Origin of the sequence: Halonotius terrestris (assembly GCF_006861665.1) — an archaeon.
In the GTDB taxonomy this organism is placed as follows: Archaea; Halobacteriota; Halobacteria; order Halobacteriales; family Haloferacaceae; genus Halonotius; species Halonotius terrestris.
The window spans coordinates 1-47,609 of the sequence record NZ_RKLU01000010.1 but is presented as its reverse complement, the minus strand read 5'-3'; the positions used below and the strand labels follow the sequence as shown (position 1 = coordinate 47,609).

The window sequence follows — 47,609 nt, the reverse complement described above, 5'->3', positions numbered from 1 at the left end:
CCCTCGCTATTGGCCATCGCAGCGGGATATCACCTCGCTCACTACACCGGACTGGCCGTATCCCTCAGTCCGGCCCTAGGGATGGCGATTGTCTCCCCACTGTCGCCCCCAGCGAACCCTCTGACATTGTCTCCACCTGGATGGTTCGAGGGCTTGAGTATCGCCTACGTGCTCGTCGGGCATCTCCTCGCTATCTGGGCAGCGCACGCGACCGCCTACGAACTCTTCTCGAGTCGTCTCGTCGCAATCCGGAGCCAGTACCCGTTCATTGTTGTGATGATCGGTTACACCGTCATTAGCCTCTGGATTCTCTCACTTCCCGGAGCGACGCCCCCTTATCTACCCTGATTCTGGTGGATTCGAGAGGTCAACGGATCGCTAGGGTCGGAGCTTGACTAGGGGGGGATCACTCGACAGTGAACTCAATCGGCTCCATATCGAGGAACGCGGTTTCGTAGCCATCGTGCCGCGCCAGTTGAGGTGGTGTCTCGACGGTGATTCTGACCGTATCGTCCGTCTCAAGTTCATCGAGACCCATCCCATAGAAACTCCCGAGGTCGGGATCGAGGGACGCTTGGAGTGTCCCTTGTGCGATTGCGTCCCCTCCTCGATTGAGTGTTGCTGAAAGAGCCATCCTTGGGAGCATCACGCGATTGTAAGGTGTTCGAGGAGAGACGATCAGGAAGGGACCGTCACTATCGCTAAACCGATGGTCACCGTCAACGAGAGCAACGAGTATCGTCGCGTCACCGGATTTCCCTTCGTGGAGAAGTCGACCAGGAAGCTCGGATTTTGTCGGTACGACCGGTTCAGGGATCATTTCCATTTCCATCAGATCGACTGTCCCACGAATGCCCGCTTTTTCTCCCAACCGGCGAATCTCCAAATTGTACGTCTCGGCCGTATCGAACGTGAACTGCATCGTGGCAGCCTGCCCCTCTGTAAATCGCCCATCGAATGGACTCGTACGAGCGGTCTGCAACGGGCCGACCTGGAGCGTCACATCGTACTTCCCTTCCCCCGGCAGCGCAATATTGTCGCCGTAATGGAACCCCATATTCGGCGAAATCATCGGCCAGAGGTTGGTTGAGGACACTCGACCGTCGCTGTTACTGATTTCGACAGAGACGTCGACCGGAAGGATCGTCTCCGTCTCGGTGTCCCAGACACTCGCCATCAGATGCACCGAATCATCCGACTGAACGATGACTTTTGTCTTTCGTGAACCAGTGAGGTTCCAGAAACGGTGCGGGAAGGAATGCATCAGTGCAAATCCGAGATCGCCGGCCGTCGTCGTTCCGTACATTCCCATCCCTTCGATGATGGCAGGATAGTAGACGGCGTCAGGTCGATCCTCCACGAGTGGTGGATCACGCCATGCAGACTGCGTCTCGAATCCGAGCCGCCCCAGGCAACCAGACAGTACCAGGCCACCCGAGAGAGCAGTCCCCTGTTTGAGAAACGTTCTCCGATTCATATTCTCCTCTGAGATACTATGTTTGGTAGATTCATTGAGTCGACCTCGCTGTCGTCAACTGGGGGTTTCTGTAACTGCCCGTCTCGGCCATTCTGTGACTGTCTACGCCAAGCGAACAACGAATCCGGTGAGTACCAGGAGTGAGACAACGCCAAGTAACGTCGCCAGTAGGAGGTGCTTCTCTTCCATAGGTTTGGCTTCGATTGGATTTCTAAAGACACCTTTGAAACTACAACGTCACCTTCACATCTGGCATATCAACGAAGGCTGTCTCGTATCCTTCATGGCGAGCCGTTTGTGGGGGCGAATCGACTGTGATCGTCAGCTCATCTCCCGTCTGTACGTCCGCAACCGTTGTCCCGTAGTGATAGCGGAGTTCTGGATCGATGGTTGCCTGTAGAATTCCGTCGAACACTGACGTCCCATCACGGTGCAGTGTTCCCGAAAGCGACATCATCGGCAGCATCGTTCGATTGTAGGGTGTGCGCGGAGAAACAGCGAGATACCTCTGCTCCTCGTCCCCACCGAAACGTGACGCGTCTTCGAGGATCGTAACCACGAACTTCGCATCCCCACTCATCCCCGAACCACGAACGTCCCCAGGGAGCGCGTTCGGTGTCGGCACTTGCGAGTTCGGTAACATCTCCATGTCCATCAGGTCGACAGCACCCTTCGTGCCCTCCCTGTCGTCGGGGATGTCCGTGTACGAGATCTCGTTGAGCGTCGATTCGCTGAACTCGAACTCGAACGTGAACGATGCGTTCCCCTGATTCTCGGCCAGCGACCCAGTCCGTCGCGTCGACGGCCCGCCGATGCTCACCTCGACAGTGTACGTGCCGTCACTCTGGAGCTGTGCGTTATCGCCGAAGTGAAACCCCATTGGCTGAGAGAGCATCGGCCACGGCGCGAACTGATCAATCGAATCCCTGCTCTGTGTAATCGTGAGCTGTGGATTGATATCGGGTGGGATGATTCCCGTCTGTGTCTCCCAAACGACTGGCATCAGGTGGATCGAATCCTCGGGTTGAATCTCGACCTTCGTGATCCCATTCGGCTTCATCAGCCAGAACCGGTGCGCATACGAGTACGTGAGCGCACACCTGTACCCGCCCTGTTCCTTCATCCCGGGCATTTTCATGCCCTCATAGTGGGTCGGATAGTAGACTGCGTCCGGCCGGTTCTCGGGGAGCGGTGGTGCCCGTGCTGATCGCGTCTCGAACAGGCCGGCACACCCCGCGAGCCCCACGAGTGACGTGCCCCCGACCGCCCGAAGCACGTCACGACGATTCATGCGTCACCTCCTGTGCGTCCCTAGCCGGCTGGGCAGGTGGCAGCGCGCGCAACGACCGCGGCGGGACGAGGAAGTTACCGCGACGCTCAGAACGGATGTACTGTAGGATGCCGTTGTTGTTTCGCTGACCGACGGCCGACTGCTCGGTGACGTCAGTGCCATTCATCGCTTCTCTCGTGTCGACGAAGTCGGTGATCCGTCGCTGGAGCGCAAGGAAGTGGAGGCTGGCGGTCCCACCGTCGGTAGAATCGAAGTCACGTCGAAGAATGAGCGGTGAGTCCTCGTCGTCACGAGCGCGGGCAGATTTCTGGGAGTGACCGACGACGCCCATCTCGCGGGCCGTCTCATCCGTTGGCTTACAGTCGTCGATTTTGCTGCTGTTTCCGAGATTGTCTCCAGCGCCCTCGATGACGTCGTTCTCGGCGTGGTACGGACAGAACATCTTCGCCTCACGCTGCCAGCGGTCGTCCTGGTTGTACCACTGGTTGAGGTTGAGTTGGAGCTTGGAGATGTGCTGAGTCGTGCCATCGGCGAACGGCCCCGACTGGATCGTCACGCGATCTTCACTGGCCTGGTTCTTTTTGAAGCCCGATTTGAATCCCATGAAGAGGGGGGCGTCATCCGGGACTTTGTCGGCTGGAACACTCTCAGCGTCACCTGCATTCTTCGCCGGCAACCCGTCCCCAATAAAGCCCGTCCGCCGGTCGGTGAGTGAGAAAACATCCGTCAGTGCAACGTCAGGCTGATCGACACCGTTGAGCGTCGATTTGTTCCCTTTGAGGGCTTCTTCGGCACCGAGAACCACCTGTGCCGTGTTACTTGCAAGATGGACGACTGCATCGGGCGTATCGAACTCGGGATCCTCGAACGGAGCAAGTGCTTCCGGATCGGGGAGGTCAACGCCTTCGGAAAGCGATTCGTCGAATCGGTCGAAGTATGCCGGAGAATAACTCACCGTGAGCAATAACCCGATTCCACTTCGCTCGTAGGCGTGTTCGATGCCACGGAGAGCTGTTTCAACTTGGTCGCGGTCGTCTTCGTTCGGTTGCCCGTCTCGTCGGTAATTCAAATAGAGAAGCAAACGATGGCTCGGAGCGATGACGTTCCCATGGTCGTCCCGTGGGAGGACCTCATTCCAAGCGTGTTGACGTTGTGGATACGACGAGAGATCATCCGGGCCTGTCGGGACATCGACCTCTTCACGGCCTAGACAGGCACTAAATGCCGCTGCGCCTCCGATAGCGACGGCTGACTTGAGGAATTCTCTGCGAGGGACACCTCTCTCATCAGTCATTGACGGCAGTTAGGAAGTCAACGGAAAAGCCGGTTCTGGTAGAGTTCTTGAATCCCCGCTCAAGGTCGGTAGCAGACTATCTGGTGATGAGCTTCTTCACCAAGTTCCACCCGATAAATCGGGGGGTCCGCTTGCGGTATTCATCGTATTCCTGGCCATACTGCTCTCGCAGCCACGGTTCCTCGGCAAACGGGAACAGTGCGTACACCAGGATGGTCAAGATGCCGTGTACAGCCAGTTTCCGGGAGTTCACTGCAATGATCGCGCCGATGATGAACGTAATGAATCCCACGCTCTGTGGGTTGCGCGTGTACTGGTAGATACCGTCCGTCCGAAGTTCCCCTTCTCTTCCACTGCTTTCCATCCACCCGAGTTCGAAGAGGGCGGAGAGGGCAAATCCCATCCCGAGTGCGGCGATACCGCTACCTGCGAGTTTGCTCCAGCGTTCGGTGGAAATGAATGAATCCCGATCGAGCGCGGCCAGCACAGGAAACCCAGCGAACACGACGGAGAGCGCTGACCAATTGAACCACCACCGCCACGAGTTGTCGCCGATGGGCCACACTCGACGGTCAGGATGAACCGCACTGATGGCGTACCCGAGAATCAGCGTGACGTCCGCGACGACTGCCGTCAGCAGCGCGCGATCTGAGAACGAGGGCATATGTGTACATCGTGATGGTGAAAGACAAAAAAGTGAGTCAATGGGTTCATACCTGAGACTGCTTCCACTGAAGATGTTTGAAACCACCAACCACACTCTACAATTCTAACATCCGGGGATAATTCGAATCGACGTTCTCAGGTAACTGCGTTTCAAATTCAGACCACATGGCGGGATTTGTCCCACTTCATAGTGGGTTCATCGATCCGTGGTCCCTTCCGTTGCTCGTGGTGATCACCATCGCAGCTGCTGGTACAGCGGTGCTTCTGGGACTTGCGATCGGCGCGTTCGTTCAGCGCCAATCCCGCCCATATCTGTTAGTCGTCGCTGCGCTAGCTGCCCTTTTTGGACGCTCTGCAGTTGCGGGGATCACCATCGTCGGCCTGTTTTCACAAGCCGAGCATCACCTTCTCGAACACGGACTTGATATTATTCTTGTTGCGCTCGTCATTGCTGCGGTCTATTACTCTCGAACTATTTCGAACCAGACCAATTTGGATACATGACACACCAACGTGACCGGATTCACGAGTATATTGCCACCCACCCTGAAGAACACTTCAACGCACTCACGCGTAGACTCGACCTCGCACCAGGACAGGTACAGTACCACCTCAAGAAACTCCAGGCTCAGGGAAGTGTAGTCGAACTACCCCTCTATGGCCGGACTCACTATTACACACCTGAATATGACGCGTGGGAACGGGGAGCGATCGCTGTCCTTCGCCGGGAAACGGCACGCGACATTTTATTCAGTGTTCTCGAACAGGGGCCATCCAGACCGGGCGCTGTCACAGAGTCTCTCGGGATTGCTCGGGGGACCCTCGAGTGGCACTTGAATCATTTGACGGAGCAGAATCTCATCGAAAAACACCGAGATGCCAATAATCACGTGACGCTGGTCCCCGCCAAGCCCACTGAGACTGCTCGTCTCCTCGAAGAGATTACACCCTCGCTGTCCGATCGGATGATCGACCGGTTCACTCGCCTCGTCGATAATCTACTGGCGGAGGAATCGTAACGAGTTTTTCGGATGTGTTTCGCCGGAACGAGAACTTGATCGTTCGATTACTTTACTCGAACTGTCCCGACCATTCCAGACCCCTCATGTGGGATACAAAAGTACCCGTACGTGCCTGGTTCCTCGAACGTATGCTCGTAATTCTCACCCGAAGCGATGAGTCCCTCGGTGACCCGATTCCTCGCAGTACGTTCTGACTCGAAGCCACCACTTGCGAAGTACGTGGCCTCGTCTGGAATCTCGTCTTCATACGCCGTGACCGTGTGATCGATGTCACTCTCGTTCGTCCACGTAACCGTCTCACCAGGTTCGATCGTCGCGGTCTTCGGCTCAAATCTGAGGTCGCCGGGCATCGTGACGGTCTGGGCCGACGATGACTGTCCACCTAGACACCCGGCGGTGCTGAGAGTCGCTACGGTCGCGGTGCTGAGCCGCAATATCGATCGTCGATTGTAGAACTTCGAGACCATTGTAATGAAAACGAGTGTTTTCCTATTAGAGCGCCACGAAGAGGTCAGTCACGTACATGATAGCGAGGCCGAGCAGGAATGCGAGTAGGTTCGTCGCACTCGCCACGCGACCGCCGGCATCACGAACCATTCGCGCGATCTCCCAGTCGACCTGTAGGATCGCGCCAACGCCGATCGCGAGGAAGAAGGCGCCAATCGTCGGCGAGTATGCGAGACTGCCGATCCAGCCACCGAGGATGACCGGTGCGCCGGCGATGACGCCGAGCGCTGCGAAGTGCTTGAGAGCCGGACGTTCTCCGCGGGCGACCGGCGCGACGACAGCCGGACCCTCCGTCACGTTGTGGAGCATGAACCCGATCACGAGGAACGCACCGAGTGACACCCGTCCGAGTGCGAACGAACTCCCGATTGCCAGCCCCTCGGCGAGGTTGTGCAGGCCGATCCCGACCGCGACCAGATAGGCGATCCAGAGACCGCTGCTTGCCCGGTTATCACCAGCGGCGACCCTGCCCTCACGCCACGCACTGATCGCCTGGACGAGGAGGAGTGCGCCGAATATCCCGAAGACGACCAAGAGGTTGCCCTCGTACGCGCCCGGAACTCGTTCGGCGAGTTCGAACGCTTCGAACCCGGCGTCAAACGCCAAGAAACCCAGCACGCCGGCCGCAAACAAGAGCACGGCGTGCAGCCACCGATCGCTCATCGTCTTGATGTAAGGGAACCAGAGCATCCCTAAGGCGACCGGAATCACGCCGACGAATAGCCCAATGACCGCAAGCGTCCCGAGCAGACTGAGGCTAAACCCAGGCGACTGACTCGGAGCGACGATCGTATTGTGGAACGTCGCTCCATCGGAGAGCACGAGAGCGACTTCGAGATCCCACCCTGGATTCCAATGATACGGAATCACGATCTGTGCGCTTTCCATCGGGGCGAGTGTTTGGTCACCACCGGCTCCTTCGACTCGGAAATCCCAGTAGGCCTCATCGACGAGGACCTGTGATATCGTCACAGATTCGGGTCCGTTGTTCGTCACGTGCAGGACGACCGTTTCGTCGCTCGGAAGCGTCGTGTGCGTGATCGTCACGTCGGGAAGCGGTGTGCCGCTCTGAACACCGGCGAGCGGGGACGTGAACGCAAACACGCCTAAGACGAGTACGAGCAACACGATCGGGAGTAACGCGCTGACCCATCGCGGAAGCCCGAGCGGTTGTGTGATCTCTTCGTCAGCCGCTACACCACCGTCCGTCGTCGTGTCTCGTGTCTGATCCGCCATGTTAGACCACCTCGAAGAAGCTCATCCAGCCGAGTTCGGCGAACTCAGACTGGTGGGCGTGGAACATGTACAGCCCGGGCTCGTGGTCCGAGTAGTCAATCTCGATGATGCCGCGCTGCGCCTGACATTGCATAATCGTGTCCACAGTCTTATTCGTCGGCGTCAGCGTCGTCCCGTGGTCGTAGTAGTCGAAGAACTGCGAATGCGTGTGGAACGAGTTGATGAGGTCGAACTCCGTTGCATTGGAGAGGTACACACGCTGGCGTTGGTTCTTGTCGATCTGGATGGGGCGTTTCGTCTCGCCCGCCGTCCAGTTGCCCTCGCCGTCGGTATCACCGACGCCGTATCCGAACGCCCGCGTGTTCGCCGCATAGACCTCGTTACCGCCGTCGAAGTTGGTATCGAACGAGTTCATCACCATTACCATCTCGTTGACGGCGTCGTTTTCGGCGTACTCGTGATTCCTGCTCTTCGCCTCTTCGACGAGCTGCTCTCGGAAGTCGTCGGTAATCGGCCCGTGATAGTTGACGTACTCGCGTGGGTTCTCCCTGACGCGTTCGGGGTCCGGATCGACGATGATCGTGCCGTAGAGTCCGCGGTGGATGTGCTCTTTCAGGGGGAGCGAGTGGCAGTGATAGAAGTGCGTACCGGCGGGCTGGGCGATCCACTCGTAGGTGAACGACTCACCCGTATCGAGGACGCCCGGTCCATTCTGGGGAATCCCATCCATTCGCGGGTTGAGGTTCTTCAGGTGTGGATGAATCGTGTGCGCGTGCCGCCCTAGGTTCGTGAATTTGACGCGGATCAGGTCGCCCTCGACGGCACGGATCGTCGGACCCGGCACTTGGCCGTTGTATGCCCATGCCTGGAACTCGACGCCTGGCGCGATTGCTATCGTGGTGTCGACGGCGGTGAACTCGAACTCCCGCACGGTCCGGCCATCCTCTTCGTAGACCTGCTGGGGAACGTTATCCTGGCCACTGTTTCCGGTATTGAACGCGGTGAGGAACTCGTGCGGGTCGAAATCCAAATCTCGGTATTCACCCACCGCACCGAAGTTACCGTGTTCGTCTTCATCGTCGTGATCGGAGGCGGCACTTGCCCGGGAGCTCCCGAGTCCGACGGCTGCACTCCCGGCAACACCGAGACCACCGAGCACTGTGCGGCGACTGACACTCGTTTCACCAGTGAGTGATTCGACCAGTCGCTGTTCGAGGCGTTCTGTGACATCTGCTGCGCTATTGTAATCTATCGATGGCATGATCTCCTCCGCTGGTCAAGCCTACGCATACCCATACACGTCCATTGCACCACCCAATATATAAATTAGACTCATCTAAACTTAGATTGAGGCTAAACTAATAGACTCGCTACTGGAGACACATCAGTTTAGTTTGAGGCTCCAGTGAGCGTTTGAGCGGTTATGGATCGGGCCACTTCCTCTGGGAGTGCAACTCGTTCGTCGGTGCCATCTGGATCAAGCGTCACCATCCCAAATGAGGTGGTCTCAACAATTTCGACTACAGTTGTTGGGGTAATCCCGTGTTCAGACAGGTACCGGAGTAGATCTGGATCATTGTCTGGCACCCGTTCGATTCGAACCTTGTCGCCGACCTGCTGATCAGCGAGGGTTTCACCCGATTGTGGCGGTGAAACGTCCAGATCCGCTGTGGGAATCGGGTCGCCATGCGGGTCAACTGCCGGATTCCCTAACTGCTCTGCAATTCTGTCGGCAAATTGATTACTGATATGGTGTTCGAGGCGATCTGCTTCGTCGTGTACCTCAGCCCAATCGTACTCGAGGCGCTCCGTCAGGTATCGTTCTAATAGCCGATGATGCCGAATGATTTCGAGCGCGACAGGAATTCCAGTGTCTGTGAGTACAACGCCCTTGTAGGGTTCGTAATGGACAAAATCGCGCTTGGCCAATTTTTTCACCATACTGGTGACTGACGGTTGTTCTACGCCCATATGCTCAGCGAGCGTCGAGGTCCGCACCCGTTCATCCGTTTCGCCCTGGAGGTAATAGATCGCTTTGAGATAGTCCTCCATGATGGCGCTCAGCATTAGAGCGAAATTAGACGGGACTAAGTTTATAATTTGCCACGGAATGATTCGTCTTGTCGACAGCTGTGGACGTAAATCTGAGATGGGTCCGGTTATCGCCACGGTCAACACTGGCGCATTGATTTTCCGTATCTTCCTGTTGTGTTACTCACCGACACTCAGAATGACAAACCCAGAGTTGGAACCTTTATATTATAATCACGAGAAATTCGCGATGGAATGTCTGACCTAATCGTCAAAGCAGCCGTGAAGGACGCGCTCTCGGACCACAACGTCTCGGCGGATTTCTACGACGCCCTCAACACGGAGGTCGCCGAACTGCTCGACGATGCCGCAGAGCGTGCCGAATCGAACGACCGGAAGACGGTCCAGCCTCGCGACCTGTAATAGTCGGCTTTCGCGAGTGAACTCGTCAATCGAAGATACCTTTTTGAGGACTCTGTTCTGAATTTAGTAGACGTGTATGGCGGACGCACCGAATACAGAACGGCAGGCGGTCGAACCTGTGGCGGGAGAAGTTCTCAGTGTGTCACAGCTGAACGACCGGATTGCGACGGTCGTGGAGGATGCGCCTGCCCTCGACGGTGTCCGCTGTATCGGCGAGGTCACGGATCTCCATCAGAACAGTACTGCACTCTATTTCACCCTCACTGACGGCGACGCCGAACTTCCCTGTATGATCTGGGCTAATCGCTATCGGAAGATGGATGCTGACCTCGAGGACGGAACTGAGGTCATCCTCGAAGGCGATATCGACTACTGGACTGAGGGTGGGAAAATCGACCTCAAACCGTGGGAGGTGATCGTCGTCGGCGAGGGCGACCAGGCGGCTGCCGTCGAGCGACTGCGAAGCGAACTCGAAGAGCGTGGCTGGTTCGACGACGAGCAGAAACAACAGCCGCCGGCCTTCCCGGAGCGGGTCGGCGTCGTCACGTCCCTTCGAGGAGACGCCCGGTACGACATCCAGAACGCGATCCACGGACAGGACCCCACCGTCGACATCCTGGTGAAGGACGCAACCGTCCAGGGGTCGAACGCGCCGACGTCTATCGCGAACGGGATTCACCATCTGGACCGCTCCGAGGACGTCGATTCAATTATCGTCGGCCGCGGCGGTGGGAGCGATTCGAACCTTCAGGCGTTCAACACCGAGCGGGTCGCGGAAGCGATCTTCACCGCGAACACCCCGATCGTCACGGCAATTGGCCATACTGACGACCGGCTAATCGCGGATCGGGTAGCGGATATGGCCGCGATCACACCGACAGCGGCCGGCGAATACATCGCGAAGTCTCGGAATGAATTCCTTGCTAGCGATATTGACCCGCTTGAGCAACAGCTTGAGGCCGCGTACGAGACCTTTGAACAGGAGCACGAACACGAACAGGAATTGGCCGAGGCAGTCGAAGAGGCGACCGCGCCTGAGGGTCTGTCGCCGGTTTACTACAAAGTTGCAATCGCCGTGCTGCTGGTGCTGTTGCTGCTCATCACCGCACTTTGGCTGGGGGTGATCTAAGCGATGGCGAAAGACTCGGATATCAGGAGTCGGATGAACCGCATCGAAGAGATTATCGATCAACTCGACGCGGATGGGGTTTCACTTGATGAAGGGAGTGAGCTGTACGAGGAAGGGCAGGAGGTGTTGACTGAAATCCGCGAGCGACTCCACGAAGGCCAGGGGGAGGTCATCGAGATCGAATGAGGAACGGCAACGGTATCGACTGTCTCACTCTGTTAACCAACAGACTCCGTTGATCACAAAGGTTGTTGGTTAAGCTCGCTGACCACGGCTACCCTTCAGGCTTAACTGCGATGTGCTCCCATCTCGAACCGTTCGGCGAGAATTCCAATGTTCCATGAGACGGTTCTGATATTCGGCGTCTACCTACTCGCGTGTGGTGTAGCGTGGATCCTCCACGAGTCCGCACACTACGCCGTCCACAGGCTCTATGCGGAATCAGTCTCGTTCGGTGTCAATCGACGTGGCCCTTACGTCGACGCCGTTTACGCCCCGTCTGCTCCGACGGTCGCTATCCGACTCGGTTCGATCGCACCGACCCTCCTCTATACCCCCATTGTCGTATTTGGAATCGTAGCCTATCTCTCGTCGAATCCGGTTCCACAGTTGGATCCAGTCGGGTGGTCGCTTGTCGCTGTTCCCCTCGTGATTTTGACTTTTCCGACTGGTGCTGATATCCAAGCGTGTCTCAACGCCTCATAATAGCGTTTCTTAACGTGTATTCGGTCCGCGTCAGACAAACACTTCATTAGTTACATAGTCAGATTTTAAGAAAGTCATTGGCCGTCAGTATTTAGTAGATAAGACGCAAGTATGTGCAAATGTATCATGGCACAAGCCAGTCCCCGCAGTACCCCCCGTGAAACTGATACGGACGAGCGGTCCTCCGTGTCAGTTGAAGCGTGGTTGGAGGCGGTCAGTAGAGAACTGGATCCCGCCGAGTGCGAGGACCTCTCCGAACTCGGCATCTACTCGATCCACGAACACAGCAGCGCCCGCACGATCACCCTTCCCGAGGATGCGGACGAGTTCGAGGACGCGACGACGGTAAAGCAGTACTATTTCGAGGGCGAGGATTGCCCGCTTCTCATCGTTGCTCCGCTGCAGGTCTAAGTCGCCCTGTGGGTCGCAGATCAGCAGTCGGCGTCGTCTTCTTTGTGGTCGGAATAGAACTGGATGAGGTACTGGAATCGACCTGTGTCACTCGTGAATGAGTCGAGTTCCTCCTGTAACCACTCGTATTTGTCCTGCGGGATTCGCATATTGATTCGGGCCACATCGTCGCTAACATCCGAGCTGGAGTTACTGGCGCTGGTCGCTGTGTCTGCGTCTGACATTAGTTCGACCCAAGCTATGCGGTCGCATATATCCCAGTAGAATGAGAACTTCTCTAGAGAACTTGGAGAACTTTGAAGATCTCCAAATTCATTCAAATTTTCTGACCTCTTTTGGTCGTGCTATCCTTTCCCACAAACGATGTGTGCTAAGGTCCCCTCCGGCGAGACGCCGGCCAGTACTGAGGAATCGACGTCCGTTATTCGGATCATCCACAGGTCCATCGGCCAGATTCTGCTGGCGCTCCTCCCGCTGATCCTGTTCGTGGGGACGGCGGCCGCACAGTCGGATCCAGGGAGCGCATTCTGCGACTCGAACATGGCCGACACCATCCAGAACATCTTCACCATCATCCAGTTCGGTGGGCCGCTCGTCGGCGGCGTCCTCGCGCTCGGCGCGACGGTGGCGATCCCGTTTACCCGTCGCTCGGACTGGAAGAAGGAGATGAAATCTGTCCGGAATCAGGGCCTGCTCTGGGGCGTGATCGTCGCCCCCCTCGGGACGGAGATCGTCCAGTTCATCCTGAATAACATCGTGGTCGGTGGCACGAGTTGTGGGTTCTAACTACGCAACAGGATTCGCACTCGTCATGTCCGCCGTCCTCGTCGCATCGACAGCCGCCGTTCCAGTGGGCGCCCATCCCCCGAATAGTACTGACCACGGCGTCCCGGAGGAGACCTTTCACAAACTGTGGTCGGGGGATCAAGACGGTGCGACCGACGGTGCGAATCTGAGTAACGGGTTGGCGGTCGAGCAGCTTGGCGAGGGGACCGATGTCCCGTTCGATTCGCCCCCGCGGGCAGTCGAGCAATGGAACCGGGGCGACCACCAGGAGTTCCCGGCGACCAACAGCTCCGTGTCGATCCATCCACCAGATGCGGACCTCACCAGCGACCAGTTCATCAAGGAAGCCTATACTGAGGTGTTCGCCGTTCAGCCGTCCACCCGAGCGCGCCTCTCGTCGTCCAGACAGCCGCTTTACGTCGCTCCAGACGGGACGCTCCGCGGGACCGTCGATTACCGGGTGGCAGTGCCGCCTGACGACACCTCCGGCGATCGACGCGTCTATTGGAGTCTGGAGAGCCACCAGGTTGAGGAGACGAGACTCCTCGTCGACGGCGACGAAGAGACGACGGCTGGTGGTTCCCACACGCCGGCACTGTCGTACTCCTTGGATGGATACGCCGGCGAGGACCACCAGCTCACGCTCCAGGCGAACATCTCGGTCCGACTTCGGAAGGAGGTCGAAGTTTGTACCGCTCACAACGACGAAGGCGATTGTACCAACTGGGAGAGTTCCGTTTCATACCCGACTGAGAACGTCACGGTAACCGATTCCATCGAGGTCAGGAAGTACGACCTCGCGGTATCAGGGTTCATCGCGGAGTATCCGAACGGTGATCTCGGCCTCGTCGTTTACAAGAACCAGCCGTGGCTCGGCTACCAGTTGCCCAACGGTGACGTCCGAGGTGTCTGGCGGTTCTACTCAGCCCGAGACAAGGACTGGGATACGCTGGTCTACAGCTCGGACGACGGACAGCGGACCGCCCACTCACCGCTCCATCCACTCCAGGTGAACGCGTACCCCATCGAGACGGGGCCGACACCGTCGCCCCGCCAGAACGTGACAATACTGGATGTACACGGCACGTCGACGTCGCCGCCGACGCTCCCATCGAGCATCCACTTGGACGTTCTCACGGAGCCGTACACGGCCAGTTACGGCATCGCGACGCGGGCCACGACCGACGTACAGCCCGAGACTGTCCGTGCGTGGGGCCTGGTCAGAGGTGTCGAGGCAGAGCGACCCGCCGATGAGTTCGCTCGAATCCAGATCTACGAGAGCAACCTCACCTTGGAGGTGATGAACCAGACGGAAGACACCGTCACCGTCCGGGTTACGCTCCTGAACGCGAATACCGACGCACCAATCAACACCGCCGAACGGGACGGCTACGTTGTCGTCAACGGGCAGCGGGTGAACACGACTGGGAACGGAACCGTCACGATGATGATTGAACGTTCCCCTGGCGGTGTGTCGGCCCGATACGAACCCGGCCACTGGTGGCTCAATCCTCCCGGCTATACCGGCGACTCGGATACCGTCCTGCTGCAAGGCTCGGTGCTCCAGCTGGTGTCGACGCTGTTCCGGATCGGCGTTCCCGTCTCGCTGTTCCTCCTTGCAGTGTTCTTCATCGATCGGATTACAGGGTGGCGTATCTGGCCCCCGTGGAGGTCACTATAATGATCAGAGAACATTCAGAATCCCATGACCGGAATTCGGAACGGTGGATTAGTCGACGCCGTCTTTTGGCTTCGTCTGGAACAGCCCTGCTTGCAGGAGTAGCAGGGTGTTCCGGAACCGATGGTCCCGGCAACCAGACTGAATCCCCAACAGATTCGTCCTCAACGTCGCCGTCTACAGATTCGGTATTTGAGGAAATCAGCTTCGCGGGACCCAACCTCGTGGTGACGCTGGCTGATGATCACGACGTCGACCAACTCAATCTGATTGGTCCAGATGGTACTACGTTCGAACAGTCAACCGTAGCACAGGGAGCTACAAGAGTCGAAATACAGATCGTCTTCAAGACTGGTGGGACGTACTCTGCCGGCGAATACGAGTTAGTCGCCGTTTCGGGCGAGACATCTGAGTCGATGTCGCTGGAGATCCGGCCCGATATCCAGATTGTCGATGTCGAACCGGAGTTCGATGAAGATGATGGCTACAGTAGCGGTCGGCTCTTTGTGACGGTCGAGAACGTCGGTACTGGTCCCTCTTGGGTGTATAATATTGGCTTCCGGAATGCGCCGTATCGGAACGCACCTGAGGTCATCGAAGGAGACGGCGTTGCTGATACAACGTTCGAGCGTCCGGAGGCGAGCGAAGAATTCCTCAGCCCCGGTACTGAACGGAAATTCCTGAAACAACGGGGTGTTCTCGTCATCGATGACAACGACGATGTCTCATGTCAGAGTGATACTACAGAATTAACCGTCGTTGTTCAGACCCCACACGGAGATATTGAGCAACCGATTCGGGCAGAGCTGTCCGGTGGATACCATATCGACGACCAAGGCGCGATCCAACACCCGTGTAAAGACGTCCAGATTGAACTACTGGACGGGGGTGGAGACAATGCGTAGTCCCGTTCGATTCCTAATTCGCTCTATCGTCGTCTTCTTCGGGCTACTGAGTACGGGCACTGCTCCGGTTTTAGCTCAAAGTGACGGGGGCAGCGATGGCGGTGCTCTTGGAGACATTATCATCAACGCTATCCAAGAACTCCTTGAGATACTCTTCAGTCCCATAGAGACCGTCATCGAGAATCACGGTGATGCAGTCTTGCGGACAGTGGTGGGTACTCCCCATCCAGATTCGGTGTTCAATCAGCCGACGAACGCAGCGTGGCCCGGAATTTACGACTACTATTGGGAGATGATCATCCCGCTTTCGCTATCGCTGTACGGCCTCTCAATCGGCATTGTCATATTCCTTGAATCGACGAGTCACTTGTTCAACGGATACCACCGTTCGAAGCTCAAGAAACGCGCCTTCGCCGGACTTCTCGGTATTCTATCGTGGTGGTGGATCGCAGCGCTATCGTTGCGGTTGATGGATGCATTAGCTGGGTTCCTCGTCCCCTCGGTGTCAGAGATCTCGCTATTCCAGACGCTGTCGTTCACTGGGATGGGCGTGCTCGGCACGGTCGTGGCTCTCTCAACGAATTTGCTCCTATTCGTGTTGATCGGCCTGATTTACCTCGCGAGACAGCTGGCACTCTACCTATTCGTGTTCCTGATGCCACTACTCATCGTATTCTGGATCCCTGGCGTCGGGCCGTTCGCCCTAGTCTCGAAATTCATGAAGAAGTTGGCCGGATTCTACGTCCCTTTCCTGTTTATGACGGTTCCAGTTGCTCTCCTGTTCCGTCTCGGGGACATCTTGGGGACGAGCTTCGGCCCCTCAGCCGGTGAGTTCGGGGCTTGGTTGACGGCACTCGTTATCCCGCTTCTCGCCGTTGCCTCCCCGTTTGTTTTGTTCTGGCAGGCCGGGGCGTTGTTCTTCATCGCCGACAGGGCGGCCAGACATATGTCTGCTGAGAAGGCCCGTAGTCGGTTGTCTAGAGGACGTGAACAAGTCCAGTCGGCCAAACAGGGTGGGAGAAACTTCGTTCGAGGAGTGCGCGATGAGCCCGCAGTCAAGAGCGGTGGCCAATACGTCTTGAACTCTGGTGATTCGAGAGCTCACTCTACCGGCCAACGACTCAATACGACTGGCTCTCGCCTCCGTGAAGCGCTCACCGACGGCAGTGGTGGAGGGGGAGGAAACAGCGGAGGCGGAGACCTCGACGGCGGAAGTGATGGTTCTACGGCCGGCTCCACCACCAGCGAGGATAGTAGTGGGAACGATGGAAGCGAGGAGTTCGATCGAGACGATGCGTTCCGGGACCCCCAGACTCGGGACCGGAATCGAGATTCAGCAGATGACCCGCCACGCTACATCCACTAACAACCTATGAGCTCCGCAACTGACCCCGCAAAACGAATTCCGAAGTCGCTCGGTACCGACACTCAGTTCCTCGGAAAGTACTCGCTGACGGACCTCGCCGTCGCGGGGCTTCCCGGCGTACTGGTAGTCTTGGTGACGCAGGTCGTTATCCCACCGTCACTCACCGTTCGCGGCATTCCGGTGTCCGCCCTCACGATCCCACTCGCAGCGATTGCGATCGCCTTCGGTGGGCTGTTCGTCTACCTCACGCCAGGCTACACCAACAGTCTCGACTGGCTCGGCCTGTTCGTGAACTTCCACCGCAGCGAGACAGAGATCGCCCACGAGGAAGCGAAGGAGTACACCCACGTCGAGCGCGTCTACCCGCGACACAACGCCATCGAGCGGACAGACCGGGCCCTTGTCGGAGCCGTTCAGGTGTCGCCACCGACGATGGCGCTCGCGACCGACGAGGAGTGGGCCCAGAAGGCGGAGGCCTTCCAGGACTTCGTCAATACGACCGTCGAGTTCCCGATCCAGATTTACTCGACGACGCAGGCGTTCCCCGCCGACGAGTACGTCGGGCGGTACGAAGACCGGTTGAGCGACCCGGACGTCAAATCGAACGAGAAACTCCAGGCGCTCATCGAGCACTACGTTGACTGGTACGACCGGGAGCTGGCGCAGCGTCAGATGACCATTCGCGACCACTATGTCCTGATTCCAGTGCGACCTGAGGAGGTCCGATACGAACGGGCCAGCCTCCTCGAAAAGCTCGCTGGGATTCCTGTACTGGGCATCCTCATCCAGATTGTCACGGCGCCGCCGGAGGAGGAAGAGCGAGCCGCGATGCTTGAGGAACTGGACGAGCGGCGCCGGCGGGTCGAGCGCGGCCTCCGCGGTATCGAGGGGTGTGACACGCGCCCCGTTGATGCGGCCGAACTCACCCGCCTCATCGCGGAATACTGGACCGGCACGGAAATCGAGTACGGCGACCCCGAACAGGTGCTTCGAACGTCCCCCGTCATCAACAAGTCATGATTGGAAACCTGCTTCCGTTCACCAGCTCGGATAGTTCGGAAACCGACGACGAGGCCACGGCAGACGAGGCCCCCGACGAAGAGGGGGAAGATGCTGAATCACAGTTTACCGTGGACTACGAGGCCGACGGTGAGGCAGTCGACGGCATCCCCGAGATCCATCAGACCGTCGTCTCACCGTCGAGTATCGAGCGAACGCCCAGCGCCCTCCGGACTGACACCCAGTGGGCGCAGAGTCTGTGGGTCGGTGAGTATCCCGATGCGCCGATGGATGGCTTCCTCGAAAAACTGTACGCGGCCGCCGAGACCCAACAGACAGATGTCAGCATCCACATCGATCCTCGTGATACGCGAGAGACGTTGGATTCGCTGGAGAACAAGATCGAGGACCTCGAAGCCGACTACGAGTACCTGACCGAGAAGCATCGTGCGAGCGCCCGGGGCGTAGAGAAAGACCTCGAGGACCACCAGGAGATGTACGACGTCCTTCGGAACACGACGATGCAGGCGTTCGACGTCTCGATGTATCTCACGGTCAGGGGCAACGATCGCGAGAACATCGACGCCGAGTCGGTGTCGACGACAGCCCGACAAGCGCCTGCGAATCTGACGCCGGTGACGCCCCGGTGGTCACAGCTGAAGACGTTCACCTCAGCGAGCCCGATCGCCCTGGATCAGTTCAACGAGACGCTCGACAGCAAGACGCCGATGCTCGGCGGGGCGGTCGGCGCGATGTTCCCCTTCGTTTCCGGTGCGTTTGCGGAACCCGGCATCGAGTACGGAACGTACGCGCTGAATTCGAGTCCGCTCATCCTCGACCGATTCAAGCGGCAAACCGGCTACTGTATGATGGTTATCGGCCGGCTCGGCGCGGGCAAATCGTTCGCGACGAAGCTCCGGCTGGTGCGGCGGGCGATGTTCGACGAGGATACAGTCGTTATTATGCTCGACCCGATGCGGGGGTTCGCCGGCGTCAACGAGGCGCTCGATGGCGAGCGGATCACGGTCGGTGGCCGACGGGGGCTGAACCCGCTGGAAATCAAACCGACGCCCGACCACGTCCTGCAGGAGGTCGACGACATCGACCCGTGGGGCGAACAGATCAACTGGGTGATGACCTTCTTCGCGACGTTCTTCGAGCACGTCGCAGACCATCCACTCGGCGAGCGCAACCAGACGCTCCGGCGGGCCGTCCAGGAAGCCTACGAGAAGCGCGGGATCACCCGCGATCCGGAGACGCACACCCGAGACTCGCCCACCATTCACGACGTCATCACGGTCCTCGAAGAGATGGTCGAAGACCCCGAGGAGTACGGCTACGTCACGGATGGGGAGCAGGAAGCCGTCCAGTCCGATGCCCAGTCGCTGCTGAAGGATCTCCGGCCGTCGTTCCGCGAAGGCGGTGAACTCGAGAATCTGGCCCGTCCCTCTGAGTTCGACCTCGATTCGAAGGTCATCTACCTTGATCTCCATCAGGAGGAGGGCACCCGTGGCCGAGCGGAAACCAGCCTGATGATGCAGGTGCTGTTCAACAGCGTCTACGAACGGGTCAAGCAGACCGACAAGCGCGTCGTCTTCTGTATCGACGAGGCGCACTACCTGATGAACGACGCTGTCTCGCTGGACTTCCTAGAGACGGCCGTCCGACACAGTCGCCACTTCGATCTGAGCCTCGAATTCATCACGCAAACGGGGGGTGAATTCGCGCTGACGCCGGAGGCACGCACCATCGCGAACCTCTGTTCGCTGACCGTCCTCCACCGCGTCAACGAGGAGAAAGAGAAGATCGCCAAGTGGTTCGACCTCAGCGAACGGCAGGTGAACTGGGTTACCTCCGCGAAGGCCGGAGAGGACGAGGACGGCTACTCGGAAGCGCTGGTCGGCATCGACCAGGAGGGCTGGTTCCCACTCCGAATTCGGGCGAGCGACTACGAGGCCCACGTCATCGACGGCGGCGCTGCGGACGTGGCCGAGCTCGAGCCCGAACCGACGACGAGCGTGACGAATCCAGATAGCCGACCCGCCGGCACGCGTGCCGACGGCGGTGAACCAACTAGCACTACCTCTCAGGAGGATGACTGAGCAGACCCCGTCAGAACTCCCGGCAGTGGCTAACGGTAACGAGTATATCCGGATCACTCCCTCCCGGAGCGATCTCGCGCCGGAGACCGTCGTCCGTCAGCTGGCTGGCCTCCACGGCCTTGACGCTGGCAACGACGGACTCCTCGCAAGTATCGGTCCCTTCGGCGATCCGCCACCGGTGTTCGAGTTCCTCGCAGTGAGTGAGGGGGCAGACGAGCCGGTCGAGTTCTATTACGGAGCCGATCGCCGATTAGATGCCTTCGAGGAACGCCTCCGGACGCTGTATCCTCCGACCGTCACGTTCGAGCGGGTCAGCCTTGACTTGGAAGCGAAGCTACTCCCATCGACAGCAGACCCGTCTGAGGACTACAGTACCGGAGGAGACGATAGCCACGGAATGGACCCCGGGACAGCTGAGGAATTCTCCGGAGACCCAAATTCGGATTCAGAGCCTGTGACTCTCTTCGATTCGACGGGGCAGGAACCGGTCGGTGACGGCGGAAGTGTGCTGTCGGAGAGCTCCACGTCGCTAGACGAGGACGAAGTCTTGTTCGAGGCCGATTCGAGTGACGAGTCCACAGCGGCTGGTCCGTCCGACTCCGAACTCGATGCCGATCACCAGCCGGCCCATACGCAACCGACCGTCGATGAGACGACCCCACTCGGAATCAGTTGGCACGGGCAGGCTACCCGGCGGGAAGACTGGATGACGACACTACCCCAATTCACGAATACGGAAGACGACGATGACGATCACGCTCGGGCCCCGCTCGCGTCACTCATCGATCAGCTGACCCGGGCCGAACACCCGATCGCCTTCCAGGTCCTCTTTCAACGAAAATCGGACTGGACGCACGAGGCACGAGAGCGCCAGCGGAAGCTCCGGGAAGGCGAAGACCGGGTCGTCGATTGGTTCTTCGGAGAACTCCTCGGAAACACGGAGAACGAACCACAGAGCCCGTCGACCACCGGGCGACAGCGTCGGTATCTCGACATCGGTGGGCGGGAGCGAGTCGAGGCTATCGACGAGAAGGAGCCACAGCACACGTTCACGGTGAATATGCGGGCACTTTCGCTCGTGACCTCCGACCGACAACGAGAGCGGGTTGACCATCGTCTCGACGATATCGGATCCGTGTTTGACCACCTGAACGGGCCACACTATCGACTCCGACCGAAGCGCATCCGCCGTGGGCTTCGAAAGGGGCGGCGGGCCAAGAAGCACGCCGACCGGGTACTCAACGCTACGTTGGCTACCAAGAGCGACTGGCGGAAGACCCGCCCCGATCTCGTCCTCGGGCCGGCTGAGTTGGCGAACTTCGTGGTCGTTCCGCCGGCGACTGACCTCACGACCGAGGGCGGGCGGGGGTCCGACGCCGAACCCGAGAGCCGGACGCCCCTGCCACTCCCGGCGCAGGACCACATGGATGCGTTTACGGACTCCGGGATGGCTATCGGCCGCGGTCTCGGGGAGGACGGCACACCCACGCCGGAGCCGATGCGGATTCCTCCGCATTTGCTGCCGTTCCACGTCGGACGGTTCGCGAAGAGCGGCGCCGGCAAATCGGTTGCGCTGATCAACGACGCGCTCTCCCTGTACGAGCAGACCACAGGCCCAGTGTTCCTCATCGACTCCAAGGGCGGGAATCTCCCCGAGAACTATATGCGGGCTCACGGGAAGCGGTTCGGCACCGAGGACCTCGAGGAGAACGTCCTCCACTTCTCGGTGCCCGACATCCTGCCTGGGTTCGCGTTCTTCGACATTAAGCCGGCGCTCGAGGATGGGGTCCGCCGGGTCGATGCAATCCAGGACAAGGCCGACCACTACGAGGAGCTCATCAAGCTCGTGATGGGGCCGGAGCGGTACGAGGACGCTATCGCCTCGCCGACGCTCATCAAGTACCTCATCAAGGCGATGTACGACGAGGAGTACGGCCTCGAAAACGGACACTTCCGGCAGGATACGAACTACTTCACCCACGACCAGTTCGAGCAGGCGGTGACCCAGTTCCACGCTGCCGGGCCACCAGATTCGACACCCGAAGATGCACCGCGAGCTAGCGACCCGCAAGTCGCGGAGAAACTGGAGCGCCATCTCCGCTCGAACCCGGCGACGTTCTCGAACGTCGTGAGCGGCATCAGCAACCGGATGGACTACATCACGCAGGACGCCCACCTCCGCCGAATCTTCAACAATACCCAGTCGCAATTCGACTTCCGCGACCTCCTCGACGAGGACAAGGTGGTCATCTTCGACCTCGGCGATCTCCGCGACGAGGCCGCCCGCGTGATGACCGGCGTCATTCTGACGCAACTCTATGACGCTGTCAAGCGTCGGGACGGCGACGAGCTGGCCCGCAAGCCAGACGACTACGTGGCGAACCTGCTCATCGACGAGGCGTCGTCGGTCGTCGTCTCAGATACGCTGACGACACTGCTCGAAAAGGGGCGGGAGTTCCGGCTGTCCATCGAACTTGTGACGCAGTTCCCCGAGCAGATGAAGGAGGCCGGCAACCGCGAGGTCTACCTGAACGTCCTGAACAATATCGGCAGTCCGCTCGTCGGGAAGATCGCCGTCGACGCCGACATCGCCGAGGCACTCTCACACGAGGCGATGGATCCCGTCGAGTTCAAGAATCGGATTAGTTCCCTCCCGCGTGGCGAGTGGATCGCCCAGCTCCCGAGTCCGGAGTTCGGCGAAACCGGCCCCGACCCGTTCAGTATCGAACCCCTCCCGATTCCACCCGGCCACCCCGATAGCGAGCAGCCTCTGACTGGAGCGCAGGAAGAGCGGTTCCAAGACGCCCTAGAGGCCGTCCACGAGCATACCCGCGAGGAGTACGGGGTTGCCGGCGGGACGACCGTGGAGAGCCGTGACGCGGCGACTGACGTCGCTCTGGAGAACGCCGACGATCTGCCGTTGGAGGTCGCGATGGCCCGGGCGATCCGCGCTGTCCAGCTGTCGAACGATGTCCGTGAGACGAACGGCTGGGTCTCCGTCGAGGACGTCGACGAGGAACTTCTCTCGCGAATCGAGGAAGACACCATCGAGGCGCAGGGCTACGAGACGCTGCCGGAGGTGCGGGAGGCGTCCTCACTCATCGAGGTCGATCTCCCGGACGGGACATCGTCAGTGCAGTGTCGGCTCACAGACGAGGGTGAGCAGGCAGCCACGCCCGATACGTCGACGTCACCGACCGGCGGGGGCGAGCACCACGATGCAGTCCTCGGATCGGTCGAGCAGTCGCTCGCAACTGCGGGGTTCTCCGTGGAAGTTCTTGATCAGAACGGGGAGTCCCGCCCCGACGCCATCGCGACGCATCCGGATCTCGACTGGGATCTCCAGGTCGAAGTCGAAACCACCACCCACGTCCGCCCGGCGAAGGTCCTCGCGAACCTTCGGAAGGCGCAGGAACAGAAGCGAATCCCGCTGTTCGTCGTCGCAGACCACGACGATCAACCGGCTGTCGAGATTGCCGACCGGCTCGCGAAGATCCTCGACGAACCGCGAAATCAGCTCTCCTCCGGTGAGACGCGGCTGTATACGATGAACCACAACGTCACATTCAACGGCGGTGCGCGAGCCGCGGATGGGGTGACGGCCGTCCGACCGGCGACTGGCGGCAGTCGCCACACCCGCTGGTTCGAGCGGGACAGTGTATTCGTCCTCGAGGATAGTGCCGGGGACCAACACGCTCGGATTGACTCCTTCGACGCGGTGTCGAAAGACCAGTTCCCGGCGACGTACAGCTACGACGCCGAGAGCGAGACCTACACCGTCTTCAGGCCGGGGGAACTGCCCGAGTCCTACGAGTCACGCGAAGCGTTCGAGGCGGACTGGGTGCCCGTCAAGCGTCCGTTCGTGCCCAGTACCGACCTGCCCATTCCGGACTATACGGAGCGCTCGTATGCGATTGCGACTGTCGGGGACGACCAGACGCTCGACATCCACACGCCAGACACAGAGACGGCTACCGGCGTTCCGGCACTAATGGATGCAATCCAGAATGGGACGCTCCATCCAGCAGGGGAACCCCCGAGTGACTCGACCGATTCCGACGCACAAGAAAACGACGAAGCGGACCCGTACGGGATTCGGGCATTCGTCCGGGATCGACTCACCGAATCCGAAGACGGGGTCGTCGCAGTCGCTGATGTCTACGATGCGTACGAGCAGTATGCGACGGCCGGAGAATACGAGGTGAAGCCGAAAAACCGATTCACACAGGCGCTTCGCGACCACGCTGAGTTCGAGCGTGACAAGAAGTGGTTGGACGGCCAGACACGACGCTGTTACGTCGGAATCGAACTGGCCGACGCCGGCGACCAGGAGGAATCGAGCGATGCCAGTGCGTAGTCGTTTCGCTCCCGCTCAGGAGGTGCAGGAGCACACGAGATGACGCTCTCCGAAGCAGCCATCCGAGAACATTACCGTCGTGCCAAACCCGTCTATGAGGCGCTGGCGACGGTCAGCGATTACCCGACCATCGGGCTGAACGACTTCGTCGGATGGTACATCAAACGCGACCACGACGACGTCGAGGCGATCAAGGCCGGGTATCCGCAGCGCGGGCGGGTTGCCCGCCTCGATCGTGACTACGACGAGATCCACGACCGCCTCGAACGGACGCTCTATGCCGTCACCACCTACAAGACACCGTCCGCCTTCCAGCAGTGGGAACCCTGTCGCTACGACGAGTCCGAGGAGACGACTGTCTGGCAGGATGAGCCCCCGACCCCCGGGTATGCCGACCTCCGGGCGGTTCCGACTTGGGGCGACATCGATCTCGCCGACGACATCAAGCCGCAGCGTGGTGACCTCGATGCCGAGGCCCAGGGGCTCGTCGAGCGAACGCTCGACGCCTACATCGACGAGTATGCGACGCTCTACGGCACGCGGGAGGCGGCGTATGCGCTGGACTCCGTTGGGGGCGCGTACGTCTTCGGGGCCCCGGAGGCCACGCTCCCGATTGCAGACCACTTCAGCGATGATCCGGATGCGCTCGAACGAGTGTTCGACGAGTTCATCGACCGCTCGAACGCATGGCTCCAGGAGGCAGAGGCCCGCGTGAACGAGCGCATCGACGGCGCCGGAGACGTCATCCAGCCCGACTGGGTGAACAACAAGAATCGGCAGTACAAGCCGCCGCTGTCGGTTCACGCCAACCACGATGCCGTCGTCACGCCCATTGCGACCGACGATGTCCGCTACGAGCTCCGTCCGTTCGAGACCGTCGACGACACCCTCATCGAGCAGGCGGTTAGCTGGGCTGACGATCTCACACGGGTTGAGCACACGGACTGCGTCGATTCGTTGGTCGCGACGCTCTGGCCGGATCTGTACGAGGACCACGACGGGTGGCAGGCAACGCTGGAGGCGTGGGTCGAAGCGGAGCGTGAGCGGGAACGAGAGCGACAGCGAGAGCGTGAGGCGGCGCTCCAGCGACGTAAGGAGCGGCTGGCAGAACTCGACGGTACCCTCGAAGGCCGGCCCGTTACGCCGTTCAAAGAGGACGTCTACGAAGCCGTCGAGAACATCGATATCACCGAGATCGCCCGGCACTACGCGAGCGATGCCTACGATACGGATCCAAACCAGCCGCGGCCGCAGTTCGACCCGTGCTGGCGCCACAGTGAAAGCGGCCAGTCCTGTTTCGTCGACGAGCAGGTCAACACCTTCGGCGATTCGAAGGTGAACGCCGGCGGAGGGCCAGCGAAACTGATGGCCCTCGCGACGGAAATCCTATCCGACGCCGATTCGGACCTCGCCGGAGAGGACTACTGGGCTGCCGTCGACGAACTGCGGAGCGTCGGCTACGATATTCCAGTGTGGGTTCCAGAGGCCGGCTCGGAACACGTTGACGGCGGGACCTACGACCAAATGCCCTTCTGGGCCGTTCGGAAGGCGGCTGTCGCGCTCGAGGTTTGTCCGGAGGACGCGTTCGTCGATCGCGAGGGGGAGGATGGAACCTACGAGGGGTTCCCCGGATACGAAACCTACAACGAAACGCTGGAAGCCATCGAAAACGCGGGCCTGAACCACGGACGAGAACGAGTCACGCCCGAGGAGGACGCAGCTGTCGACGAATCAGAGTCGGCCCCTGACGTCCTCCCAAGCGATGAGCGGCCTGGTGACTTGGACCGGGCACACCTCCGCGAAAAGAACCGTCTGTTGACAGCGAAGGTCGAGCGTCTCGAGTCCGAACTGGAGGAGAAATCGGAGCGAATCGAGGATTTGGAAGCAGAAATCAACCAACTCCGAACAGAGCTCGCGACCGTTAGCTCCGAACGCAACCGACTGGAGGCCGTCCTCGAAGAACGTGAGTCCGAGCAAGAGTCCAACCAAGAGGATCGGGATGAGGATCAGTCCCCTCTTGACAGGGCAAGACGGGTCCTTTCGTTCGGTGGTTAGACATCTCACTGCCCCTGTTGAAATCCTCAATTGCTGATAGTCTGTTGAAGCCATGCTGCACACAGCGCGCGTACCAGCCAGTTACTGTATAAACACCCTGTATGCGACCGTCCGGGATAGAGGTTCGTTATCGTCAGTTAGATACAATCACCGTGTTTCCTCTATCTCTACGAACTCGTCGATTGACTCTCGCGTATCCATCAGCGCCGCAACTGCGTCCCGCACACCAGCGAAGACGCCCTTTCCATCCTGTTCAAACACCGGTATTTCCCTCGAATACATGTGGTACCGACTCAAAGGCTGGCCCTCTGGCAACAGCGCCCGGGTTCGCTCAAAACCAGCAGCCTGTAGAGACTCCCAGTGCCCATCCTGTTTGAGTTTATTATGAAGTCTCTCTCGCTGCAGGGCACCGGGTGTGGGATTCTCCGGAGATGATTCGGTGTCTCTCCCGTCTATTATGTAACGGAGAGTAACTTCGATCAGAGAGTCCGTTGACCGGTAGCCGTGCTTGGGGTTATGATCTGTCCCTTGTTTGAGCCGTTTATCACGCCCCAGTACTTCGAAGCGAATCCCTGCATCTTCCCACCGATGCTTGCTAATACGGTAAATATCCGAGCCCTTCTCAAACCGCGACTGAAGCGTTCGTGATGTCCACTCACCGGACGACCCGGTAGACAACTCATACTGTTCTCGTAGCCATTCACGCAGTCGTTTGAACAACTGAATGCGGTCATCAATATACGCATCTGAATCATACGGAATCCCAGCTGATCCAGCTTCGCTCCATATTGGAGCGCCAGTCTGGAATCTGGGCCAAAATCTCGCTGGTCTAGGAGATCTTTGTCGATTGCGCGCATCCAGTCACGGAGACGAAGTGCATCAATATCTGACTCAACTTGCCCGACAAGGCTTGCCAACACGCTATGAATATCGCTCCAGTACAGATGTGGATACGATCCTTTCGTATTTTGATGCTTCTGCGTGAGTAATATATAGTCCCACGAATGGATGGCGTCTTTCTCAACCTGCTTCTGGAGATAGCGTGTCTGAGCGTCTATCTGTCCGTGCCTGAGAGAAGACTGAGTCTTTATTTCAAGAGCGATCATACGCGTATCCATCTCGATTAGAATATCCAGCTCCGTCTCGTCCGGCTTCCGGCTAAACGCGCTGACCGAATTAATCGCGGATCCATCTACCTCTTCAATTGCAGATTGGGTCTCAGCGGCCACGTCCAAGCAATGATTCAGAAAGGTCGAATCCAAGCCGTGACTTCCTTCGGGATCACACATCCATCTCAAAAATTTCGTGTGTGTCCGTTCATCCCCTGCTCTATCGATAATGTCGAACGTGGTTGTTTGCTCGGTAGTTGCCTGACGATAGAGACTCAATATCTCATCAATTTCGCCTTCAGTTAGCTCACCGGCGTCCATAGTTCGTACAATTAGACGGAAATGATAGTACTTTCCCAGTGATATACAAGATGTTCAGTGACTCTGTATACACCCTCTGATCCTCGTTTAGACGCGGTGTAGCTCGTCTACTATGCCCGTTGTCCAAGCAACGGAATCAGGGTAAGATCCACTCACGGACTGGTTCTTCTCACTGGACGTAGCTACTAACCGACGGCTTCAGGAGCGTCTAAACAAGGCCCACCCTCTGTATGTAGCATACTATTTCTACCACTTTTGGAGCGTTTCAACAGAGTCTCTTCACTCAAACTCCCCAACTGGACCAGCTGACACCAGCCCTGACCTGTTCTAGACACCAGATATGATAGAATCGTGTTGAGTCCGCAAATCGCAGGACAGCAGGACTAGACACCAGGCTCATCTACGAAGGAGTTTTCGGACAGCCCCCCAAAATCTGGTGTCAGGTATCGCTGTCTTGCGATTTGGAGGCGAATTCGGCCACTAGACAGCAGGAAAATCAACCGATATATGGTGGGGGTGGCCGCCCAAAGTTGTGTTCGCGGCCAACAGGGCCGAGGTGCCAGGCCGCAGGCCAAGCGAGAGTAGGCTGCCACCCGGACGATGGCGTGGGGCGTGGAGGGTGAAGGAGCAGATCGACATCGTGACTGAGAATGGTGACTGTGGCGACTGTTTATTGTGCCCCGGAGTGGGTGCGGGGCGGTTCGTGCGCTGCCCCTGATTCGTATGTCTGGTCCGGATAGATACGACGATACGGCAGACGATCACGAACGGTTCGAAGCAGAATTGCTCGCTCAAGATCGGGATGCGCGGTCACCATCGACGGCGGATCTCGACGACGAGACAGCCCGCCAGCTGGTTCGAGAGCTACTTGATGCCGGGACGGTCACACCGGTCGTCGACCAGCGGCTTCTCGTTCACGAACCCAGCGACACAGCGTTCGAATCGATGCAGCAGCTCGCCGTCTTCCACACGGGCTGGACGGCCGCCCGCGACGCCAGTGAGGGGGACGAATGATGCAGCAGACGCTGGCCGGCTGTGCCTTCTGCGAGGCGCCACCCGGGTCAGAGACCGGGATCGCCTACACGTGGGGGAAAGAGGAGCGGGTCAGCCACCCGATTTGCGTCGACTGTGCGATTCAGGAGAGGCCGGATCCCGACGAGCGTGATCACTACGCCTGTGACAGCTGTGGCCTCGTCGTCGACGCGCTCGCAGCGCTCACACAGTTTCGGATCGAACTCGGCCATCTCGAAGGCCCGATACAGGTCTGTGCGCGGTGTAGTCCAGGCGGGCCAGCAACGTACTGGACGCGCGACCTCGACCCGCACATCGTCTCTGACTGACCCGCCGAGCGGTCGTCACCAGGAGTGGCACGGCGCCCACGGCGGGAGGGTCACAGTTGTCCGTAGCTGTCCCACCCCACGCCCCAGCAGCGCTGGTTGTGTCGCTGTCCCGTCGCTCCGCTATCTTCAACAGACGGGCGCTCCTCGGGATGACTATGGACTGCCCCGCGTGCGGGTCCCCAGTCACCCTCGAGGTCGGACCGGACCGGCCGCTGTCGACGTCGCTGTCCGACGCCGTCCTCGCAGCGGAAGAGGACGAGCAGATCGAGGTGACCCGAGACTGTTGGGACTGTGGCTGGCACGAAACGCGGGCGCTTCGCGTCACATCGATCGACACGACCGCCGGCGACGGGACTGCCGTCGAGCGAGCCGCACTCATCGACGAGATTACCGACGAGCTCGCGTCGATCGAGAGTGTGGGTACGCTTGAGGCGACGCTGGCTGCGATCCGCCGGCAACGAGACACCGACCCGGCGAGGACCGATACGGACGACGTCACGGAGTGACTCGCAATGCCTGATGCTGAACCCCACTATAACGTCCGTGAGCAAACCGGGAATCCCGACCACGCATCGGTCGACGATGTGGTCGACCTCGTGATCCACCGGGCGCAGAACCCGCGAGCCGAGCACGAGGATGCGCATTTCGATACGGCGGTCGCGGCGCTCGTCGACAGGTACGGACCGGAGTCGGTCCGGACAGTCATCCACCGCATCCTCGTCGACGACGAGCCGTTCCGGACCGCCACGAATGGTCTTGAGATGCGCAACGTCGACGGCGTTCGGATCGGGACCGCCGCCAGCTGCTTCCTCGAGGAGCTGAACGCACAGGACGACCACTGAGGGACCGGTTGAAAGCCCGCAGCGACAGTCCATCGAATCCCCATTTTTAACTCCTGTTCGCCCTACCTACCCGTCAAGGCCACAATGGCTCCCTCCACCCCAAGAGACGCAGATACATCCCCCAATCTACTCGTTGAAATCGTCGAGACACTGGAAGCCCACGGGTTGGCGAGTGATTCGTATCAGCTCCACGATGCCGTCGACGTCGAGGCACTCGAACAGCTTCTCGCATCCTCAACCGGCGACGTCGAGGTCCGGTTCACTGTGGAAGGGATTCAGCTCGCTGTCACCCACGACGGCGTCGATGTCCTTCTCGACGAGCCAGCCGGGGCACCTGACCAATAGCGCGATCGAATTCGTCGACAGCGACGTTCCCTGAAAGCCCTCGGCCGCTCGGCATCCCGCGACCACCGCTGCGCTCCTCGTCCCTGCGGTGCTTACGGGGTCGGGGGACGGCCGAGGCGGCCTCGCCCTTTCTGAGTCCGCCAGGACGGTAGCTGGGTCGCCGAGTGTCGCGGCCGGTTGGACAGGTGTGTACGTCACGGCCCGCCCCGCTCGCCGNTGCCGCCCTNCGCGTCGCTCGCGACCGACCATTCCGGGCNGNCTGCCTGCAGTAGCGGGCGGNCTGCCGGGCTAAAATGNATGTGCCCTCGGCGCCAGCGGGAAAGCGCGGGGGGTTGCGCGGCGTGGCTGCTCACCCCCCACGCTTTCTCCCCTGGCCGCTCGCTCCGGGCGGGTCGGCGCGCGGTGCTGGTTGGGGTCGCCGCACTCGGGCGCGCTCTCGCTCGCGCCCGGTAGGGCGCTCGCGAAGGCGCGAGCGAGAGCGCGCAGTCGGTGCTATCGGACGTCGACATCGTCGGAAAACCGCGATGCTTGGGACATCGCGGTGGCGGCGCGCGAGCGCCTTCGGATCAGTGAGATCCAATGTCTAGTAACAACTCGAGTCGCAAGGTCGTTACGGTGGATGAACAGGCATTCGAGCGAGCCGAAGACGCCGGCGTCGATGAGGACGGCTTCGAAGTCGTCGACGACAAGCCGGAGTTCCAGGCGACGGTCCAGCAGGAAACGCAGGCGAAGGTGGATTCCAACCACCCAGACGGCATCGTCCAGGACTTCTCGCACCTGCCCCTCGCGCAGGAAGAGAAGATTCGTGCCCGGGAAGCCGAATTGGAGCACATCAGCGCCCAGGCGGAACTCGGCACCCAAGATGGGCGGGCGAAGCGAACTCGCGAGGTCGTCACCGAACGGCGGCAGCGCAAGCGGGAGAAACGCACCCCCGAGCGGACGGATCCGCGTGAACGCCTCTCCCGGATGGAGCTGGCGAAGGTGAATCAGGAAGCAGACCGGATGGCACAGCGGCTTCGCACCGGTCATAGTCGGGCGGCCGTCTCGCGGGCGCTCGCAAAGCGGGTCGCCAAGGGGCAGGACATCACCGAAGCAGTGTTCGACACGATGGACGCGCTCAAGGCGGCTCCCGGCGCCATCTGCCCGATCGAGGACGTCCCGGACGTGCAGACCGACGAGGTGAGCATCGAAGGCGAGATCGTGAAACTCTGGCCTCCGAGCGATTCAGCCATAGCCCAAGTCGGTCTCATCGCAGACGACACCGGGAAAATCAAGTTCACGTCCTGGACGGCTTCAGAGCCAAAATTCGTCCGAGTGGGTGAACGGGTGCGGATGCGCGCGCTCAAGAAGAACTGGTACCAAGGCCGGTGTTCCCTCGCAGTCACCTACGACAGTATGATCGTTTTCCCAGAGCGCGACGACCGCTGGTGGGAAGAATAGGGGCGTAGCCCCTTCTTTTTNTGGTNNNTGCCGGACCGACCCAAGCCCCNCCGCCCCNCCCNCCGCTCCGTGCTCGCTCCCTNCGGTCGCTGNGCGCGCAGCCACAACCTCNGGTNNNGGTCNAACGTTTATCAGTGAAACCGGGGGAATGGGTGTGCGACCCGAGTCCGTTTATCCGGCCCCGCGAGGGGTGCGGACGCACGAGTGCTCGGGAGTACGTATGACCGTCGAAGGCGACTATACCTGTGACATCTGCGGGGAATCGTTCGAACGAAACGTCGATATTGCCACCCACGTTCAGAGCCACCAATCATCAATCGATCCGGACCACATCCTCGCTGAACTTACCCGCGTTGCCGACCAGAAAGGTCGGGCCCCGACACAACCCGAATTCAACGAGGAAGCAGATTGTACCCACGGCGCGGTCCAGTCACACTTCGGCAGCTGGAAGGCTGGTCTGGAAGCCGCAGGCCTTGAGCCACTCTCCCATTCCCATTCGGAGCAAGAACTGATCGACGAACTCCGACGTGTAGCTGATGAGCTCGGCCACTCACCCTCAGTTGCGGAAATGGACGCGGAGGGAACCGTCTCATCCGCCACAATCTCCAAGCGGTTCGGATCGTGGAACGAGGGACTTGAAGCAGCGGGATTGGCTACTACGAAAGCCACCAAAACGTCGCCCCAAGAGGTAGTCAAAGCAATTCGTTCACTCGCAGATGAACTTGGACGGGCTCCGACCGCCACCGAGATGGAAAAGCGCGGAGCGTATTCAACAAAAGTCGCTCAGCGGCGTTTCGACAGCTGGAACGCCGCACTCCGGGAAGCAGGATTCGAACCACTCTCAAAAAAGAATGTTCCAGAAGACGAACTGATAGCGGAACTGAGGCGGCTTCGTGACGAATTGGGTCATGTTCCATCTTCCACGGAGATGCACGAACATGGCCAGTTTACGATGAACCTCTACCTCGACCGGTTTGGATCGTGGAAACAGGCTATCAAGGCGGCCGGGATGGAGTATCGTGGCCAGCCAAGCGGTCCCGATCATCCGCTCTGGAAGGGCGGTTACGGAGACATCTCATACGGCCCGAACTGGTACAAGCAGCGCAAACGGGCGTTGGAACGGGACGGCTTCGAGTGCCAGATGCCGGGCTGTCCCATCGACCGTGAAATCCATCGCGAGCGCTGGGACCGCGACCTGAACGTCCACCACATTACGCCGCTTGGTACGTTCATCGACGCCGACGGGGTTCTGGACTACGAGCGGGCGAACCGGCTTGAGAACCTAATCACACTCTGTCAGCGCCACCATATGATATGGGAGGAGTTCGCCCCGCTTCAGCCCGATATTCGCTAACCGCACCAGGTGGTGTTGCTCGCCCCCGGCGATGGGTGGCGGGGCCACCAGCAATCCCGTCCCACTATGACCGACGACACGACACTCACGGCCCGTGAACGGCTTCGTGTTCACCTCCACGAGGCCCGCCGCACGACCGACTCCCCGATCGTGGAAGCACAGTTAGAGGCCGCACTGGACGCCTGGAACGACCTGCGGCCGACACCCCTGCGGGAGTGTCCCGTCTGTGGGAAGGTCGGGCTGCCTGAACGAATCCAACAACACAGGTGTGGGTCGAAGACATAGCGCACTTTGGTTTTTGTCAATCAAACAAATTTTTTGACCTTTTGGAACTCAAAGAGCCCAATTTCTAAGCGTGGAATTGAACGTCATATTTCCGATCATTCGAACCTTCGGTTCGTTAGCCACGGTTTTCTGGTTATGGAGAACCATTTGAGGCTAACATTGATTTGAGCCGCATAAGACTACTCTATCAACTCAGATGAATATTCGCGAACGAATAGATTGTGGTGATCCAGAAGATAGTCGTCTGGAATACAAGAGCAAAGAGGTGGGCAATCAGAAGATCGCCCTTGAACTCGCTGCTATGGCCAACAGCCAAGGGGGGAGCCTAATCCTCGGGGTTCGCGAAAACAACGACGGCGAACCAGATCTAATACAGAATGTGTCGAATCCGCACGAGAGGGTGGAGGCAGTTACCAACGTAATCTACGATCGTGTAGAGCCAAACCTGGATTTCAACAGCGATACGCTCCGAGTTGATGGGGATACTCTAGTAGTTTTCACTGTCGACCAGACCAATACGCTCCACAGTTTTCTTAATTCGAAGATTGATGAACCGGTCTTCCCGGTCCGGAGAAACACTCGAGTCGGGTATCTGCACGGCCACGAAGTCGCCCAACACTATGAGGCGAGTATTGAAGGAGATGAGTCTGATGAAGAGTATCTGAGGCTCCCGGACGGTGAATCATCGAATTATTTTCTTAGAGCCCCGGATGGTCACATCTCCGATATCTGCATCTTTTCGAACGTCTACTATCCGGGGAACCCGGTTCGGATTGATGTTCGAGCCGGACGCTTACACGAGGTTGAGGTCGAACACATCTTCGCCGTTCTAGAAGACCTGTTCAGCCTTTCAAACGGTGAATCATCCTTTACCATCAACCAGTCAAACGCGGCCTGGATCGGCAGAGGATTCTCTAATTTCGTTCACAACCTTCGGGATCAAAAAGAGCGATACAGCGAGGCAGAGCAGGAGTATAACTACAATCTCGATCTCTATGGAAATGAGCAGGCGGTCTTTATTTCTAACCTCGATATGGTGTATCCGGAGTCGACCATCATGATTTACGCCGGCCCCTTCGTACAGCACGAAGGGTATCGGAATATCGCCGTCAACTTCTTCATTGACGGACATCCGGCTGACGTCCGGCCGTTGATCGAGTTTTCTGAACGGACTGGTCTGTCCCTTTCACAGGCCCATAATGTTGCTATCCCCACCGACGGCATCAGAGAACCGAGCCGGATACCCGTGAAAGTGATAAATAAATCGGTCCGGACAGATGTGCCACAGAGTGAAGATCATCGAACGGTGGATGGAGTTGTCTGTGTGAATCCGTTCGTCGATAACCTAGAGTTCCTAGAGCAGGAGTTGGAACTTGAGGGGCTTAGCCCCGTCACGAAATACGAATGTCTGTTTGCGTACCTGCGCGACTGGGATTACGTTGATGAGGACAACGAGTACGAGGGCAAACGGTTCTTAGTTACGGACTGGAATGAATTCACAAAGGGGATCTATGCGAATGTGAAAGAGATACGGTTTGAAGTAAACTGGTGAACCTGAGATTTGATACTGACCACACACTTCGGACGATCTTGATCAGATGAACCGTTCGTTGAGGAAGATTCCAGCGCTGTTCAGCACCCTCAAATTTCTGTAGGATGAATTCGATGGCTACTTCGATCAATACCAGCTAAGTTTCGGCTTAGAGGGGGGAGGCAGCCAGCAGTTCGGTCTACTCGCTATGAACTAGTTGGTCGTCCTTCCATCCCGGTCAACGGCAGCTGGAAAGCGGCCTCAAAGCACGAGATACGATATAGGGGGTAAACTGGAAGATGCAGTAATCGGATTTTTAGATTCCATTTTCAGCAGAAGGTTATCTTTTATCCGTGTGCTGGCAGATTTGTACTCATGACCGGTGAGGATGGACGTGTCTTTCTCTCTGACGAGCCGATAGAGTCTACAGATCAAGATCGATTCGAGCATCGGGAGTACGTCGACGCCCTTGAGCAGATACTGGAGAACGCAGAGCCACGATGGAACATCGGTGTCTTTGGCAAGTGGGGGACAGGAAAGAGCTCGATAATCAACCTCCTGTTCGATCGGCTGAGCAACAATCCCGAGTTTGGGGAAACGGTTTGTGTAGAATTCGATGCGTGGACCCACGCCGAAGAGTCGATTCGAACAGATTTACTTCTCGGCATCGACCACGAACTTGGAGCGAAGACGAACACGAGGGTTGACGACGATTACGGTATCCTTGGAGAGGACTACATCACCGAAGAACTCTATGACATTACGGAAGATCAAGATAGCGACAACCCTTCTCTTCGTGAATATGCTCAACAGCTCCTCACACATTCAAAATTCGTCACAGTCATCGTTGCGATAACCTCGCTAATTCTGATAGCAGGGGTTCTCATTAATATCCTGAACGCTCTTGGGATTTTTACCCCGGGACAAGGTCTAATGGGTACCGTAAACAGTATTCTCCAACTAGCTGTCCTACCTCTATTCCTTAGTCTCTTCATCTTCATGGCTAAGCAGGTCGAGGACGCGACTTCGACCCTCCGCCAACGATATCCACGCAACGATTGGTCCGGTGCGTACGAACAACTATTCGATGAAATGCTTGATGAGTTGGTCGAAAAGACGGATTACGACCGGGTCATCATCTCTGTAGACAATCTGGACCGGTGTGAGAGTGATACTGTCTACGATGTGTTGGTATCCCTCAAAACATTCATGGGCAACGACCGTTGTTTATATATCATTCCCTGCGACGACGAGGCGCTTCTCAGCCATATCCAGTCTATCGACAGAGGTGAGTACTTCGAAGAGAACGAAAATGAGCGGGAGTTCCTACGGAAACTCTTCCAAGCCCACGTCCGTATTCCGCCGTTCACGAGCAACGCCATCTCTGATTATGCTGCTGAATTGAACGACCAACTCAAGAACGATTATGGTGAGGAGGTTCTCTCAGTCGTCACGAAAGCATACGTCCGGAATCCTCGACGTATCAAACAGGCTCTCAACCGTCTGACGACGCTACGAATGTTGGCCGAGGAAATAGAGGACACTCAGCGAATGCGTGAAGGAGTGATTACCGGCAACCTTCCATTCTTGGCGAAGATATCAATACTGCAGGAAGACTTCCCAGAGTTTTATCGGTCTCTACAGGCAAATCCGCGTCTCCTTGAGGAATTCAATGACTACTTTGCCGGTCGTGTGATGGACCCGGAACGAGAGGAAGAACTAGCATCACACTTCGAACCGTCAGAGGACGGGAACGGGAAGTCTGTGGAGGGGCTTCGAGAATTCCTGTCTTCCACACGGTACATCACCGATGATAACCCACGGCGGTTCATCTATCTGAGCGAGCCCCCGTACACGCTCACACTCAAAGACGGCGACCGCTTCGTCGAAGATTTACGTGCTCGGCAGGTCGATAAGATTCGCGACGAACTGGATACCCTATTTGAGGACGGTGGTGACTTCGGTCCGTACCGTGAGGCAATCAACGATACGCTTGACGAGTGGAGTCATCTCGATTCAGAACTCTTCAACATCATCGAGGGGTTGATGGAGGTATTCGATGCTCTGGATGATGACGCCCAGACTCAGGTAGCCCGAATAGTAAGTGAGTACCTGGTTTCCGTCGACAGGCGGGACTTCTTGGAGGATTTAGATCCCAATATCTCGTTCCCGATGATACTCAAAATGCAACCACGCGACTCGCGTGTGCTCTTTGGGGCTTATGGTGAACTGGTCGCTGATTCAGAAACGCTTCAGGAGAATATCCTCGATGCGTTCGTCAAACACGCTGAAGGAATTCCGAGCTCTGCGAAACGACCCCTGACCGAGAATCTCATCCAACTACGTGAGAATCAGCAGGAAGACACGTTCAAAACGGCGCTCGACAAAATTCACAATTCGGCAGCCGCACGTCAAAAGTTCGCCACCACGAAGCTGCTGAAGGAGGCCATCAAGTTGATTGAGTTGGGTAACAACGAACGTCAGTTTGAGAACGAGGACTACTACCAGAAGTTCGACGCGGATGCATCCGCTGAGGCCCGAGGTACGTTCGTCGAAAAATTGCTTGAACTCCGGAACGAAGTTGAAGATAACAATATCAATCACATCAACGACAGTATCTCGAATATCCTTCTCAATATCGAATCTGACCTACCACGTCAGACTGCGAGTCATCTCTACAACGAATTCCACGGGATGGTGAATGCCCCGAGTAATAACGAAAAGAATCTGGTTGAGACGCTCTTCTATCAATATGACACTCTCTCATCGAGTGACCAGAACCGATTCCGTCAGGAGTGTTTGAAGCAGATTCAGAACTGGGGCGGGACTGGTCAGCAGTACCTCAAATGGGCGCAGCAGTACGATGTACCCCTGCTTGATTCAGAAGACGCAGTGACGGCGACACTCGACCCGTTCCCGGAACAGAACACCAATTCGAGGCTGCTCACCAACACGGTCCTATCGCTGATACCTGAGGTATTCGACGAAGAAGTGACATCGCCGAAGTTGATCGAGATCTTGGAGAACAACGAGGACTCCAAAGCACAGCTCGGTGCAGAGATGTTTTCCACCGCACCGAAGCGATTCAAGAGTGTTCAGGATGAGGTGGTCAGTACGTGCCTGAACAAGGCAAAGAGGACAAACGACACGAACAGTAAACAGATCTACCTGACTGCTGTTGCCGAGGTGTTCACCGAACTTGAGGACAGTGACCAAGAACGGTTCCTCAGTCGGCTAACCGACCTTGCGGGTGGCAACAACAAGGACAAGCAAGCGTTCTCGCGTGTTTGGAATGAAGTCAAATCAGATCTCACCTCTAATCACCGTCGCAAGGTGGGTCAGAACGTGCTCACCATTCTAGAAGACGAAGTGAGTGACCAGAATCAACAGGTTCCGACTGACGACTTGGTCGAAGTTCTCCAATCAGTGACTGATGATCTCGCCGCAAACGCGCACGAAGAGTTTATCCAACGATTGAGCGACAAACTGACCGACGGCAATCGCAGATGGCAACAGAAACAGAATATCGTAGGTCAACTTGCTGCATTCACCGATCTTGCTGGCCAGGAAGAACTTGTGTTAACTCGCATTGAAGGGATGTTGAAGGAGAACTCACAGAACCAGCTCCACCAGACAACCAAAAAGAAACTAGATATCCTCGAACAGCACGATGGAATGGATAAAGCCCGAATCAAAGAAATCCGTGAGCAGCACCTGAAGACGTAGTCAGTGGGGCATAGCGGCTCAATCTTCTACCGCTTACCCCTAACCGTACCGAATGTTTGCAATATGGGGGGAAGCAAGTCGACGAACTGCCCGTCGGCCGTCGTGTACACCGCTCGGTCCTCCGTCCTGTTTTGCTGGTACAACGTATATAACGGATTCAACCGCTCAGGATATACTCGAGTGTTGTTTTCGGGAATTCTTAAGCCATAATAGGAGGACTCAAGCACCATCATCTGAGCGCTAATCCAGCTGAAACGAGTTCCGTACTCGATAGCGTCTATTTTCCCCCAATGGGTGAGGGGTTCGCTGTACTGGCGAGTTCCTGAATACGGTGAGAACAATGGCAACGAGAGACATCTACGAAACCGGCTTCGACGAAGACGTCCAAACGGAGTCAAGCGCAAACCAGTGTCCCGAGTGCCACGGACACGTCACTACGAACGTCAAGGAAACGGTCTGTGAGGACTGTGGCCTCGTCATCGAAGAGCAACGTATCGATCACGGGCCGGAGTGGCGAGCATACGATGCAGACGAGCGCGAGCGAACAGGCGCACCGCTGACTGCGGCCCGCCACGATCGAGGCCTCTCGACGGAAATCGGCCGCGGAACTGATGTACACGGAAACGAACTCTCAGGGCGGAAACGCCGGCGGCTGGCCCGGATGCGGCGCGAACAGACCCGTGGGCGCTGGCGGTCGAAGGCGGAACGGAATCTCGCACACGGGCTGGGCGAGGTGCGTCGGTTGGCGAGTGCCCTCGAACTCTCTGAGTCGATTCGTGACCAGGCGTGCCAATTCGTGATGAGCTCAAGCACATGCTCGACGACGGCGACCAGCTGTGGATCGTCCCAGCAATCGCTGGTCAACTACCCCACCCTACTTCGCTGACCCTGACGGGTTCGCTCGTTGAAGATGGGGCTTGTCCGTGGACTCTACCTCTGACTCGTGAGAGTACGGGGTGTATCCCCGATTCGGCGTCACCGTCCCGGACTTTAGGGCATATTGACTGATGCCCCTCCCACGCGAGGACTGTTGCTCGCGTCGGAGATACACGTCTGCCACGTTCTTGGCAGCGTTGTAGTCGGCGTGATTCCGAGTTCCGCACTGCTGGCACTCGAACGTATCGCGTGACGGGCGATTGTCATCGTGGATGAACCCACACTCAGCGCACCGCTTGCTGGTATTCTTCGGATTCGTCGTGTCCACGAACAGCCCTTCGGCTTCGGCCTTGTACTCGACGTACTCGAACAAGCGGTTAAACGCCCACTCGGAGTGCCACGCTGCGTCGGGCAGTCGCTCACGGATACCAGCTAACTCCTCGAACACGATCCCGTCACAGGCGTAGCGGAGAGCTTCCTCGACGATGCCGTTCGCAACGCTGTGGAGGACGTGTTTCACGTACTCGTCTTCGCGTCCGCTCACGGTCTCCAGCGTGCGGTGGGCGCTCCGCGTGCCACATTCTTGGAGGTCCCCACGCACCCGCTCGAACTCTCGTCGCTTGTGGTTGAGCTCACCAGCAGAAAAGAAGCGGGCCGTGCTGGTGACCGCGATCTCGGTCACGCCGAGGTCAACGCCGAGAACCGTTCCGTTCTCGGTCGCTTCCTCGTCGTCAGGCTTCGGTTTGCGAAAGCCAAGGTGCAAGTACCACTCCCCGTCTCGATAGTGTAGCGTGGATTCGGTCGGTTCCCACTCGTCGCGGTCGAGATACTGGTGTTGATAGCCGTCCTCGTCGTCGGGAAGCACGAGGTCTGCTCGAACCCGAGCGTGGTCGCCGTGGATAGTAAGGGAAACCTGCTCTTTCTCGGGGAAGATGGTCATCGTCCGACTGTCGTAGGTGACGGTCGGACTGGTGTACGTGGGCTTGCTGGCTTTCTTCCCGTCTTGGCGACGGGAGATGCAGGATTTGATGTTCTCGGCGGCTTGGTGACACGCGAGAATGGCGTGCTGGCTGCCGAGATGCGTGTTCTCGCGCACGTCGTCGTAGGCGAGTTGTTGTACGTCGGACTTTGAGTGACACCGCTCCCACGCCTTGTCTACGGCAACTTGGCATCCCCGTTTCCACGCCTCAATGGTCTCTCGGAGGAGTGACTCGTCGGTGGGGGAGACAGCCAGCCGTGTGATGGCGGTTCGACGGTGATAGTCGTTGTCCGACACTATCTTCAATGTTGTACTAAAGTTACTTAATAAGCGGGTTGTCGTTTCCTCCCCGCCCTACTGCGCTACTCACTCGATCCGCTCGTTGCGTTGCTCATTGGGGAGAAAGACTCCACTCGACAAAATTGAAACAGTACCCCACGAAACGGAATCCACCAGTGCCGGAGCCGAAATTCCGACCGTGACAGGCCTCGAGTGCCAGCACTGTACGAGAGAAACAGAACATCGGTTCAGGACACGCGAGTCGCTCTCTGACGAGACCTGGACGGGCCAACCAATCTGGGAGTGCCAGGTGTGTGGCACAGGTCGCTACGGGCCTGCTCCCGAATAGGGCAGGAGGAATCTCGCCGATTAACCAACAGTCGCCGATAGAGATGGCTTCTGTTGGTTAATACGGTGAGTACCCTCAAGTCCGACGGCAGTCACCGCGGGCGTTCATCAGGCAGAGTTCGCAGCGGCTTGCCTCCACAAATCGCGGCGGGAACAGGGGTAGTGGGTAACGCACCGTGACATCGACCAGTCCGGAACGTCACGCCGACCACGGCACGGACGCATCACCAGACGCTCGATGAACTCGCTGTCTAGATGGGCCAGGTAGGGAGCGAGGGCGCTCCATTCTTCCAGTGAATCGCATCTAACGCCGCCGGCAACTGCTGTAGTCGGTCATCGAGAACGGCGAGTGGATGCGCATCGAGAAACGTCGCCTCGTGCCGATCAACCGGCGTGTCTTCGAGATTGAGTTGGATATGACAGGGCCCAAGGTCCGGATGGTCGGCATCCTGGTGGAAGCCGAGCATCAGATTTCGGTCCGGTTCGACCCAGTTGATGCGGTAGTATTCGTGGTCGACGCCGGCGGGGTACCAGAAACGAATCTCCAGTCGTGCTGTCGCCGCGTCGTACGAGTCACTCAGGAAGGTAGTCGGCTCGACATCCGCGATGACGTACCGGGGTCGGCGTCGGGACGGGCGATAGCGGACTTCTTCACACCCCGACTGGTTCGTCAATCGGTCGTGAACGTCGCGGAGGAGGGTCCGCTGTGTATAGCGGTCGCGACCGGCAAGAAAGATCATTCTGTGAGAGAGGAGGATTAGCTCGTGGCGCGGTCAGCCACGTCGGTCATCTGCTCGCGGGCGGCTTCAACGTCAGAGTAGAGTTCCAGTGCGTGCTTGATGAGGCGGCGATCCTCCTCGTTCTCACGCCAGAACGCGATGACGTCGCGGCGGTCCCGGAGCTCCGCACTTGCGAGGTCGCCGTCGGCGAGCGACTGTTCGAGTTCTTCCCACGTCTCGACGTCGTAGGTCGCCTGCCACTCCTCGATCTCCTCGGTGATCGCGGCCAATTCACTCCGCAACTCCTCGCGGGTGTTTTCCTCAATGAGCGTGCGGATCTCCTCGAAGAGCAGGCGCGTGTAGTCCGGCTGGTAGCGCGTGGTCTCGCCGGCCTCGACGCGACGCAACTGGCCCTGGTCGACGAGATCCTGAAGTTCCTCGTTGGTCGTGCTCCAGGCGGCGTCGGCCTGCTCGCTGATCCAATTAACTGAGCGGGGTTCGCGAAGTGACTCGGCGACCGCCCGAATGCGGTCGCGGGCGCTCATCGACTCAGTCCACGATTGGACCCCATCTCGCGAGGATTCGGTCATGGTTGGCACCTCTTGGGACAGCGTTCGCGCCTCACTCTCATATATGTTTGTACTGTCTCGCATAATCAAGAGTGAGATGTGAGCGAAGGCGTCCGGACGTTGAAATGCGATACCGACAGAAGTTATGCACCAACCGATGTACGGCCGATATTCTGACTTTGCAAAACTACGGCCGACCGGCGAGGCATCCCACATCCCGGACACGATGCTGGACGACGGGTGGGAGAGTGACCTCCTGGCGGCAACGCGGTGCGACGAGCACGGGTGGCGACGCTGATGCGCCGACAACAGTCTCGTAAGGAGTCTTTCTGCGCCGGCGAGTGGTGAGGCGCTACCGATGAATCAGCAAGTCGAACAGGGCTACCGGATGCATTGTGTGCTCAGCAATCTCAGCCGGCTCGACGTTGACCAGTTGGACGACGCGGATCGAGAGCGAGTCGAGACTGCAAGAGACCTCCTGGAAGAAGTGAGCCTACTCACGGGACCAGAAGACGGGAGCGGACCAGCCACCCCAACAGACGACTGATCGTCATCGCCGTCGACGCCAGGGGGCACTTCCAGTGTCGGTTTATCGCCCCCCAAGAGGGGTGCGGGACTTCCCCGTGAGTCCAGACATGGCGACACTACAAGCTGCGACGACATCAACCGGCGCGATCGTATCGGATCCACAGGCAGTCCGCGAGCTCTGTGAGAGCTACTGCTTCGGGACGCTCGACTGGAAGGTCACCGACGAAGGCGAACTCACGATCTGGGGCTACGACGACTTTGAAGTGTACGAGGCGCGCGAGAATGGCCTCCCTGACTACGAAGGCGGCATCGTGACCCACGAATTCTTGCGAGAACTTGCCGACCACCTCGAAGCTGACGAGGAACTCGACATCCAGACAGCGGGGTTCACGAAGTGTCGCTTCCCAGTGCTGGCGAAGCGGTACGTCGTTCGCGACGGCGAAGTCCTCCACACGGACCTCAGTTCCCCCGAACCGATCGACGAGTAGCGTTGTTCATCCCCCGGGAGGGGTGCGGGGCGATCCAGTCGTGGGGCGCCCTGCGAGGTGATTGTTCAGATGGGTCACCGCGCACTTGTTGCGTACGAACGGACAGACGGACAGTACACGCTCCACTACTCTCATTGGGGTGCTGCGAACCTGAAGCTCAAGCACCGCATTACGGCTGAAACGCCGTTCGGTGGCGATGACACCGACTCCAAGTGGGCGAAACAGCTGCTGGCTGAACTGGCCGATGGCCTCGAGGCAGATGCCGTCGACGGCTACCTCACCGGCGAAGACCGCCCATCGACGGTCGTCGAGCCGAAGCCCCGCGCCACCGGGCTCACCCTCGACGAGATCATCGCTGACCATCTCGACTACCTCCACCACGAGGCGTTCTACGTGGTGTCCCCGACCTTCGAGGTGACCGCCTACCGGACACTGTGGTTCGGCCTCCAGTACGATTCAGAGACGGTCGACCACGGCGAGACGGTCGGGAACGGGGCGCTCGCAACCGTTCGGTGGCACGACGGCGAGCCGGTCGGCGACGGCCATCTGAAAGGGCAGTTCCGGGCGCTGAAGGACGTCGTCGGGGATATGGTCGACAAGGGTGTGTTTACCCAGTCGACGGCTCGCCAGTACCTCAAGCAGAAACTCGGCGAGTGGGTCGGGAAGCGCCGGGAGTTGCGCATCCCGAGCGGTGAAGTACCGTCTCCGGACGCGACACTTAGCCGCTCGTAGGCCGATCTGCGTCGAAGCAGATGGTGGTTTTTCTGGGGCAGAAAGGACTGAGCCCCACCGTGGGCTCGTGATTGGATGTCCGAGAAACCAGACGACGACCCATTCCACGATTGCGAGTTAGGTCCCGACGCAGTCCTCGGGACCCGCACCTTCCACGATGTCCTGTTCACGGACGATACCGAGACACCGGTGAACGTGCTAACCGGTGAGACGCCCGTACATTCGCAGGCGACTGTCGAGGAAGCGAAAGCGTTCGCTGCGAGTATCGACACGGACACACCACAAATCGCGCTCCCGGCCTCTGTCGAGACGCAGGTCGAAACCCAGAGCAAACCCTACACCTCGGCTGCGTTCTTCCACTTCAAGGCGACCGGGTCGCTCGAACTGCACCGTGCCTACCACGCCGCCTACGACTCCGACGCGTTCAGCGTCGATTTCGAGGCCGACTACGAGTCGGGCAATCTGACGATCACTGTCGAGCGGACACGCGACTCCTGAACCCGGTCTCTCGAAGCGAGTTTTTCGAGCGCCGGCGATGGGTGCCGGCGCACCGAGCAGACAAAGCTGAGCAGTGCCCGGTGAGTCGGCGCTCCGAGGTGAACAAAGATGCATATGGTCATCTACGCGTTGGTCGAGGCACCGACACAGCACGACGCCCTGGTCGAAGGGAAAGCAGTCTTCGACCGTCTCGTCGGCGCGAATCCCCACGGCTGCGCCGTGTTCGACTACTACATCACGTTCGACGAAGATGATACGACGGTCGCCGGGAAGGCTCGCTGGGGTGACCTGCCGACGGCAGCCCCCATCAACTCAGAGGAGGGCGGGGAACTGCTCGATCGAGCCTGGAACGCCACAAAAGAAGAGTTCCAGCGGAATCTCAACCGCGCGAAGGAGGCGCTCGACGAGCTCAGCGACGAGGCGATCATGCGCGACGAGGATCTCGCCCGCCACGCGTTCCACCAGGTCGGCGCGTATGAAGGGCCCTCGATCCCGATGTACGACCAGCACGCGATGGGGATTCGCCACCGCAATCAGCTCGACCGAGTCCTCGAGGAAGAGGAAGACAGCCAGACACTCTGGATTGTCCCCGCAGACGTCCACTTCTGACTGACAATGCCCAGAATCACAAACTGGTCCCGGGAGGGTCGTACACCAACACTCGCGTATCGAAACACCGAGACTGGAGCGCGAGCTGTTCTACACCGGGGTCCGGATTCATACCGGTACAAGTGGCGCGGGGCGATCCTCGTCGACGGCTACCCGATCTGGTCGCGGGGCTTCGAGACGAAGGAGGCGACAACGTTCCGGGATGCGCTTCGGGAGCGGCCAGCGCCCGAACTGAGCTGTCCGGAGTGTCCAAACGACGACATCCTCGTCGGTGAGAAGACAGCTGATGGAGCGAAGGTACAGCGGTGGTACGACTGTCCGGACTGTGGGTACGAAGCCCCCTCGCGCATCGTCTACGGCCCTGAACGCTGAGAACGTACACATGCAGGGTGTTTTTCGGCCGGGGCGGAGAGAGTGACCCGGTCGAGCCGGGTCGGTCCAACAATGAGTCTCGAAGTACTCGACCGACACAGCGAGGCACTGTTCGAGTTCCTCTGGTGCCCGGTCTGCGGGCAGGAAGTGTTCACCCACATTCCCTTCGAGGGAGTGTTCTGCAAGAACTGTAACACGCAGGTCATCCTCCGAGAATCCCGAGAAGACCGTGGCTACGAGGAGGCTGTGCTCGCGTGCTTCGACACCGACTCGACGTGGAACCTTCACGTCGACGAGAAGCTCCGTCGCGACCTGCCTGACGGTTCGGCACGGGCAAAAATCCTCGGTGCACCGGGTGCCTATGAGATCGACTGGTGGAGTCCAGCGCCTGGGGAGGATTGGGAGCCGGTCGAGCGTGGTGAATTCGACGACATGGAGGAACCAGACGAGGTGTCACATCTCGCGTAGCGGATTGCACTCCCGCTACGACTGTGTGGTGTTGTTTCAGCGCCGGCGATGGGTGCCGGCGCACACGCGCCGGCGAGTACCGATGTCGACACGGAGCCAACTCCGATTCGTCCAACGAGTCGAACAGACCGATGAGACAGATGGCAGCGCCGACCGCGTCGCGCAGGTGTACCGGCATTCGGACGGGTACCCCGGGAGCGTCCTCCGGGATCTCGCACAGCTGAAAGAGCTGCTCGATGCGACCCGCGCAGAGCGGGGACCGGGCTACACGGCGGCGACCTTCGTGTTCCTCGACAAGCTCTCGACGGTCGACCTCTATCTGGATGGCGACCCAGAGCGAACGATCGACGCGGCTCAGCCAGCGGATCTCCTCGAGCCGTCCAATATGGAGCACCTGGACCAGCCGCTGTTCCTGCTGGGCCACGGCGTCGAGAATCCGGCCGATGGCATCCACGGCGACGAGGAATACCTCTACGTCGTGGAACTCCCGACGGAGAACCCGTTCGACGAGCCGACCGAGTGGACAGTCAAAGTGAGCGGTCACTCCGCGTTCCCCCGCTGGGACGGCCCGACCGACGAGGCCTTCGAGCGAGCGAGCTGGCAGTTCCACGGGTCGCTCGAGGACGCGCTCGCAGAACTGGTCCGGGACGAAGCTGTCGTCAAGTAAAATCCCAAATCGTATTTACACATTCAAGGTTTAGAAAGACACAGATGATTTCGAAGGCCGGACTCGCCGTGCTTGACGCGCTGAGTACCGGTCGTAAAGCACCTCCGGAGGAACTGGCAGCTGAAACCGGATATTCACGAGAACATCTGTACGACGTACTCGACGAATTACTCTCAGCGGGATTGCTCACAGAAACCCGTGGGTCCAGCAATCAGCGTCGTGTCCGCATCGCGGAACATCCAGTTACCGAAGCGTATCGAACGCTGCAGGTGGAGTTCAGCCACGTAGACTGGACGGAACTGCTCTCCCCAGCCACACTCCGCGTGTGTTGGTATCTCGATAGACCACGTTACATCGCTGATATCGCAGACCGGCTCGGAATCACTCGACAAGGTGTCCACAGCGCGTTATCGCCGCTCAAGAACCGAGCACTACTCTCCAGATCCGATTCGAAGTACGCCCTTCATGACGAAGTCTCGCCGCTGTTGGCGTTCGCCCGGGCTACTGTAGAGCACGAACATCGAGCCCGAGTCCGGGAAATCGCCCCCAGCGCCACGCTCGCGTGGTGCGATCCGAACCGATCCCTCGTCCGCGTACAGACCGCGGAGGATACGGACGCACTCCAAGCAGCTCCGGACTGGGAGATGACCGGACTGGGTCGGTTTGCAGCGTATGGTCTACAGTTTTTCCTCGCCGGCGAGCCTCCGTTCTGGTATGCTCCAGGTGAGGAGCTAACGGCTGCTG

At 58.7% G+C, this 47,609-nt stretch carries 47 protein-coding genes and 2 pseudogenes; 36 read left to right on the top strand and 13 right to left on the bottom strand.

Features of this window, described 5'->3' with window-relative positions; genetic code table 11:
• A pseudogene (locus EGH24_RS13705) lies at positions 1–348 on the top strand (hypothetical protein); the annotation flags it as partial.
• A gap of 58 nt (positions 349–406) precedes the next feature.
• Here EGH24_RS13705 and EGH24_RS13700 read toward each other — a convergent pair.
• The 4 genes from EGH24_RS13700 to EGH24_RS13685 all read right to left on the bottom strand — a co-directional run bounded on the left by EGH24_RS13700 (position 407) and on the right by EGH24_RS13685 (position 4,726).
• Entirely contained in the window at positions 407–1,477 is a 1,071-nt protein-coding gene (locus EGH24_RS13700; protein ID WP_142980695.1) for an iron transporter, read from the bottom strand.
• A 229-nt stretch (positions 1,478–1,706) separates the two neighbouring features.
• Positions 1,707–2,768: a DUF7350 domain-containing protein gene (locus EGH24_RS13695; RefSeq protein WP_142980694.1), complete on the bottom strand. Its 1,062-nt coding sequence runs from the start codon at positions 2,766–2,768 to the stop codon at positions 1,707–1,709.
• Positions 2,755–4,062, bottom strand: a complete 1,308-nt coding sequence (locus tag EGH24_RS13690) for a DUF7405 family protein (protein WP_142980693.1) — start codon at positions 4,060–4,062, stop codon at positions 2,755–2,757. Before EGH24_RS13690 ends, EGH24_RS13695 begins: the two co-directional genes overlap by 14 nt.
• Positions 4,063–4,138: 76 nt before the next feature.
• Positions 4,139–4,726: a methyltransferase family protein gene (locus EGH24_RS13685; protein ID WP_142980692.1), complete on the bottom strand. Its 588-nt coding sequence runs from the start codon at positions 4,724–4,726 to the stop codon at positions 4,139–4,141.
• 227 nt (positions 4,727–4,953) lie between these two features.
• On the opposite strand from EGH24_RS13685, the gene EGH24_RS13680 reads away from it, so the two are divergent.
• Together EGH24_RS13680 and EGH24_RS15885 are read left to right on the top strand one after the other, a co-directional pair.
• Positions 4,954–5,232, top strand: coding sequence for a DUF7471 family protein (locus EGH24_RS13680; RefSeq protein WP_246058023.1), 279 nt, complete (start codon positions 4,954–4,956; stop codon positions 5,230–5,232).
• Positions 5,229–5,747: a winged helix-turn-helix transcriptional regulator gene (locus EGH24_RS15885; RefSeq protein ID WP_142980690.1), complete on the top strand. Its 519-nt coding sequence runs from the start codon at positions 5,229–5,231 to the stop codon at positions 5,745–5,747. The genes EGH24_RS13680 and EGH24_RS15885 overlap by 4 nt, the downstream gene beginning before the upstream one ends.
• Before the next feature lie 47 nt (positions 5,748–5,794).
• On the opposite strand, the gene EGH24_RS13670 is transcribed toward EGH24_RS15885, so the two are convergent.
• The 4 genes from EGH24_RS13670 to EGH24_RS13655 all read right to left on the bottom strand — a co-directional run bounded on the left by EGH24_RS13670 (position 5,795) and on the right by EGH24_RS13655 (position 9,560).
• Complete coding sequence (locus EGH24_RS13670; RefSeq protein WP_246058027.1) at positions 5,795–6,100, bottom strand: cupredoxin domain-containing protein; 306 nt, start codon at positions 6,098–6,100, stop codon at positions 5,795–5,797.
• A gap of 142 nt (positions 6,101–6,242) precedes the next feature.
• Positions 6,243–7,493: a ZIP family metal transporter gene (locus EGH24_RS13665; RefSeq protein ID WP_142980688.1), complete on the bottom strand. Its 1,251-nt coding sequence runs from the start codon at positions 7,491–7,493 to the stop codon at positions 6,243–6,245.
• Between the two features lies 1 nt (position 7,494).
• Positions 7,495–8,754, bottom strand: coding sequence for a multicopper oxidase domain-containing protein (locus tag EGH24_RS13660; RefSeq protein WP_142980687.1), 1,260 nt, complete (start codon positions 8,752–8,754; stop codon positions 7,495–7,497).
• 128 nt (positions 8,755–8,882) lie between these two features.
• Positions 8,883–9,560: a metal-dependent transcriptional regulator gene (locus EGH24_RS13655; RefSeq protein WP_142980686.1), complete on the bottom strand. Its 678-nt coding sequence runs from the start codon at positions 9,558–9,560 to the stop codon at positions 8,883–8,885.
• 219 nt (positions 9,561–9,779) lie between these two features.
• Here EGH24_RS13655 and EGH24_RS13650 point away from each other — a divergent pair, with 219 nt between their 5' ends.
• The 5 genes from EGH24_RS13650 (at position 9,780) to EGH24_RS13630 (ending at position 12,192) form a co-directional block, all read left to right on the top strand.
• The gene (locus EGH24_RS13650) at positions 9,780–9,947 is read left to right on the top strand and encodes a DUF1931 domain-containing protein (protein WP_115803921.1); all 168 of its coding nucleotides are present in this window, start codon (positions 9,780–9,782) and stop codon (positions 9,945–9,947) included.
• 139 nt (positions 9,948–10,086) lie between these two features.
• Positions 10,087–11,076: an exodeoxyribonuclease VII large subunit gene (xseA, locus tag EGH24_RS13645; RefSeq protein ID WP_246058021.1), complete on the top strand. Its 990-nt coding sequence runs from the start codon at positions 10,087–10,089 to the stop codon at positions 11,074–11,076.
• 3 nt (positions 11,077–11,079) lie between these two features.
• Complete coding sequence (gene xseB, locus EGH24_RS13640) at positions 11,080–11,262, top strand: exodeoxyribonuclease VII small subunit (RefSeq protein ID WP_115803923.1); 183 nt, start codon at positions 11,080–11,082, stop codon at positions 11,260–11,262.
• Between the two features lie 147 nt (positions 11,263–11,409).
• The gene (locus EGH24_RS13635; protein WP_142980684.1) at positions 11,410–11,781 is read left to right on the top strand and encodes a hypothetical protein; all 372 of its coding nucleotides are present in this window, start codon (positions 11,410–11,412) and stop codon (positions 11,779–11,781) included.
• A 126-nt stretch (positions 11,782–11,907) separates the two neighbouring features.
• Complete coding sequence (locus EGH24_RS13630; RefSeq protein WP_049909612.1) at positions 11,908–12,192, top strand: hypothetical protein; 285 nt, start codon at positions 11,908–11,910, stop codon at positions 12,190–12,192.
• 20 nt (positions 12,193–12,212) lie between these two features.
• On the opposite strand, the gene EGH24_RS13625 is transcribed toward EGH24_RS13630, so the two are convergent.
• The gene (locus EGH24_RS13625) at positions 12,213–12,416 is read right to left on the bottom strand and encodes a hypothetical protein (protein WP_115803925.1); all 204 of its coding nucleotides are present in this window, start codon (positions 12,414–12,416) and stop codon (positions 12,213–12,215) included.
• A gap of 139 nt (positions 12,417–12,555) precedes the next feature.
• Here EGH24_RS13625 and EGH24_RS13620 point away from each other — a divergent pair, with 139 nt between their 5' ends.
• The 8 genes from EGH24_RS13620 to EGH24_RS13585 are packed head-to-tail and all read left to right on the top strand — an operon-like array spanning position 12,556 to position 26,440.
• A complete protein-coding gene (locus EGH24_RS13620) occupies positions 12,556–12,978 on the top strand; it encodes a hypothetical protein (RefSeq protein ID WP_142980683.1) in 423 nt (140 codons plus the stop codon).
• 25 nt (positions 12,979–13,003) lie between these two features.
• The gene (locus tag EGH24_RS13615; RefSeq protein ID WP_142980682.1) at positions 13,004–14,659 is read left to right on the top strand and encodes a hypothetical protein; all 1,656 of its coding nucleotides are present in this window, start codon (positions 13,004–13,006) and stop codon (positions 14,657–14,659) included.
• Positions 14,659–15,561, top strand: coding sequence for a hypothetical protein (locus EGH24_RS13610; protein WP_221886759.1), 903 nt, complete (start codon positions 14,659–14,661; stop codon positions 15,559–15,561). The genes EGH24_RS13615 and EGH24_RS13610 overlap by 1 nt, the downstream gene beginning before the upstream one ends.
• Positions 15,554–16,927 carry a hypothetical protein gene (locus tag EGH24_RS13605; RefSeq protein ID WP_115803929.1) on the top strand — a complete coding sequence of 458 codons (1,374 nt, stop codon included), beginning with the start codon at positions 15,554–15,556 and terminating at the stop codon, positions 16,925–16,927. Before EGH24_RS13610 ends, EGH24_RS13605 begins: the two co-directional genes overlap by 8 nt.
• A 6-nt stretch (positions 16,928–16,933) precedes the next feature.
• Positions 16,934–17,947 (top strand): hypothetical protein, encoded by a 1,014-nt coding sequence (locus EGH24_RS13600; protein ID WP_092635453.1) that lies wholly within the window; start codon positions 16,934–16,936, stop codon positions 17,945–17,947.
• Positions 17,944–20,028, top strand: a complete 2,085-nt coding sequence (locus EGH24_RS13595) for a VirB4 family type IV secretion system protein (RefSeq protein ID WP_142980681.1) — start codon at positions 17,944–17,946, stop codon at positions 20,026–20,028. The genes EGH24_RS13600 and EGH24_RS13595 overlap by 4 nt, the downstream gene beginning before the upstream one ends.
• Complete coding sequence (locus EGH24_RS13590; RefSeq protein WP_142980680.1) at positions 20,021–24,385, top strand: primase-like DNA-binding domain-containing protein; 4,365 nt, start codon at positions 20,021–20,023, stop codon at positions 24,383–24,385. The genes EGH24_RS13595 and EGH24_RS13590 overlap by 8 nt, the downstream gene beginning before the upstream one ends.
• A 39-nt stretch (positions 24,386–24,424) precedes the next feature.
• Positions 24,425–26,440 (top strand): hypothetical protein, encoded by a 2,016-nt coding sequence (locus EGH24_RS13585; protein ID WP_142980679.1) that lies wholly within the window; start codon positions 24,425–24,427, stop codon positions 26,438–26,440.
• Between the two features lie 479 nt (positions 26,441–26,919).
• On the opposite strand, the gene EGH24_RS13580 is transcribed toward EGH24_RS13585, so the two are convergent.
• Positions 26,920–27,870, bottom strand: a complete 951-nt coding sequence (locus EGH24_RS13580) for a PD-(D/E)XK nuclease family protein (RefSeq protein WP_142980678.1) — start codon at positions 27,868–27,870, stop codon at positions 26,920–26,922.
• 723 nt (positions 27,871–28,593) lie between these two features.
• On the opposite strand from EGH24_RS13580, the gene EGH24_RS13575 reads away from it, so the two are divergent.
• The 11 genes and pseudogenes from EGH24_RS13575 to EGH24_RS13520 form a co-directional block, all read left to right on the top strand.
• Positions 28,594–28,884 carry a hypothetical protein gene (locus EGH24_RS13575; RefSeq protein WP_142980677.1) on the top strand — a complete coding sequence of 97 codons (291 nt, stop codon included), beginning with the start codon at positions 28,594–28,596 and terminating at the stop codon, positions 28,882–28,884.
• On the top strand, positions 28,884–29,210 hold the full coding sequence (locus tag EGH24_RS13570; RefSeq protein ID WP_142980676.1) for a DUF7558 family protein: 327 nt from the start codon (positions 28,884–28,886) through the stop codon (positions 29,208–29,210). The genes EGH24_RS13575 and EGH24_RS13570 overlap by 1 nt, the downstream gene beginning before the upstream one ends.
• Before the next feature lie 155 nt (positions 29,211–29,365).
• Positions 29,366–29,716 (top strand): hypothetical protein, encoded by a 351-nt coding sequence (locus EGH24_RS13565; RefSeq protein WP_142980675.1) that lies wholly within the window; start codon positions 29,366–29,368, stop codon positions 29,714–29,716.
• Between the two features lie 6 nt (positions 29,717–29,722).
• Positions 29,723–30,052, top strand: coding sequence for a hypothetical protein (locus EGH24_RS13560; RefSeq protein ID WP_142980674.1), 330 nt, complete (start codon positions 29,723–29,725; stop codon positions 30,050–30,052).
• A gap of 84 nt (positions 30,053–30,136) precedes the next feature.
• Entirely contained in the window at positions 30,137–30,397 is a 261-nt protein-coding gene (locus EGH24_RS13555; protein ID WP_142980673.1) for a HalOD1 output domain-containing protein, read from the top strand.
• Positions 30,398–30,976: 579 nt separating this feature from the next.
• Positions 30,977–31,837, top strand: a complete 861-nt coding sequence (locus EGH24_RS13545; protein ID WP_142980671.1) for a DNA-binding protein — start codon at positions 30,977–30,979, stop codon at positions 31,835–31,837.
• Between the two features lie 220 nt (positions 31,838–32,057).
• The gene (locus EGH24_RS13540) at positions 32,058–33,191 is read left to right on the top strand and encodes a homing endonuclease associated repeat-containing protein (protein ID WP_142980670.1); all 1,134 of its coding nucleotides are present in this window, start codon (positions 32,058–32,060) and stop codon (positions 33,189–33,191) included.
• A 66-nt stretch (positions 33,192–33,257) separates the two neighbouring features.
• Positions 33,258–33,476: a hypothetical protein gene (locus EGH24_RS13535; protein WP_142980669.1), complete on the top strand. Its 219-nt coding sequence runs from the start codon at positions 33,258–33,260 to the stop codon at positions 33,474–33,476.
• 196 nt (positions 33,477–33,672) lie between these two features.
• The gene (locus EGH24_RS13530) at positions 33,673–35,028 is read left to right on the top strand and encodes an AlbA family DNA-binding domain-containing protein (RefSeq protein WP_142980668.1); all 1,356 of its coding nucleotides are present in this window, start codon (positions 33,673–33,675) and stop codon (positions 35,026–35,028) included.
• A 354-nt stretch (positions 35,029–35,382) separates the two neighbouring features.
• Positions 35,383–38,733 carry a KAP family P-loop NTPase fold protein gene (locus EGH24_RS13525; RefSeq protein ID WP_142980667.1) on the top strand — a complete coding sequence of 1,117 codons (3,351 nt, stop codon included), beginning with the start codon at positions 35,383–35,385 and terminating at the stop codon, positions 38,731–38,733.
• 290 nt (positions 38,734–39,023) lie between these two features.
• A pseudogene (locus EGH24_RS13520) lies at positions 39,024–39,541 on the top strand (transcription initiation factor IIB); the annotation flags it as partial.
• A 66-nt stretch (positions 39,542–39,607) separates the two neighbouring features.
• Here EGH24_RS13520 and EGH24_RS13515 read toward each other — a convergent pair.
• The 3 genes from EGH24_RS13515 to EGH24_RS13495 all read right to left on the bottom strand — a co-directional run bounded on the left by EGH24_RS13515 (position 39,608) and on the right by EGH24_RS13495 (position 42,524).
• Positions 39,608–40,885, bottom strand: a complete 1,278-nt coding sequence (locus tag EGH24_RS13515) for an RNA-guided endonuclease InsQ/TnpB family protein (RefSeq protein WP_142980666.1) — start codon at positions 40,883–40,885, stop codon at positions 39,608–39,610.
• A gap of 581 nt (positions 40,886–41,466) precedes the next feature.
• The gene (locus EGH24_RS13500) at positions 41,467–41,955 is read right to left on the bottom strand and encodes a hypothetical protein (RefSeq protein WP_142980665.1); all 489 of its coding nucleotides are present in this window, start codon (positions 41,953–41,955) and stop codon (positions 41,467–41,469) included.
• Positions 41,956–41,972: 17 nt separating this feature from the next.
• Positions 41,973–42,524, bottom strand: coding sequence for a DUF7342 family protein (locus tag EGH24_RS13495; RefSeq protein ID WP_142980664.1), 552 nt, complete (start codon positions 42,522–42,524; stop codon positions 41,973–41,975).
• 337 nt (positions 42,525–42,861) lie between these two features.
• Between EGH24_RS13495 and EGH24_RS13490 the strand changes: the two genes are divergently transcribed.
• The 9 genes from EGH24_RS13490 to EGH24_RS15525 all read left to right on the top strand — a co-directional run.
• Complete coding sequence (locus EGH24_RS13490; RefSeq protein WP_142980663.1) at positions 42,862–43,050, top strand: hypothetical protein; 189 nt, start codon at positions 42,862–42,864, stop codon at positions 43,048–43,050.
• Positions 43,051–43,138: 88 nt separating this feature from the next.
• A complete protein-coding gene (locus EGH24_RS13485; RefSeq protein WP_142980662.1) occupies positions 43,139–43,519 on the top strand; it encodes a hypothetical protein in 381 nt (126 codons plus the stop codon).
• 69 nt (positions 43,520–43,588) lie between these two features.
• Complete coding sequence (locus tag EGH24_RS13480; protein ID WP_142980661.1) at positions 43,589–44,251, top strand: DUF6735 family protein; 663 nt, start codon at positions 43,589–43,591, stop codon at positions 44,249–44,251.
• Positions 44,252–44,326: 75 nt separating this feature from the next.
• Complete coding sequence (locus tag EGH24_RS13475) at positions 44,327–44,749, top strand: hypothetical protein (RefSeq protein WP_142980660.1); 423 nt, start codon at positions 44,327–44,329, stop codon at positions 44,747–44,749.
• Between the two features lie 108 nt (positions 44,750–44,857).
• Positions 44,858–45,358 carry a hypothetical protein gene (locus EGH24_RS13470; protein WP_142980659.1) on the top strand — a complete coding sequence of 167 codons (501 nt, stop codon included), beginning with the start codon at positions 44,858–44,860 and terminating at the stop codon, positions 45,356–45,358.
• A gap of 6 nt (positions 45,359–45,364) precedes the next feature.
• Positions 45,365–45,730: a DUF7568 family protein gene (locus EGH24_RS13465; protein WP_142980658.1), complete on the top strand. Its 366-nt coding sequence runs from the start codon at positions 45,365–45,367 to the stop codon at positions 45,728–45,730.
• Between the two features lie 72 nt (positions 45,731–45,802).
• Positions 45,803–46,198 carry a DUF7567 family protein gene (locus EGH24_RS13460; RefSeq protein WP_142980657.1) on the top strand — a complete coding sequence of 132 codons (396 nt, stop codon included), beginning with the start codon at positions 45,803–45,805 and terminating at the stop codon, positions 46,196–46,198.
• Between the two features lie 82 nt (positions 46,199–46,280).
• Positions 46,281–46,865 (top strand): hypothetical protein, encoded by a 585-nt coding sequence (locus EGH24_RS13455; RefSeq protein WP_142980656.1) that lies wholly within the window; start codon positions 46,281–46,283, stop codon positions 46,863–46,865.
• A gap of 44 nt (positions 46,866–46,909) precedes the next feature.
• On the top strand, positions 46,910–47,609 hold a 700-nt coding region (locus EGH24_RS15525; protein ID WP_142980655.1), incomplete at its 3' end, for a MarR family transcriptional regulator.

Coding starts and splice junctions, on each gene's coding strand:
- EGH24_RS13585 (WP_142980679.1), top strand. CDS start 24,425: ATGACGCTCTCCGAAGCAGCCATCCGAGAACATTACCGTCGTGCCAAA.
- EGH24_RS13615 (WP_142980682.1), top strand. CDS start 13,004: ATGTCCGCCGTCCTCGTCGCATCGACAGCCGCCGTTCCAGTGGGCGCC.
- EGH24_RS13595 (WP_142980681.1), top strand. CDS start 17,944: ATGATTGGAAACCTGCTTCCGTTCACCAGCTCGGATAGTTCGGAAACC.
- EGH24_RS13665 (WP_142980688.1), bottom strand. CDS start 7,493: ATGGCGGATCAGACACGAGACACGACGACGGACGGTGGTGTAGCGGCT.
- EGH24_RS13525 (WP_142980667.1), top strand. CDS start 35,383: ATGACCGGTGAGGATGGACGTGTCTTTCTCTCTGACGAGCCGATAGAG.
- EGH24_RS13545 (WP_142980671.1), top strand. CDS start 30,977: ATGTCTAGTAACAACTCGAGTCGCAAGGTCGTTACGGTGGATGAACAG.
- EGH24_RS13605 (WP_115803929.1), top strand. CDS start 15,554: ATGCGTAGTCCCGTTCGATTCCTAATTCGCTCTATCGTCGTCTTCTTC.
- EGH24_RS15885 (WP_142980690.1), top strand. CDS start 5,229: ATGACACACCAACGTGACCGGATTCACGAGTATATTGCCACCCACCCT.
- EGH24_RS13610 (WP_221886759.1), top strand. CDS start 14,659: ATGATCAGAGAACATTCAGAATCCCATGACCGGAATTCGGAACGGTGG.
- EGH24_RS13635 (WP_142980684.1), top strand. CDS start 11,410: ATGTTCCATGAGACGGTTCTGATATTCGGCGTCTACCTACTCGCGTGT.
- EGH24_RS13690 (WP_142980693.1), bottom strand. CDS start 4,062: ATGACTGATGAGAGAGGTGTCCCTCGCAGAGAATTCCTCAAGTCAGCC.
- EGH24_RS13590 (WP_142980680.1), top strand. CDS start 20,021: ATGACTGAGCAGACCCCGTCAGAACTCCCGGCAGTGGCTAACGGTAAC.
- EGH24_RS13530 (WP_142980668.1), top strand. CDS start 33,673: ATGAATATTCGCGAACGAATAGATTGTGGTGATCCAGAAGATAGTCGT.
- EGH24_RS13650 (WP_115803921.1), top strand. CDS start 9,780: ATGTCTGACCTAATCGTCAAAGCAGCCGTGAAGGACGCGCTCTCGGAC.
- EGH24_RS13485 (WP_142980662.1), top strand. CDS start 43,139: ATGGCGACACTACAAGCTGCGACGACATCAACCGGCGCGATCGTATCG.
- EGH24_RS13620 (WP_142980683.1), top strand. CDS start 12,556: ATGTGTGCTAAGGTCCCCTCCGGCGAGACGCCGGCCAGTACTGAGGAA.
- EGH24_RS13570 (WP_142980676.1), top strand. CDS start 28,884: ATGCAGCAGACGCTGGCCGGCTGTGCCTTCTGCGAGGCGCCACCCGGG.
- xseB (WP_115803923.1), top strand. CDS start 11,080: ATGGCGAAAGACTCGGATATCAGGAGTCGGATGAACCGCATCGAAGAG.
- EGH24_RS13490 (WP_142980663.1), top strand. CDS start 42,862: ATGAATCAGCAAGTCGAACAGGGCTACCGGATGCATTGTGTGCTCAGC.
- EGH24_RS13670 (WP_246058027.1), bottom strand. CDS start 6,100: ATGCCCGGCGACCTCAGATTTGAGCCGAAGACCGCGACGATCGAACCT.
- EGH24_RS13535 (WP_142980669.1), top strand. CDS start 33,258: ATGACCGACGACACGACACTCACGGCCCGTGAACGGCTTCGTGTTCAC.
- EGH24_RS13495 (WP_142980664.1), bottom strand. CDS start 42,524: ATGACCGAATCCTCGCGAGATGGGGTCCAATCGTGGACTGAGTCGATG.
- EGH24_RS13560 (WP_142980674.1), top strand. CDS start 29,723: ATGCCTGATGCTGAACCCCACTATAACGTCCGTGAGCAAACCGGGAAT.
- EGH24_RS13660 (WP_142980687.1), bottom strand. CDS start 8,754: ATGCCATCGATAGATTACAATAGCGCAGCAGATGTCACAGAACGCCTC.
- EGH24_RS13575 (WP_142980677.1), top strand. CDS start 28,594: ATGTCTGGTCCGGATAGATACGACGATACGGCAGACGATCACGAACGG.
- EGH24_RS13460 (WP_142980657.1), top strand. CDS start 45,803: ATGAGTCTCGAAGTACTCGACCGACACAGCGAGGCACTGTTCGAGTTC.
- EGH24_RS13700 (WP_142980695.1), bottom strand. CDS start 1,477: ATGAATCGGAGAACGTTTCTCAAACAGGGGACTGCTCTCTCGGGTGGC.
- EGH24_RS13625 (WP_115803925.1), bottom strand. CDS start 12,416: ATGTCAGACGCAGACACAGCGACCAGCGCCAGTAACTCCAGCTCGGAT.
- EGH24_RS13685 (WP_142980692.1), bottom strand. CDS start 4,726: ATGCCCTCGTTCTCAGATCGCGCGCTGCTGACGGCAGTCGTCGCGGAC.
- EGH24_RS13555 (WP_142980673.1), top strand. CDS start 30,137: ATGGCTCCCTCCACCCCAAGAGACGCAGATACATCCCCCAATCTACTC.
- EGH24_RS13465 (WP_142980658.1), top strand. CDS start 45,365: ATGCCCAGAATCACAAACTGGTCCCGGGAGGGTCGTACACCAACACTC.
- EGH24_RS13540 (WP_142980670.1), top strand. CDS start 32,058: ATGACCGTCGAAGGCGACTATACCTGTGACATCTGCGGGGAATCGTTC.
- EGH24_RS13565 (WP_142980675.1), top strand. CDS start 29,366: ATGGACTGCCCCGCGTGCGGGTCCCCAGTCACCCTCGAGGTCGGACCG.
- EGH24_RS13470 (WP_142980659.1), top strand. CDS start 44,858: ATGCATATGGTCATCTACGCGTTGGTCGAGGCACCGACACAGCACGAC.
- EGH24_RS13480 (WP_142980661.1), top strand. CDS start 43,589: ATGGGTCACCGCGCACTTGTTGCGTACGAACGGACAGACGGACAGTAC.
- EGH24_RS13695 (WP_142980694.1), bottom strand. CDS start 2,768: ATGAATCGTCGTGACGTGCTTCGGGCGGTCGGGGGCACGTCACTCGTG.
- EGH24_RS13455 (WP_142980656.1), top strand. CDS start 46,281: ATGTCGACACGGAGCCAACTCCGATTCGTCCAACGAGTCGAACAGACC.
- EGH24_RS13600 (WP_092635453.1), top strand. CDS start 16,934: ATGAGCTCCGCAACTGACCCCGCAAAACGAATTCCGAAGTCGCTCGGT.
- EGH24_RS13655 (WP_142980686.1), bottom strand. CDS start 9,560: ATGCTGAGCGCCATCATGGAGGACTATCTCAAAGCGATCTATTACCTC.
- EGH24_RS13580 (WP_142980678.1), bottom strand. CDS start 27,870: ATGGACGCCGGTGAGCTAACTGAAGGCGAAATTGATGAGATATTGAGT.
- EGH24_RS13475 (WP_142980660.1), top strand. CDS start 44,327: ATGTCCGAGAAACCAGACGACGACCCATTCCACGATTGCGAGTTAGGT.
- EGH24_RS13630 (WP_049909612.1), top strand. CDS start 11,908: ATGGCACAAGCCAGTCCCCGCAGTACCCCCCGTGAAACTGATACGGAC.
- EGH24_RS13500 (WP_142980665.1), bottom strand. CDS start 41,955: ATGATCTTTCTTGCCGGTCGCGACCGCTATACACAGCGGACCCTCCTC.